The following is a 57671-nucleotide window of genomic DNA, read 5'->3' on the forward strand; positions in this document are numbered from 1 at the left end:
TGGTCGATCGGCCCGGCATGTACGCACCGCGAGGTGTTTAGTGGACGGGTACGAATCAGTCGAGGTCTTGACCTCACAGGACGTGAGGTCGTTCGCGGTGGCCCGGACGGCCACAACCGCGAACTTCCTTTCGTCCGCAGGATATTCATCAATCACTAAAATCACTGTGTAGTTTTCAGGGAGTAACACACCATTCTAACAAAGCAGTATTTGTCGCATTATACCTACCTGCATAAATCGCAAAGAAAATGCATATAAAAGTGTATATTGTTCCTCGATAGCTCAACGGTAGAGCAATCGGCTGTTAACCGATAGGTTGTAGGTTCGAATCCTACTCGAGGAGCCATTATCGCGGGGTGGAGCAGTTGGTAGCTCGTCGGGCTCATAACCCGAAGGTCACAGGTTCGAGTCCTGTCCCCGCAACCAAAAGTCTAGCAAAGCAGGTTCACCGGAACCTGCTTTTTATATTGATCAGGGAGTTGAGCACGTTGAAGCGGACAATCGGTCGAACTGCCGGTTTTTTTAGCATTGTGTTCCTGATTGCTTTTATTGCTTTTTTAATAGTCGATATTGTGCTTCTTTCTCCACCGGAACTGGTGCAAAGTAAATTAACAACGAACCCGTCATTGACTTTGCCGATCAAGCCGATTGAAATCCCAGATCAACCGGATCCCTCCACGGATTCAGCAATCGTACTCGGACCTGATCTAGAACCGGGTGAAACTGGTAATAATAACCAGGTGCAAGAAAAAAAGTTCGCGGAAGCGGACAAAAATAAGCAAGTACAAAAAGTTGCCTACTTGACCTTTGACGACGGACCCAGTGATATTACACCTTATGTCCTGGATATTTTACGTGAACAGCAAGTACCGGCAACTTTTTTTGTTATCGCTTCATTGGCACAAAATTATCCTGATTATATACGGCGCGCTGTGGCTGATGGTCATCGCATCGGCAATCATACCTACTCGCATAAATATCGGTTGATTTATTCCAGTCCCCAAGCTTTTATTGATGATATCAGTCATGCTGAAGCAACGTTACAGACGATCATTGGTTACCGGCCCACACTGTTGCGAGCTCCTGGTGGTACTGTTGGCAACCTATCTAAAACATTGGCCAGTGAATTACGATCGATGGGATTTATTTTGCATGACTGGAACGTTGATTCCAAAGATACGATGGCGGCTCTGATGCCTGCTGAGAAGATTCGTGAGAATGTAGTTGAACAAACAAAAAGCAAACATGTAGCTGTCATCTTATTTCACGATGGCCCCGGCAAAACAACGCTTCCTGAAGCGTTGCGATCAGTGATTACGGAATTAAAGCAAGAAGGATATCAGTTCAAGACCCTCGATCATCTTTACCAACCCATTGTAGCTATCGATCGATAAGTCGGTGAATGAACTACAAACGAATGGTTATCTGCCAATAAGTAAAGAGCAAACACAAAAGCCGGATCGACAACGATCCGGCTTTTTGCATGAATTTTTTTATTCCAGGCATACTAAAGGAGAAGCAATAGTCACGAAAGTAACGCGAAAAATAAGGAGAATATCAATTATTGTGCCATCGCAGCCCGGGCTTGATTGATAATCTGCGCCATTTCTGCTCGTGTTACCGGCTTTTGCGGACCAAAGGTCCCGTTGGGATAGCCATTAACCCAATGGCGGGCAGCAATGGTGGCAATGGACTGAGCGGCAAAATGATCATCGGTCACATCTGAGAAAGAAGACGATTGTTTTGGCAGTAGCGGTAATTGATAAGCTTTGCATAACAAAAGTGCTACTTCACCGCGGGTGATGGGTTGATCGGGATGAACGGTGTTATCCGGGTATCCTGTAAGCAAGCGAGCGCCATAAGCACGACTGATGCTGTCATAGGCCCAGTGATCTTGCGACAGATCACGAAAGGGCAGTGCCTTGCCTGCCGGCAGTTTTAATAAACCGGTAAGTATTTTCGCCGCTTCTGCACGGGTTACCGCTTGATCGGGATAGAAGCGTCCATCGGTGCGTCCGCTCATGATATCCTTGAGGACGAGTTCACGAATTGCCCCTGAGGCCCAATGACCGACTGTATCCAGATAGTCCAACTGCTGCAACCATGGTTGGAATCCTTGCCAGACCAGGGGATCTTCCTGGCCAAGACGCCAAGCGGCGACGCCACCAAGATTATAAGTATGGATAAAACGCATTTTACTCATTAGCGACGCTCGATCATCAATCCAGATCTCATGGGGACCTTGCTCATCTACATACTTGATTTGCCAGGAACTTTCTGTAGCATCCCAGATGAGAGGTGCTTGATGCGTTTGGGCCAGCTTGATGGCTTGAGGATAAAGTAGACCGTCTCCTTTTTTGCCATTACCCCAATAGCGGCCGTAAAAGGGGATACCTAGAATGAGTTTTTCATGGGGTATCTGTTGGGCGATGGTTTGAACTACTTTTTCAACCCAAGGTTTGCCGGCGACGGGGCCCGGTTCTGAACCATTCCAATGTTGATCATAACTCATGATGATCACACGATCGACGATCGTACCAATTTTTTCGTAGTCATAGGCAGCCGCCAAGCTTGCTGGATGCGGCGTCAGTGAAGTAGAGGCAATCACAGCGACGGATAACTCTTTGTTCATCCGGTTCAACTTTTGGTTAAGGTCATTGAGAAATAAGATAAAGTTATTTTTTTCTGCAGGGCTGAAGTTTTCCAGATCGATATTGACGCCATCACAACCGGTAGCCCGAACAAAGTCAACAATCTGATCAACCAGTTGCGAGCGTTGATCCGGTTGAAGCACTTTGTCACCGGAGGTACGATTAAAGTGATTGGTAAGATAGGGATAAACTTTATATCCTTCTTGATGAAGCCAGGTAAGAAAAGCGGGATCCGTTGTTGTCTTTAAGACACCTTGAGCGTCAATATCAAGCCATGGAACAAAAACTCCATCAATATTGCCTTTGGTTTGTGTTAATTGTTTTTTATAAGTATCGTTACTACCGCCAAAAAGATAGACGTATGCTTTCTTTGTTGTATTTTGAGCCGCAAGTTGATTGATTGCAGCGTCAGCACAACCATAAGGAAAGACGGAAGTTGTTAGTAATGCGAGACATATGAGAAAAATCTGCCAGTATCGTGTTCGCATCATAGTTATCTCCTTTTCAAGTCGTGTTATAATAGAGGCAATGGATTAGGGGGGATGACACGTTGTTAGAACAAAATTGGGCTTCTGAAGCAGTGATCCTGGTTGTTGATGATGTTGTAACGAATGTGGAATTAATGAAGCTACAACTTTCGCGTGCGGGCTACCAAATCTTAACGGCTAGCAATGGCGAAGAAGCACTTGAAATAATTCGTCGGTCCTTGCCCGACTTGATACTCTTGGATGTCATGATGCCGGGAATGAACGGTTTTGAAGTTTGTGCAGCACTCAAGGATGATCCGCATACCCAATTGATTCCGGTTGTGCTCGTTACGGCATTGCATGAAGTGGAAGATCGTATCAAAGGGATCGAGGCCGGTGCTGATGACTTCATCAGCAAACCCTTCAACCGGGTCGAACTGTTAACACGGGTGCGTTCCTTGTTGCGCATTCGCAAATTATACCGGCAGTTGGAACGAAGCTACCAAGAGATAGAAGCAAAAAATGCTATTTTAACGGAAGAGTTAAAAATGGCGCGTCATGTACAACAGCATCTGTTGCCGGCAAAATATCCGGCGTTAAGCAAATTGACCTTTTCAGTTGTATATCGCCCAACGATTGAAATCGGCGGCGATTTTTATGACTTCCTCAACGTATCGGATCAAGAAGTCGGACTTTTTCTTTCTGATGTCTCCGGACATGGTGTGTCCGCAGCGATGTTAACCATGGTCATCAGCACGATTATGCGTGCAGTAGCACAAAAGGTTCAGGAACCTGGCGCTGTGCTTAAGCAGATCAATGAACAGTTCAGCACGATGGTAGAAGGCGAATTGACCGGTACTTTTGTTACGGCCTTTAGTGTCTTAATCAATCAAGCCACGGGCGAAGTGAAGTATGGTAATGCCGGACATCCGACGCCGATCTTGATTCGTGGTGATGGGCGGACAGTGGAACGGTTAGATACCGATGGATTTCCTCTGGGCTTATTTGATTACAGTAACTACGAGCAAAAAGTGGTTCAAATGGAGCCAGGTGACAAGCTTGTCCTCTATACCGATGGCATCTACGATGTGATGAATAAACAACGGCGCATCTTGGGAATGAACAAGTTTATGGACATCGTTTGGGAACTGCGCCAGCTCGATGCTCACAGTTTGTCTGATGAAATCATGCGGCGAATCCATGATTTTGCCGGAGGAGCGGCGCAGCCCGATGATATCTGTTTGATGGTTGTCGAGTATCTAAAATAAAGGTTTGCCGCTTAAGGGATCGATGGTAGACCGGAAGGGCCGGGCGGTGCAGAGCGTGTTGGGGAGAAGCTAGGTACCGCCAGTGCCGGCGGCAGTTCCGGGGGAATTAATTCCAGGCGCCCGAGTGTTTGTGTCTTTGCGCCGTAATCAAAGGCAAGACGATCTTGCCAGTGCAGCGTAGGAAGTTCCATTTGTGGCGGGATGCGTAGGCTGACTACGCGTCCGTCCATTTCCAAGCGTAAGTCATCTTCTTCGCGACCGACAAAGCGGCCTTCACCGTAGGTGGGGTGACCGGCATCCAGATAAGCATAGTAGGTGTTATACCCGTGGATGGCGATCATGGTGATTTCAAAGATCATGGCGATGGCCATCACAATGAAGAACGTTTTAATTTTCCAATACCCTTGAGAATTCAGCGGCGGACGCTTCGCAACTTTTTCGAAAAAAAACTGCCACAGTAACAAGGAAATGAGCATAGCGCTCAAATAAAGTACAACCTGTACCAGTCCTTGATAATAGGCATTCGCATGGATTTGCCAGTATGTTGTGGGTTGCAAGTAAAGATAAAGCAAAAAGATTCCGAGAACGATCAGCACAACACAAAGCAAAGAAAGCAGAAAAAACAAGAATAATCGAAAGGGATTGGCGATCTTTCGTCGTCGTCGACGTACGACTTTTTTGGCACGGGACTGTTGCACAGACAGTTTGATTCACCTCCAGCATATTTCAATACATTTCGTGATTCGACAAGGTATCTCCTGCTTTTTACTATTTCTTTTCTTTTCCAAAGGAGCCAAAGAAGGAAAGACCGATCATAGTGGCGAAAGATTCTGATGATTCCGAAGTAAGGGCGGGTGTATTCATGGCCAGTCAAATGGTTAAAATTCCACGTACCCCTAAAACGATTGAGACGGATCAAGGAACGGTTCACGTTTTTGGTCCCGTCTCCCCTGCTGAAATTATGCAGTATTCCATTTCCGAAGGATTATCAGCGTTTCGTCGTCCCGTAGAACAGCAGCAGGCATTGGCGGAGATTGCCGATTTGCCGGAAGGGCAGATCTGCTTAGCCGTATGTAATCAGTGCATTGTTGGCTACATTACGTTTCATCCACCGGAAGAATTCGAACGCTGGCATCCCAGTAAGGTCCCCAGTGTTTTGGAAATGGGCGCTATCGAAACAAGTAAAGATTGGCGCAAATATGGAATTGGCAGAGCCTTACTGCAAGTGGGTTATGGCGATGGATCGGTTGACGATTACATCGTGATCGCTACGGAGTACTATTGGCATTGGGATCTTAAGGACTCTGGGCTCTCTATTTGGCAGTATCAAAAAATGCTGGAAAATGTTTTTAAATCCATTGGGTTACGACGAGTCGGTACGGATGAACAGGATATATTGGCGCACCCGGCCAATATGCTCATGGCGCGTGTAGGTTCCCGCGTACCGACCGATACAGTAATTTTGTTTGAAGAATCGTTGTTCCTGGACCATATGATGTTCTAAGAAATTGAGAAAGTGAGAGTGAGATTTGATGCTCGTTGAGGAAATCATGGAGCGTAATATCCATTATGTGGGCCCGGAAGCTTCTATCTGGGATACACTAATGCTATCGAATGAGAAGCGCGTCCGTCACGTTCCCATTGTCGAAGACGGCAAACTGCTGGGGATTGTATCGGACCGTGATCTGCGTGACGTTAGCCCGTCAACGTTGGTCGACGGTGATACGTTGCTGCTGCGCAGTACCAAGGTCAAAGAAATCATGCACACCAATTTAATCACCGTCCATCCGCTTGATGCGATGGAAGATGCGGCTCGTATGATTTACGATCACCGGATCGGTTGTCTGCCGGTGGTACAAGAAGATCACTTGGTGGGCATGGTGACGACGTCTGATTTGCTTCATGCAATGGTTGATGTGATGGGCGTTTCACAACCAGGCTCCTATATTGAAATTGAAGTGCCCGATCAACCGGGGGCACTTCTGGAAGTTGCAACGATTGTCAAAGAGCAAAATACCAATATCATCAGTCTTTACATTACGCCCGGTAAGCGCGAAGGATATCGCATCATTGTGTTACGTGTAGCCACTTGGGATCCTCGGGCCATTATCGATCGAATCGGTCAAGCGGGCTATACTTTGTTGTTCCCCGTTTGTTTCCTGAATCAAGGGGGAGTAAAATGATCAAGCGTCCACGGCTTATCTACTCGGATGCCTTCAAGTCCTATGAATTCGCCCCTGATCATCCCTTTCACCCGTTGCGCATCGAGTTGGCCATGGATATGATTCGCTATTGCAACTGGCTGAAAGATGATCAAATCGTACCGCCGGAACCGTGCACACGGGAGGACTTGCTGACCGTTCATCCGACCGGTTTTGTTGATGCTGTTCATGCGGCCAGCACGACCGAAGTCAATCCTTTGACGTTGCGGATGTATGGGCTGGGAACGGATGATACGCCCGTCTTTCCCGGTATGGATGACGCCGCTCGCTTGGTGGTCGGGGCTACACTGCAAGGGGCAAAAATGATCATGGAAGGCCAGACCGATCATGTTTTTCAAATCGCCGGCGGCCTTCACCATGCGCACCGCCATCGTGCATCCGGTTTTTGTATCTACAATGATGCTGCAGTAGCGATTGCTTACCTGCAGCGGCAGCATGGGTTACGCGTCGCATACATAGACACCGATGCCCATCATGGCGATGGCGTACAGTCCATTTTTTACGATGATCCTTCGGTGTTGACGATCTCCATTCATGAGACGGGTCGCTACCTGTTCCCCGGTACGGGCAACGTGGAAGAGCGCGGTCGTTTTGACGGCTACGGTTTCAGTGTCAACCTTCCCTTGGAAGCGTACACGGAAGATGATTCGTTTCTGGAGCTCTATGAGCAATCCGTAGGAGCGTTGCTGGAAGCTTTTCAACCGGATTTCTTGATTACACAAAACGGTGTTGACGCTCATCATCTCGATCCCTTGACCCACTTATGTTTGACGACGCGTTCTTATGTGCAGATTCCTCGCCTGGCCCATCAATGGGCGCACAAGTACTGTAAAGGGCGTTGGTTGGCCATTGGCGGCGGTGGTTATGATCACTGGCGTGTGGTTTCCCGGGCATGGCCGATCGTCTGGGCGGAAATGAATGAAATTAACGACTATGGCCCGATTCCCGAGGCCTGGATGCAGAAGTGGCAATCGCAGAGCCCGGTTGATCTTCCGCCGAATATCCTCGATGGCGAAGATGATTTTGCACCGATGCCGCGCCGTGCCATTATCACCGATAAAAACCGGACGACGTTGCAACGGGTGATGCGTGACGCTCAAAAATTAGTTGCAGAACGCCATACGAATGAATAATGATTTTTTCAGTCGGCTCAGGAAGCCGACTTTTTTTGTCTTGTTGAGGTTTTGGCCTGTAAGGGGTATGCTAGGTAATGAGAGGGTGTGTTCTATTGGCAGCAACTTTTTTACCGATGTCGAAAGCAGAGATGGCAGCACTGGAATGGGATGCTTGTGATTTTATCTTAGTTACGGGCGATGCTTATGTGGATCACCCCAGTTTCAATGCTGCTCTAATCGGACGAACCTTAGAAGCGCAAGGCTATCGGGTGGGCATCATCAGTCAACCGCGCTGGCAAGATGCGCAGGACTTCAAGCGCTTGGGACGGCCGCGCTTAGGCTGGCTGGTGACCGCCGGGAACTTAGACTCCATGGTCAACCATTACACAGCCGCCAAAAAGCGGCGCTCGGAAGATGCCTATACGGCCGGCGGAGAAGCAGGGAAGCGACCGGACCGGGCCACGATTGTCTACGCCCAGCGCTGCCGTCAAGCTTATAAAGAGCCACCGATCATCATCGGCGGGATTGAGGCCAGCTTACGTCGTTTTGCTCATTATGATTATTGGGACGACCGGGTACGGCGCTCGATTCTCGTTGATGCCAAAGCAGACTTACTGATCTTTGGCATGGGCGAAGCGACGATTGGGCACATCGCCGATGAACTGAAGCGTCGGCGCAGCGGTGAGACTTTTCCTTATCCCTTGGGACAAACGATCGCTGGGGTATGTTTTCTTACGACCGACCGGAGCACCTTGCCGCCGGAAGCTGCTTTGGAAATTCCTCCCTTTGAGCAAGTGAGCAGCGATAAGCGGGCCTATGCCCAGGCCTACATGGCGCAAGAAAAAGAACAAAATCCTTTTGCCGGAAAACGCTTGATTCAGGAACATGACGGCGTCTTCCTGGTCCAAAACCGTCCGGCTCTGCCGCTGTCGACGGAAGAACTCGATCGCGTCTATGGACTGCCCTTTGCCCGGCAGCCTCATCCTTCCTATACTGACCGGGGCGTACCGGCACTGGCAGAAGTGGAATTTAGCTTAACAGCCCAACGCGGTTGTTTTGGCGGATGCTCCTTTTGTGCGTTAACCTTTCATCAAGGCCGCATTATTCAAGCGCGCAGTGATGACTCGCTGGTGCAGGAAGCGGAACAATTGATCAAGCAACCGGGCTTTAAAGGGTACATTCACGACGTGGGCGGTCCCACAGCGAACTTTCGCCAACCGGCCTGTGCCAAGCAAGCTAAACATGGAGCTTGCCGTGATCAGCAATGTTTATTTCCGGAGCCCTGCCGCCAACTGGTCGTTGACCATGCCGGTTACTTGCGTCTCCTTCGTCGCTTGCGCGCCCTCAAAGGCGTCAAAAAAGTATTTATCCGTTCCGGCCTTCGCTATGATTATCTCATGGCTGATAAGCCCGAGCGGCGGCGTCAGTTTTTACGGGAGATCTGTGAGCATCATGTGAGCGGTCAACTGAAAGTTGCGCCGGAGCATGCGTCACCGAAAGTGTTGCGCATGATGGGTAAGCCTTCGTTAAAGGTCTATGATGCTTTTCAGAAAGAGTATATGGCTGCTAACGAAGCCCTGGGCAAAAAACAATACTTGGTGCCTTATCTCATGTCCAGTCATCCCGGTTGTGGCTTGCCGGAAGCGATGGAAATGTTCGATACCTTGCAGACGTGGCACCATCGTCCGGAACAAGTGCAGGATTTTATTCCGACGCCAGGCAGTTTGTCCACTTGTATGTACTATACCGGCTTCGATCCGCGTACCATGGAACCCTTGACGGTTCCTCGTACCACCCGTGAGAAGGCCATGCAGCGGGCCTTGTTACAACCGCATTTACCGGTCAATCGTTCGCTCGTTTATGCTGCGCTGGCAGCTGTTGGACGCGGTAGCGGTGCAAAGAAAACGCCGAAAAATCACCAAAGCGCGGCACCGTCTCGCGAGCGTCGGCGCAGCGATAAAAACAAAGGCGGCAAACGTCGTTTTTGACAGTTCTTCCTGAACCCGTTATACTGATAAATTATGAGGATCACTACCAAAGGCAGTGGCAACCGGGGAAAGGGCGGAACGATTTTGACCGTATCGATACATCTCGCCAGCTTAGGCTGCGCAAAAAATCGTGTAGATGCAGAAGTCATACTGGGCCAGTTGCAAGGGGCCGGCTATCACATTGTGGAGCGTCCTGACGATGCAACCGTGCTGATTGTGAATACCTGTGGCTTTATCTTACCGGCCAAAGAAGAGTCCATTGAAACGATTTTGGACATGGCGCGGTATAAGCAAGAAGGGTGTTGCCAATTGTTACTTGTCGGTGGTTGTTTGGCGCAAGGTTATGTCGATGAACTGGCACCAGCCCTGCCTGAGGTGGACGGGTATTTTGGCCCCGATGATGTAGGGCAGATCGTTGCGATTGTCAACAAAGCGTTGGGGGAGAAGCTCGCTGTGCCCCATTTGGCGTCACCGCAGTTTCTTTATGATCATACAATGGCACGAGTCTTAACCACACCGCGCCATTATGCTTATATCAAGGTGGCCGATGGCTGCGACAATCATTGCAGCTACTGCATGATTCCTGCGCTGCGCGGCTCCTTTCGCTCCCGCGATGAAGCATCGGTGATTGCCGAAGCGAAGGCGCTGGTCGAGCAAGGTGTTCAGGAACTGCTTTTGATTGCACAAGATACAACCCGCTATGGTTTGGATAAAACCGGTGAATTTCGCTTACCGGCATTGCTTGATGCCTTGGCACCGGCCGTTGCTCCTGCGTGGATTCGCTTGATGTATTGTCATCCGGCGCATTTTACACCGGCCATGATTGAAGTGATGGCCCGTCATGGTAACATTTGCCGTTATGTGGATCTGCCGTTACAGCATGTAGATGATCAGATTTTAACGGCGATGAACCGCCGGACTACGCAGGCCAAGATCCGCCAACTGGTAGCGGACTTGCGGGCGGCCATGCCTGGTATTGCCTTGCGTACATCGTTGATCGTTGGTTATCCCGGGGAAACAGACACACAATTTCAGTCCATGCTCGATTTCTTGACAGAAATGCGCTTTGAACGGGTCGGTGTGTTTACATATTCCCAAGAGGAAGCGACACCGGCGGGACAGCGTGATGATCAAATCCCGGAAGCCATCAAGCAAGAGCGCTTTGATCGAGCTATGGCTCATCAGCAAGACATTTCGCTGGCAATCCAGCGTGAGCAGATGGGCAAAATCTTAGCTGTGCTTGTCGATGAAGAAGTGGAGCCCGGGCGTTATCGCGGGCGCAGTCACCGTGAGGCACCGGAAGTAGATGGTTATATTGAATTTACAGGTCAAGGTTGGCAACCGGGTCAAGTCGTTCCGGTACGGATTACCGCCGCACACCACTATGATCTGATGGGAGAAGCGTTACATGAACCTGGCGAATAAAATTACTCTGACCCGTGTGTTGTTTGTTCCCTTGTTCATGGTGATTTTACTGATCCCCGGTATTCCCTACCGCCAGTATTTAGCGGCTGCCGTTTTTATTTTAGCGGCAAGTACCGATGGGCTCGACGGATATATTGCAAGGTCGCGCAAGCAGATCACCCGCTTTGGTACCTTTTTGGATCCCCTGGCTGACAAGCTGTTAATCTCGGCCGCCTTGATTTCCTTGGTCGAACTCGGTGATATTCCGGCTTGGATCGCCGTGACGATCGTCGGTCGCGAGTTTGCCGTTACGGGCTTGCGATCCATTTTGGCGACGGAAGGCCATACCGTTTCGGCCAGCAAGCTGGGAAAATTAAAAACAGTCTTTCAGATCATCACCGTTGTGGTGATCCTGATCGATGAAGCGCTGTCGATTGTCATACCGGTGCGTATTTCACAATTCATCCTTTATCTCACGGTGATTTTCACACTTTGGTCCGGTATTGATTATTTCATTAAAGCCAAACCGATTCTCCAAAACCGCATGGATATGTAATATATCCAGCGGTTTTTTCTTTTCCATTGCTTACATAATGAAATTGCATCCAAGAATAAGTATAATCAACGTTGATATGATGAACGAATCGGGATACTGGAAAGGAGCGTTGACCTTGTTCGGAGGCATTCGCTGGTTGCCTGTACTGCTTTTTACAGTGGTAGCGTTAGGTGGACTTGGAGCAGGACAAGTTGTTTATGATCGGTATTGGGTGGAAGCGCCTTATGCGCAAGCCATTGCCTCCGTATTGCCGGAAGCGGCGATTCAAGTACACAAAGAAAGTGATCATACCCGCATCGAATTGCAAGGCCCACCGATCGAAGATCTGGGCGCAAGTTATCCGGTGATTTATCAAGCCAGCCAAGAACGTTTTGGCCCGAATGTGCAGATTAGCTGGCCGCCGACCGATGATCCCCTGTTGCAATCCCTGTGGGATCAACTGCAGTTTCTGATTTACCAAGGGATTGAAACTGGCAACTATACAGTGATGAAAGAATCGAGCGATCAACTGATTCAGGGCTATAGCGGTGTAACCGGCAAAGTAGCGATGGATCGTGATTTTGTTTATGTACAATTAGTCCATGGTGATGATTGCTTGTACCAAGTGATCCCCCGTGAAAAACGAGGTGAAACACGATGAATCGAGCTGATCGTTCACATTATGGCAAAGAAATCGCCGTAGGCGCTGTGGTCGCGCTGGCGTTATTTCTTGCCTGGAAATGGCTGTCCCTGATGCCCGTCTTGTTTTTACTTTCCTCGGGGGCGCTGATTTATTTTTTGGTGGAGAAGCAAGGTTTTGGTAGCAGCAGCCCTGGAGAACGGGCGAATGATTCTAACTTTACTTTTGATGAAATCGGCGGGCAGGAAGTGGCTAAGCAGGAATTGAAGGAAGCCCTTGATTTTATGGTGCAAAGCCAGGCAGCCCGTGAGCTGGGCATCCGCGCCTTAAAAGGAATTTTGCTTTGCGGTTTGCCAGGGACCGGCAAGACCTTGCTGGCCAAAGCGGCCGCTACCTATACCGACAGTGTTTTTCTCAGTTGTGCCGGCAGTGATTTTATCGAAGTCTATGCCGGTGTTGGTGCCAGTCGTGTGCGCAGCTTGTTTAAGAAGGCCCGTGATCAAGCCAAAAAAGAAAACAAAACGGGCGCGATTGTTTTTATTGATGAGATGGATGTGCTTGGTGCCCAGCGTGGTGGCAATCGCGGCCACATGGAATATGAACAAACGCTCAATGCCTTACTTGTGGAAATGGACGGCTTAAAAGATGATCACCCAGTGCGGTTATTGGTCATCGGTGCTACCAACCGGCCCGATTTGCTTGACCCGGCATTGCTTCGTCCGGGTCGTTTTGATCGGCAGATTCAAGTGGATCTTCCCGATCGGGAAGGCCGCAAGCATATTCTGGCGATTCACACTCGGAATAAACCGATGGCTGATGACGTCGATTTAGATGTATTGGCGCAAGAGACCATTGGTTTTTCTGGGGCTCAATTAGAAAGCGTGGCCAATGAAGCAGCCATATTAACCTTACGCGCTCAAGAGCAAACGATTAACTTAGAACGCATGAAGGAATCCATTGAAAAAGTATTGCTCGGTGCCAGTCGTGATCGCCGGGCGCTGGACGAAGAACTGTGGCGCGTCGCTGTCCATGAAACGGCCCATGCCATGGTCAGTGAATGGGAGCAAAAAGGCTCCGTCGTGCGCTTGACGATTTCGCCGCGGGGGCGTGCCCTTGGCTATTTGCGGCAAGTTCCTACGGAGGAGCGCATTCTCGATACGCGCAATGATCTGCTTGGTGGCATTCGTGTCGCTCTGGCTGGTTTGATTGCCGAAGAACTCATTCTGGGTCAAGGATCGACTGGGGCACAGCAGGATTTGCGTGTTGCTTCGGATCTGGCCCGGCGCTTATTGTTGTCCGGCCTTTCTCATCTGGGCCCTATTGATACGGCCGAGTTACCGGAGACGGTGCGCTTTCAGGAAATCCAAAAGATCCTGGCTGCGGAAACGGCCCTGATCCGGGAGCGGTTAGCAGCGGTCCGGGCTCAGTTAGAGAAAACAGCGCGCCATTTGCGCGAACGAGAAAGCCTTTCGGGACAAGACTTCCGAGCATTGATGGAACAGTGTGCCTAGCTTCGAGCAGGACGATCGTTGTGATTTGGTAAAATCTACGCTATCACTTGCATATTTGGGCTAAAGCGCTCTACAATAAAGGGAGGATCTGAAAAGGATCCTCTCTTTTTTGAGCACTTTCGTTGAAATTGTACAAAGTGGGTGTTATGATGATAAGCGCCGAAATAGTGTCTACAGGTACGGAACTGTTGTTAGGGCAGTCGCTGAATACGAATGCCCAGTACCTGGCAGAACAACTTGCCGCGTTAGGGATCGCTTGTTATTATCAGACAACGGTCGGGGACAATGCAGAACGCATTCGTTCTGTGATCACCCATGCGCTGGAACGAGCCGATATGGTGATTACGACCGGGGGACTTGGCCCGACGATGGACGATTTAACGAAGGAAGTCGTCGCGGATCTCTGGAAACTGGAGCTGCAAATGGATGCAGAAGAACTGGCACGCATTGAAGCGTTTTTTGCTCGCCGAGGCAAAAAAATGCCGGAAAATAATAAGAAGCAAGCGCTACTACCCGCAGGAGCGCAAAAGGTACCTAATGCTATCGGAACCGCCCCGGGAATCATTGTCGAAAAAGGCAACAAAACGATTATTTTGCTTCCAGGACCACCTTTTGAGATGCAGCCCATGGTCGAGACCACCGTCATTCCCTACTTGGCCCGCAAGGTGGGGACGGAGCCGACTGTGCTTTTTTCGCGTGTACTGAAGGTGGTAGGACCGGGCGAGTCGGTCATCGAAGATCGCTTGCGCGATTTGTTGGAGCATCAATCGAATCCAACGATTGCGTTGTTGGCCAAAGATGCTGAGGTTCATGTGCGCTTTACGGCACGGGGGCATTCCCAAGAAGCAGCCAAAGGGTGCATCCATCGTTTAGAGCAAGAAGTTCGTCAACGTCTTCATCCCTACGTCTATGGTGCTGATGATGCGACACTGGCCAGTGTGGTAGGTACGCTGCTACGGCAGCAAAGCAAAACACTGGCGATTGCGGAATCTTGCACAGGCGGATTGATCGCCGATCAGATGACGAATATTCCGGGATCTTCCGATTACCTATTACTCGGCGTCACTTCCTATGCCAATCGTGCAAAACAAGAAGTGCTCCAGGTTCCGGCGACAACACTGGAACAAGTAGGGGCCGTGAGCGCGGAAACAGCGCTGGCGATGGTACGAGGCGTGCAAGCCTTGGCCGGTGCCGACGCCGCCGTGGCGGTAACAGGCATTGCCGGTCCAGGAGGAGGAACAGCGGACAAACCGGTAGGCCTCGTATACATTGCTGTGCGCAACGGCCAAGAAGAAATCGTGAAAAAGATACAAACCTTTGGCGATCGGCGGACGATCAAGTTGAAGACAGCGGCAGCTGCATTGGATCTACTGCGGGGACAACTGATGGCGAATGAAACATAAGGAGAGCTGTAAGTAATGGAAAATCAAACGACAAAAGAAGCAGGCACGGATCGGACCTTATTTGGTCAAATTGAGTTAAGTAAAAAAGTAGCACAAGCTATCTTCGACATGGGCTTTGAAGAGCCGTCGCCGATTCAAGCCAAAGCAATTCCGGCGATTTTGGAAGGCAAGGACATGATCGGTCAGGCCCAAACGGGAACCGGCAAAACGGCAACCTTTGGCATTCCGATGGCTGAACGACTCGATCCCAAAGATGGTCGCGTGCAAGCACTGGTACTTTGTCCTACCCGCGAATTGGCCATTCAAGTGGCCCAGGAAATTGCCAAAATCGGCCGCTTGATCGATGTGAAAGCGCTGCCTGTCTATGGCGGTCAATCCATCGATCGCCAGATTCGCGCATTGCGCTATGGCGTACAAGTCGTCATCGGCACGCCGGGGCGGATTCTCGATCACCTGAGCCGTAAAACCTTGCGCCTGAACAATGTGCGTATGGTTGTTCTTGATGAAGCCGATGAAATGCTCGACATGGGCTTTATTGAAGATATTGAGTCGATCATCAAAGAAACGCCGGAAGAGCGTCAAACGCTGCTTTTCTCAGCGACGATGCCGGCTCCCATTCAAAAGCTGGCCCGCCAGTACATGAAAAATCCTGAATTTGTAACCATTTCCCGCGACAAGCTGACCGTACCTTTGATCGAACAAGTGTACTATGAGTGCAAAGAATCGCAAAAAGCCGATGCTCTTTGCCGTGTCTTGGATATGGAAGAAATTGGCGCAGCCATCGTCTTTTGCCGCACCAAACGCGGTGTTGATGAACTGGTCGCATCCTTAGAGTCGCGCGGCTATTTTGCCGAAGGGCTTCATGGCGATCTGACCCAAACCCAGCGCGATCGGGTCATGAAAAAATTCCGTGAAGGCAAAGCGGAACTGCTCGTCGCTACCGATGTGGCTGCCCGCGGTCTCGACGTGGAAAATGTTACCCACGTCATTAACTATGACGTTCCGCAAGATCCCGAATCCTATGTTCACCGTATCGGCCGTACCGGTCGCGCCGGGCGCAAAGGGATTGCGGTGACCTTGATCAACTATCGCGAGTATCGCCAGTTAAAACTGATCGAGCGCGTGACCAAAGCACGGATCCAACGCCGTGAATTGCCGTCCATGGCCGATATCATGGAGCGTCAAAAAGAAGCCCATAAACAACGGGTGTTGCAGCTGCTGCAAGCCGGTCATTTTGGCGATTACAAAAGCATCATCAGCGAAATGGCCGATGAATATGATCCGATGGAAATCGCTGCTGCCGCTTTAAAACTGCTCGTGGAAGGACCGGAAGCGGAAAAAGAAGCAGAAGACGAAGTTTCCGAATTTGGCAATACCGGGGCTGAGCCAGGGATGGTTCGCTTGTTCATGAACATTGGCCGGGCCCAAGGGATCCGTCCCCAAGACATCGTACGCACCGTTGCCGAAGAAGCCGGAATTCCCGGTAATGTCATCGGCGTGATCAATATTTATGATAAATTCACCTTTGTGGAAGTGCCGGAAGATGTAGCCGGTCGCGTGCTCGGTGTCATGCATCAAAACATGATCAAAGGGCGCAAGATCAGCGTAGAGCCTGCAAAAGCTCGTTAATCGAAGGCGTATTGCCCGGCAGGAGGGGTAAGCATTGTCCAATGAGGCGCGCCGTCAGGCGATCTTGGTCCTGACCATTGTCTGTTTTTTTATCGGCTTGATCACCATGGTACAATGGCGAACGCAAGCAGAAATCACTCGTCAGACCGGCACAGCATCGATTGACGAGCTTACCTCGACCCTGATCCAAGCGGAAAAATCCAAAGACGCTTTAGCCAGTCAGCTTGTGGAACTGCAAAACCAAGTGAATCGCTACCGCGATGGCGAAAGTGCCAAGCATACGGTGCAGCAACTGCTGACGCAGTCACAAATGGCAGCCGGGATGGTGGCGGTGGAAGGACCCGGTGTTGTGATCACCTTGGACGACAGCCCCTTAGCCCGTCAATTTGATGAACAGTCGCGGAAAGACATCCGTAACGAGTACTATATCCATGACACCTATTTGCGCGAACTGGTCAACGCCTTGTGGATGGCCGGTGCGGAAGCCGTCAGCGTCAACCAACAGCGGTTAGTGGCGAATTCCGAGATTTTTTGCGGAGGCACGACCATCTTTATCAACCGGGATTATGTAACACCGCCCTTTGTGATTCGTGCTGTCGGCGATCCCAAGACCTTGACGGCATCATTAAATATGGTCTTGACGTCGCTTTTACTTAAAGATTTGAACCAGCGATTTGGCGTTGTCTTTGACATTGCGCCCAGCGATCGTGTGCAAATTCCCGAATATCGCGGCGATATCCAATATCAACATGCTAAAATCTCGACGAAGGATCCGGCAGCGGAGGCCAAGCCATGATGAAGATGCACATGAAGATGCAGTGGAAAAAATGGCAAGTGGCGGCGACGATTGTTGCCTTAGCCATGGGCATGTTGCTGGTTACGCAGTTTAATACAACGATTCAATTGGCCAAAGTTCGTCTTGAACAGGGAGAACGGCAGCGTTCCTTACAAGTGCTTTTACAAAAAATCGATGCTGATAAAGCCGAGATGGACAAAAAGGTCGCTGAATTAAAGAGCCAGACAGCTAAGTATGAGCAGATGACCACCGGTCAGGTGTCATCGGGCTTATCGGAAGAACTGGATCGACTGCGCATGGCCACGGGCTATTATGCGCTGGAAGGACCGGGTGTTCAAATCACGATTGATGATCGACTGGCACCCAATACCCCTGTCGACATCAATGATTTGATGGCCATTGTCAATATCTTGCGCTATGCCGGTGCCGAGGCGATTGCTGTCAATGGTCAGCGCATTGTCGCCCATTCGGAGATCTATGTTTCTGGTAAAAATATGCTGATCAACAAAACGCCGATCAGCAGTGATAAAGACCATGTCTATGTGATTGAAGCCATCGGGCCCAGTCAACAACTGGCGCAGTGGTTGCAAGTGACCGATGGGTTGGTGCTCAGTATGCGTGAGTCCAAAATCGATGTTAAAATTACGACGCAAAATAAAGTGGAAATTCCCGCCTACAGCGGTATTCACAAATTTACCTATGCCAAACCCCTGGTACCCGCTAAAAAGAGACCATAAACGGATCATCTAAGATTTTTACTTCTGCACATTGACAAAGAATTACATGGTATGTATAGTAAAAATATCCTCAAAGCGATACAAGCGATGATCATTTACAGCGATGATCATTTGCAGAGAGAATAAAGGGGGAGCATGACCGTGGCGACAGACAAACTGCAAGCGCTTCAACAAGCTCTGAATCAAATCGAAAAATCCTTTGGCAAAGGTTCCATCATGCGGCTTGGGGAAGCAGAAGCGAAAATGGCTGTAGAAACGATCCCCACCGGATCCATTGCCCTCGATATGGCCCTTGGCGTCGGTGGTGTTCCACGCGGTCGAATTGTGGAGGTCTATGGTCCTGAATCATCCGGTAAAACGACTGTCGCCTTACATATCATTGCGGAAGCGCAAAAACGAGGTGGCCTGGCGGCGTTTATTGATGCAGAGCATGCCCTGGATCCGGTCTATGCCCGTAAGCTCGGTGTGGATATCGACAACCTCTTGCTTTCGCAACCGGACACAGGCGAACAAGCATTGGAGATCTGTGAAGCCCTCGTGCGTTCCGGTGCTATTGACATTGTCGTCATTGACTCGGTAGCGGCACTGGTGCCGAAAGCGGAAATTGACGGCGAGATGGGCGATTCCCACATGGGGTTACAAGCGCGGTTGATGTCGCAAGCGCTGCGTAAGCTGACCGGTGTGGTCTCCAAATCCAAAACGTGTTGCTTGTTTATCAATCAGGTTCGTGAAAAAATCGGTGTTATGTTCGGCAATCCCGAAACTACTACGGGCGGCCGGGCGTTGAAGTTTTATGCGACTGTACGTATGGAAGTGCGCCGTGTCGATACGCTGAAACAAGGATCGGAAATGATCGGCTCGCGAACCCGCGTGAAAGTTGTCAAAAACAAAGTAGCGCCTCCCTTTAAACAAGCTGATTTCGATATCATGTACGGCGAAGGCATTTCCCGTGAGGGCGGTTTGATCGATATGGCTGCTGAAATGGACATTATCGAAAAAAGCGGTGCCTGGTATTCCTATAAAGGTGAGCGCATGGGCCAAGGCCGTGAAAATGCCAAAGAGTACTTGCGCAATCATCCGGAAATTGCCCTGCAAATTGAGCAGGCCATTCGTGGACAAGTCGCTCCAACGGATGCACTGCCCGTAAGTGATGCGGAATAACCTAGAACCGCCGACGGTGGAACAAGCCTGCACCAAAGCGTTGCGCTGGTTAGCGACGCGTTCGTTGAGCACGATGGAAATCCAACAACGTCTGCAGCGCTTAGGTGCTGCAGACGTTGTGATTGAACAAGTGATGGCGCAACTGCAGGCCTGGGGTTATGTTAATGATCGGCGTTTTGCTGAAGGCTATGCTCGTTATCGCAAAGAGACCTGCTCTCACGGTTCGCGCCGTTTGACCTATGATCTGATACGCAAAGGAATTGATGCGGAACAAGCCGGGGAAATCGTCAATGCTTTGCTTCCGGAAAGGGAAGACCGTGCACGAGCGCTTCATCTGGCCCAGCAGCAATGGCAGCGTTTGCAAAAATCCGGGCGAACCGACCGCCTCCGCGATCGCCTCGGTGTTTTTCTGCAACGCAGAGGTTATCCTTTTGAAGTGATCGTTGCTGTTCTTGAAGAAGTGATGGGTAAAGCCGCTATGGATGGAAACCACGATAACTTGACACTGTAGATAAAAACTAATAAAATGTATCTACGGAAACTTGTTATCGTTGAGTTTCATACCACCTGTTTAGGCGGTTCTTATATAGCATCTACCAGCAGTTGAATTATCGATAATAGTAAGGTAAAGCCCTGCCTGGAGGATGGAAACAGCATATAAGATAAAATAGGCTCAGTCGGCTGTAGTTGACTGCTAGTCAGCCGCCGTCCATGTAGATGTGGGATGAGTTCTCTTCGAAACCGAGTTTCTGCTCGGTTTTTTCTTTTGCTTGATTATGTAATGCAAACACATCAGTAGATAATGAGGAGGTGACAACATATTTTGGAATGGATCATTAGCATTGTTTTAGCTGTTCTGGGTTTTGGCGGCGGTGTTGTTTATCGGAAGAACATAGCGGAAGCGAAGATTGGCGGTGCCGAAGAGCAAGCCCGTCAAATCGTTGATGATGCAACGAGAGATGCGGAAGCCAAACGCCGCGAAGCTGTGTTGGCAGCCAAAGACGAAGTGCACCAGATGCGTACCGAAGCAGAACGGGAAAACCGTGATCGGCGCAATGAACTGCAGCGTCTGGAACGCCGTCTGTTGCAAAAAGAAGAATCTTTGGATCGTAAGATGGAAACGATGGAGCGCAAGGAAGAAGCCTTCCAGCGCCGTGAGGAAGAAGTCGAAAGGATCCGAGTCGATTTAGCAGAGATGCTGCAAAAGCAAGTCTCTGAGCTGGAGCGTTTGTCGGGATTAACGACCGATGAAGCGCGAAGCATTCTTTTGTCGAACGTGGAAGAGGAAGTAAAACATGAAATGGCCATGATGATCAAGAACATTGAGAATCAGGCCAAAGAAGAAGCAGACAAACGGGCCCGGGAAATTATCTCGTTGGCGATTCAGCGTTGTGCTGCTGATCATGTGGCGGAGTCGACCGTTTCGGTGGTGGCATTGCCCAATGATGAGATGAAAGGGCGCATTATCGGTCGTGAAGGCCGTAACATCCGCACCTTAGAGACCTTGACGGGGATCGATTTGATCATTGATGACACTCCGGAAGCCGTAATCTTGTCAGGTTTTGATCCGGTGCGCCGCGAAGTTGCCCGGGTTGCTTTAGAGAAACTGATCTTGGACGGTCGAATTCACCCGGCTCGCATTGAAGAGATGGTGGAAAAGGCCCAAAAAGAAGTGGAGCAACGCCTGCGTGAAGAGGGCGAACAAGCTACCTTTGAAACCGGTGTTCATGGGTTGCATCCTGAATTGATCAAGCTCTTAGGCCGCTTAAAGTGGCGTACCTCTTATGGTCAAAATGTGCTCAAGCACAGCATTGAAGTGGCGCACTTGGCCGGCTTGATGGCCTCTGAACTCGGTGCCGATCCCATCTTGGCCCGTCGTGCAGGTTTGCTGCATGATATCGGTAAAGCAGCGGATCATGAAGTTGAAGGCAACCATGTCAGCATTGGCATGGATTTAGCGAAAAAATATCGTGAGTCCCGCGATGTAATTCATTGCATCGCTGCCCACCATGGTGATGAAGAGCCACGTACCATTGAGGCCGTGCTTGTCGCAGCAGCTGATGCTGTTTCGGCAGCTCGTCCCGGGGCGCGTCGCGAGACCTTGGAGTCCTATATCAAGCGTCTCCAAAAACTCGAAGAAATCGCCGACTCCTTTGAAGGCGTGGAAAAATCCTTCGCTATCCAAGCGGGCCGGGAGATTCGCATCATGGTCAAGCCCGATAAAGTGGATGATGCCGATTCTTTGCGGATTGTCCGTGAGATTGTCAAACGGATCGAGTCCGAACTCGAATACCCAGGTCACATCAAAGTAGTGGTTATTCGGGAAACAAGGGCGATTGATTACGCCAAGTAATTCTTGAGACCGGATCCTTGTGAGGATTCGGTCTTTTTTTTGCAGTGCCAACAATTTCATGATCAAGTAGGGCAGGAATTCAACGAAATAATGTAGAAATAAAGATTCTTATGAAGAGTTATCGTAAGGATGGTGACTAGGTTGGCGCTGCGTTATAAGAAAGGACATGAAGTAAATGCGAGTACGGGGTTGTTGATTTCTGTGCTACTACGTTTTCCTGAAGTAGGCACGGTCAACTTTGATCCTACCTCCAAGACATTGCGCTTTTCCTTCTTGCTCCATCCCGAACGGTTTCATGGTAAGATGCGGGAATTAACTAAGCGAATTACGTCCGCCCTCGATCTCTACCATGCTTTTGATGGGATTGAGCCCATCATTTTTACCATTCATTCACGCAACGAAGAGAAACTGTTGTCGATTGAAGTAGTTCGTGATGTGGTGACGCTCGGTTTGGTTGAGATTGGCTTACTTGTTGATTTGTTGCGCCAGCAAGCAAGCGGTGGTTTATGGGTGGAGGAAGAACAAGCGCCCTTGCAAGATGACGAAAAAGAATGGCAAGAAGAATTGATTGCCAATATGTTGGACAACCTGAAAAGAGATAACCAAGTTCAAAAGCTCTTTGCTTTTCGGGAAGAAGGGCGCGTTGTCGTATATAATCAATAAGGTTACCGAGAACAATGAAACTGTGGTAAATACCACAGTTTCATTGTTCATTCGGCCAAAATAACGTCAGGATCAAGGCAATTGATGCACCACAATTGTGTAGAAACCTGATGAAAGCCAGCGATTCATTACAAGCAAGGTGGGAATTTTTTGAACTTATTATTTATCGGTGATATTGTCGGCAAGCCCGGACGCAAAGCTGTCGAAGAATTACTGCCGCAAGTCCGCAAAAGCTATGCTGTTGACTTTGTCATTGCCAATGCGGAAAATGCCGCCGGTGGCAATGGGTTGACCCGAGACATTGCCCATGAACTGCTGGGCCGCGGCATTGATGTCTTGACGATGGGGAATCACACCTGGGATAAACGAGAGATCCTTGATTTCATCGACAGTGAGCCGAAGTTATTGCGGCCAGCGAACTATCCCGTAGGTACACCGGGACGGGGCAGTGCGATTTTTACTTTGCCCAACGGCAAGCATCTGGCTGTGGCGAATTATTGCGGACGAATTTTTATGAATCCTCTGGAGTGTCCTTTTCAACACGTGGGCCGTTTGATTGAATCACTTCGGGGAAAAGCGGACTATCTCTTTATCGATTTTCATGCCGAAGCGACATCGGAGAAAATCGCTTTTGGTTGGCACGTGAACGGGCGAGCCACGGCCGTTGTGGGAACACATACCCATGTGCAAACGGCCGATGAACGCATTCTTCCCGCCGGAACAGCATATATATCCGATGTCGGCATGACCGGACCGCGTGACGGTGTATTGGGGGTCAAAAAAGAACTGGTACTCAACAAGTTCATCACGCAATTGCCGGTGCGCTTTGAAACGGCGACCGGGCCAATCCAAATGAACGCTGTGCTCATCACCTTAGGCCTGCAAGGGAAGGCCGAAAAAATTGAGCGAATAAATATCATCAAAGAAGTGTAAAAAGAAGGATTTTGCCCCCGAACATAGAAATAAACAATAGTGGAAATAAAAGAAAATCATAACAAGTAAGGGGGCAATATTCTTGGAAGTTTTGAAGGTATCAGCAAAATCCAGTCCGAACCGTGTTGCCGGTGCATTGGCAGGTGTGCTTAGGGAAAAAGGAGGAGCAGAAATCCAAGCGATCGGTGCAGGCGCGCTTAACCAAGCGGTCAAAGCCGTTGCGATTGCGCGTGGATTTGAGGCGCCACGCGGTGTAGATCTGATCTGCATCCCGGCGTTTACGGATATTCAAATCGATGGTGAAGAGCGGACGGCGATTAAGCTGATCGTTGAACCACGCTAATTTCCACTTTTGTAAGCACAACATACCAAGGACGCCTGCTCAATTTTGAGCAGGTGTTTTTTTTCGATGAAGGGGTGATTCCATGGCGGGAAAAAGCTTCTTGGCCATCGATGGACACTGTGATACACTGCTACGCTGGCATGCCCAAGGTGGCGCTGATCCTTGTGATCTTGAGCGATGGCAGCAAGGCGATGTGCAGGTACAATTTATGGCCGCTTATATTGAAGAGGCCTATAAACCGGTAGACAGCTTTGCTCGTGCTGTGCAGTTGATTGATACGTATCATCGTTCACTGCGGCAGTTGGGCAACGCGGTGATGCCCGTTCTCTGGCGTGAAGATCTGGAAAAGGTACCGGTGAACGTTGAAGCAGGCAGGAGCAATGATGAACAAGGCGGAAGCAACGATGAACAAGGCGGAAGCAACGATGAACAAGGGGCGAGAGGCAGGGGGTTGCCTCGGCCCATCGGTACGCTTTTGACAATTGAAGGCGGCGAGGCCTTGGAAGGTTCCTTGGAACAGGTAGCCTTCTTTTTTCGGTTGGGTGTGCGCTCCATCGGTTTGACTTGGAACCAGCGCAATGCCTTGGCGGACGGTTCTTGGCACAGCGGCGGCCTTAGCGCTTTTGGACGACAGGTCGTGACGGCTATGAATCAGCAGGGCATGATCATCGACCTTGCCCATATCGCACCGGCCGGTTTTTGGGACACACTGGCCCTAACGGCAAAGCCGGTGATTGTTTCCCATGCCAATTGTCGGCACTTGTGTGACCATCGGCGCAATCTTGATGATCGGCAGATACGTGCATTGGCCGCCCAAGGGGGCGTACTTGGGATCAGCTTTTATCAAGAGTTTCTTGGGAAAGGGCCTGCTGACGTAGGGACCGTAGCTGATCATATTGAACATGTGTGCCACGTCAGTGGTCATGCCGGCGCCGTAGGCATTGGCTCCGATTTTGACGGGATGGATCAACCGGCCAAAGGCTTAGCCAGTACTGCTGAGCTGCCGCGCATCTGGGAAGAACTGCTGCGGCGTCGTTTTCCGGAAGCTGCTATCCAAGCGATCGCTGGAACAAACTTTTTACGCGTGCTGAAGGAGATTTTGCCGGAAAAGGGGAATTCATAAGTTTGATGGACAACTTTCGGTTTCAGGGAGTGACGCATTGCCAAAGCGGTGGAGCGTATCAAGCAAAGTTTCGGTAATTTTGTGATTTAAGGATAAAGCGATCGTCGTTGGCATAAACTGGGCTTTAGAAGAAGACCAGGGAGGCACGATGATGGATCGAGAGACACGGGATGTGGTAGAAAGTCTGCTTGATCAGGTAGCTTATCTGCAGGCACGCGTCAATCAGTTGCGCAGCAGCCGGCGCGTGTTAATGACACTCCTGGCGGCGGTCGATCAAGAACGGCGAATTGCGGAAATGCGCTTGGCTGTCCGAAAACAACGACGGCGACAGCAGCGAATCGTTAGCGAACAAAGACAAGGAAAAATTATCTCCTTAAGCAGGAATAGCACGAAATGTGGCGAATGATTACTACGAACACACCCACACCTCCATTCGGTGCGGGTGTGTTCTTTATGTGATTTGATTTTTTAAATAATTTGCCTGATTTGATGAAAGGCGGGGATTAACCCTGCGCAGAGGATATACAACGGGCTCATCGGCGGCGGCGGCCGCTAAATTAGCCACGGCGCTGCTCTACGGTACGCTGACCGATCTTCGATTGGAGTTGGATCGGGAAGGACCGATCACCGTGGAGATCCCCTTACCGCAAGGCGGACGACTTTGTGTACCGGCGGCGGTTGTCGCAGCGCCGGCAACAACGGGGGCGCTTCCATCACAGGCCGACGTTGTCGATACCACAGTGCCGGCCGTTACTTGTCAAGTTGATAAAGATGGCGGTGATGATCCGGATGTGACTCATGGTTTAGCCATTCAGGTGACAGCTGTCATGGCCGATCAGGAGATTCACATCGCCGGCGGTCGTGGTGTAGGCATCGTTACGCGGGAAGGGCTGGCCCTGCCAGTAGGCGAGGCGGCGATCAATCCGGTCCCCCGGGCGATGATCAGGGCTGCGGTGGCGGAAGTGCTACCGCCTAATCGCGGCGTACATTTGACGGTGGAAGTGCCTGAAGGCAAGGAAGTCAGCCAACGTACCTTAAATCCGCGCTTAGGCATTATGGGCGGTATATCGATTTTAGGGACCACCGGCATCGTAGAGCCCATGTCGGAAGAGGCCTTTAAGCACAGCTTAGAACCGCAAGTCGATGTGGCGCTGGCCGCCGGTTATCGCACCCTAATTTTGACGCCCGGCCGGATGGGACAGCGTGCCTTAAAAGAGCGCGGCATACCGGAAGCGGCGGTGGTGCTTATGAGTAACTTCGTCGGCCATCTGCTAGACACATGCCGTCAAAAAGGTGTAGGCGCGGTGCTGCTTTGGGGACACCTCGGCAAACTGGTCAAGCTCTGCGGCGGCATTTTTCATACGCACAGCGCTGTGGCCGACGGCCGCCGTGAAATCATCGCCGTCCATGCTGCGCTGCAGGGGTTACCGCTGGAACTGGTCCGTTCCATTATGGAAGCGAATACGGCGGAAGAAACGATCGCTTTGATCCAAGCATCACCGGCGGGTCCGGGGTTTTTTGATTACTTGGCGGAGATTGCTGCCGGCAAAGCAGCGGAACGGCTACAAGGGAACGTCGGTGTTGTTTTTACCAATTTAAAGGGGGAACCATTAGGGTGGAGTCAGCAAGCGCGCAACCTGGCAGCACAAATTACAACGGCCACAGGGTAACGGTGATCGGCATCGGACCGGGTACGCCGGAGCACTTGACGCCGCAAGCACGTAAGGCTGCCCAAGAAGCCGATCTCTTGATCGGCGGACCGCGGGCCTTGGCGCTGTTTGCTGATCTCGGCAAACCGACGCTGATTATTGACCGCCATTTGGAGGATTTGATGCAGGTCATCGCGCGGGAACGACAGGCAAAACGGCTGGCCGTGCTTGTTTCCGGTGATCCTGGTTTTTATAGCTTGCTGCCTATGCTGCGGGAAAAGATTGGCGCGGAACATCTTCAGGTGATCCCGGGGTTAAGCTCCTTACAGATGGCCTTTGCGGCGCTGGCACTGCCGTGGCAAGAGGTGCGGTGGCTGTCGATGCACGGGCGATGTCAAAAATTGACAGACGACACTTTTTCGGCGCCCGGTTGGGTCGCTTTTTTGACCGATCCCCAGCATCGGCCGGAACAGATCGCGCAGGAATGTGTGGAACTGGGACAAGGCTGGCGCCGGGGGTACATTCTTTGTTCCTTAGGCTATGCCGATCAAACGACCGATGCCGGCACGGTGGCCCAGTTGGCGGAGCGTCCCGTTGGCGCTTATCGCCCTGCTGTTTTGATCGTGCAAGGCGGGGAAGCGCCGCCGTCGCCTGCAAAGGGTGAGACGGATAGCGCAGTAACGCCCCCCGGCGGTACCGGCTGGCCCGATGATCTGTTTTTGCGTAGTCCCAAGATACCGATGACCAAATCGGATATTCGTGCGCTGACGCTGGCCCGCGCTCAGATTGGGCCTAGGGACACTGTGTGGGACATTGGTGCAGGTACGGGATCGATCAGCATTGAAGCGGCCGGCCTCGCCGCCCAAGGTACGGTATGGGCTGTAGAGCGACTGCCGGAAGCGTGCGACTTGATCCGCCAAAATGCAGTGCGGTTTGGGCGTCACAACCTTCACCTTTGTCCCGGGGCGGCGCCGGACGTACTGGCAACGCTGCCGTCACCGGATGTTGTCATCGTCGGTGGTTCCGGTGGCCAATTAGAAGCGATTTTAGCAGAAGCCTGGCGGCGCTTACCGGCAGCAGGGCGGTTGGTAGTTAACGCCGTAACCGTCGAAACGATCAGCACAACCACAGCATGGCTATCGGCACAAGGGATCGATTTTTTCGCTTCCCAGGTAACCACGCAAACGATGGTCGCCGCCGGCGCCTATCACTTGTGGAAAAGCCAAAATCCGATCACTTTGTTTTGGGCTGTCAAACCGGCGTAGGAACCTGTAGTTTGAGGAGGAATCATCGATGGTAACCTTTATCGGCGCGGGACCGGGCGATCCTGAACTGATCACTGTCAAAGGACAAAAGCGACTGGCCGATGCCGATGTCGTAATTTATGCCGGTTCACTGGTAAACCCGGAAATTCTGACATGGTGCCGACCGGAGGCGGTCATTCATAACAGCGCGAGCTTGTCCTTAGAACAAGTGATTGCCCTTATCGGCCAAGCTGTTGCTGAAGGGAAAAAAGTAGCCCGTGTTCATACCGGCGATCCCAGCATCTACGGTGCCATCCGTGAGCAAATGGATGTGCTCGATGAACTGGGGATTGCCTATGAGGTCATCCCCGGTGTTAGTTCCTTTTTGGCTTCGGCAGCAGCCGTGCAAAAAGAATTTACCTTACCCGGTGTTTCCCAAACGGTGATCATCACACGGCTGGCCGGGCGCACACCGGTACCGGAACGGGAATCGCTCCGGTCATTGGCGCAGCATCAAGCGTCCCTTTGTATTTTTCTCAGCACCGCGATGATCGGCGAAGTAGTCGCTGAGTTGCGTGATGGCGGCTACAGCGAAGATACGCCGGTTGCTGTGGTTTATAAGGCAAGCTGGCCGGAACAAAAAATTGTACAAGGCACCTTGGCCGATATTGCGGACAAGGTACAGGCGGCCAAGTTGAGCCGGACAGCCATGATCATGGTGGGACGCTTTTTAGAAGGCCCCTATGAACGATCGCTTTTGTATGATCCCACCTTCAGCCATGGTTACCGTCAAGCCGTTGAGGAAAAAAAATCGTGAACATTGTCGCAGTTACGGCCGGCGGAGCGCAGCTGGCTCGGCGCCTCGGCGCTCTGTGGCCGGAAGCGACGCTGTGGTTGCCGGCAGCGGTTATCGATGCGATGGAGCAAGCCGATGGGGTTAAGCAAACCGACGGAACTGAGCAAACGTGGGCGCCTTCGTTGCGTGCGACCTTGGCCCGGTTGTTTTGTGCGGGAAAACCACTTTTTTTTATTGGGGCTCTCGGTATTTTAGTGCGGATGATTGCTCCGCTGATTCAGGATAAGCGTCATGATCCGCCGGTGCTGGTTCTTGATGAGGCCGGCCAGCATGTGATCAGCGTACTTTCCGGTCACTGGGGCCGGGCCAATGAGATCACCCGTCAGGTTGCCACTGCCATCGGTGCAGTGCCGGTGATCACGACGGCCACCGATGTGGCCGGTTTGCCGGCGGTCGATACCTTTGCCCGCAGGGTGGAAGCTGTCATCGCGCCTTGGTCTGCTGTTAAGCAGATCGCCTCGGCCATGCTGCGTGGTGAACAAGGAACTTGGTATGCTGAACGGCGATGGTTGCCGGCATTGACCACCAACGCATCATCAGCGATGGAGCCGTTTCCGTGGCAACCACTTGATGCGGCGGCACCGGAGACAACACCCCCGTCCTCAACCCCACCGTCAACTTGGTCCGTTGTCCTCAGTGCCAAGGCGGTACCGCAGGCAACGCTGATGTTATATCCCCAGTATTTGATTGCCGGCGTCGGCTGTCGTCGCGGCGTTACAGTGGAGCAAGTCGATCAAGCGCTGCGCCATGCTTGTGCCCTGGTAGGGGCCGATAGCCGCTGTTTACGTGGCCTCTCTACCGGGTGGGTCAAAGCCGATGAAGAAGCATTGCTGGCTTGGGCCGGCCAACATGAACTGCCCGTAACGATCTGTGAAGCGGCACAAATCGGCGCCATGATCAAAGAACACCCGGAAATCCCCAAGTCATCTTTTGTGGAGAGAACGATTGGAGTGAGTGCCCTGTGCGAGCCAGCAGCCCTCTTAGCCCATCCCCAAGCCCAATTGATTTTGAACAAGACCATTGTTGGGCCAGTGACCGTTGCCCTAGCGCAGGTTCCGTGGCCGTTGTTGGTATCGGACCCGGTAACCGCGAACACATGACCGTAAAAGCACTGCGTGTTCTGGAGCAGTGTGATACGGTTGTGGGCTATAACACCTATGTCGATTTAATTGCTGATCTGTTGGAAGGCAAAGAAGTACATGCCAACGGCATGCGCCAAGAAGTAGCCCGCTGCTTGCATGCGGTGGAACTGGCACTGCAAGGACGACACGTGGCCGTCGTTTCCAGCGGTGATGCCGGTGTGTACGGCATGGCCGGCGTCATCTTGGAAGCATTGATCCAGCGTGGTGCCGTGAAGAAAGTACCCGTCGAGATCGTCCCCGGTGTAACGGCTGCTACAGCTGCTGCCGCTGCATTAGGTGCTCCGTTGATGCATGATTTCGCCGTCATCTCCCTGAGCGATCTGTTGACGCCTTGGGAGTTGATCCTCAAGCGTATCGATCATGCGGCGCAATCGGATATGATTATTGCCATCTACAATCCTAAGAGCCAAAAACGTGTTCAGCAGATCATGGAAGTGCAAGAACATCTGTTGCGCTATTGCCGCCCCGATACGCCGGTCGGGATTGTTCGTAATGCCGGCCGTGCCGGCGAAGAAAAACGCCTTTCTACGCTGGCCGATTTTACCAGCGAACCGATCGATATGTTTACTACGGTGATCATCGGCAATTCTCAGACCTTTGTTCATGGAGAATGGCTGATCACACCGCGGGGGTATGTCTGGTGATCTGGGTTGTTGCCGGGACCCGTGACGCACGCCAACTGATCGAAAAACTGGAACAAAAGCGGATCAAGGTCCTGGCTACCGTTGTCAGTGACTATGGTGAGCAATTGCTGCGTCAGCAAGCGTCAGCGGACTTGCGGATTTTCAAAGGTGCCCTTACGCCGGAAGGGATGATCACTTTTGTACAAACACAACAGGTTCGGGCCATTGTCGATGCGACCCATCCCTACGCACAGGTGGTTTCCTCCGCTTTGATCGATGTGGCCCGTCAATGCCAGATTCCTTATCTTCGTTATGAACGTGCGTCAAGTCAGCTGCCGGAAGCAGAACGTTTAAAAGTGGCCGCTACATGGGATGAGTGCCTTGCGTGGCTCCAACAGCTCCCGCCTGGCCAAGGCGTTTTTTTAGCGACGGGTAGCCGCAAATTACCGGACCTGGTGCCCGCACTTCAGGCCATGGGCCACCGGCCCGTTGTTCGCATCTTACCGGATCCGGAACAAGTGGCCCTTTGTCTGCAGATGGGCTTGTCGCCGGCCCAGGTGATTGCTATGCAAGGCCCTTTTAGTGCCGATATGAACCGAGCCATGTTCCAACAAGTCGGTGCCGATTGTTTGGTCACCAAAGACAGCGGTCACGTGGGCGGAGCGCTCGATAAAATTGAGCCGGCCCTAGCTTTAGGCATGGATGTTATCGTCGTCGGACGGCCATCGCTGGCCTATCCGGAAATGACCGACGACGCTCAGCACGTACTGAACTGGGTGGCTCATGTGCTGGAACAACCTGCCCGATGAGTTGCTGATAAAAGAAAGGTGAGCGCAATGGATTTTATACAAGACCCCACGGCCATTGAGACCAAAAGCATGGCGATCATCGATGAACTGTTGGGCCCTTTGGCGGTGACAGCGGAAGAACGCAACGTGATCAAGCGGATCGTTCATACCACCGGTGACCCAGGATTTGCCGAACTTGTCCATCTTCACCCCGATGCCGTACCGAATGGGATCGCCGCACTGGCCCGCGGTGCCAAGATTTTTACAGACGTGCACATGCTGGCCACAGGCATCAAACGCAACTTGGTGGAGGAGCGCGGCGGCGACATTATCTGCGCGATCCGCGATTCCCGGGTCATCGAAGCGGCCAAAGCATCGGGACGGACCCGGGCGATGACAGCTTTTGAATTGCTGGCCCCGGAGATGGACGGCGCCGTTGTGGCCATCGGCAATGCACCGACAGCCTTGTTTCAACTGCTCGACGCCATCAAAAAAGGGATTTGTCTGCCTGCTTGTGTGGTAGGCACACCGGTCGGTTTTGTCGGTGCTGCCGAATCAAAAGAGTGTTTAATTGAAGCCGGCATTCCGGCGATTTCTATACGCGGTACCAAAGGCGGCAGCACCATCGCCGTGGCGATCATCAATGCACTGCTGCTGCAGATGCCCAAATAAAAAAGCCAGCATCAAATGCTGGCTAGCACCGGTTATCGGCATCTTGAAGGAGTTGTAAAAGGTGCCACGGATGCCTGCGGCCGCTTATCAGTAGCGGCGGGCTGTGATGATGACGAATCAAAAACACAAGTTCATCGTCCCAGTTTTTTTGTGTTGCTTCCCGGGCCCCCAGATGAGCGTGATGGACAATCACTGCCAGCGGTGAGACGGCCAGCGATGGCGCCGTGGGCCGATCCAGAGGGCGCCCGGCGGCCTTGAGCAGAACATAAAGAATGCGGTGCCAAAGGCGCAAGCGTGCCCGCCGTTTCCCCAAATCATGAAGCAGGGCAGCCCGTAACAGCAGCGTTTGCTCCGGAGCTGAGAGATGACGGCTGTGGTCGTAGCAAAGCTTGGCTACATCACAAGTGTGACGACGATCAGCCAAGGCCATCTCTTGCCACACCTGATACTCTTTGTCTTGCAGCCACTGCTGGACCCAGGCGGCTTCATCGGCGGTAATCGTCGCGCTCACGGCGCGCCAAACTTGACGGCAACGATAGATGATCTTTTTCATAGAAGCAGTATAGCACGGTAAACTTGTTCCTTGAAGGGGTGCTAAACAAGATGCAGACCAAGCCAACGCCGATGCCAACGGCGATGTCAACAGCAGCGAAAACGTCGATAGCCCCAGGTGAACTGGTGCTCGTTACCGGCGGCGCTCGCAGCGGAAAAAGCCAGTGGGCAGAGCAACTGGCAACGATGGTCGTCTCATCACCGGAGCAGGTCGTATATGTAGCTACGGCCGGCAGGCGTGACGGCGATGATGAGATGGACGCCCGCGTTGCCCGTCATCGTGAGCGTCGTCCCCATGCCTGGCAGACCGTCGAAGAAACGGAAGATCTGGAAAGCGTGCTGACCCAGTGGGATCAACCCGGTACGGTCATCTTGATCGACTGTTTGACCTTATGGTTGACGAATGTGTTTTTGCGCCAGTATGATCCAGACACCTGGACAAGCGATGCGGAAGTAACGCTACTGGACCGGGCCGAACGTTTAGCCAAGATCGCACGAGCGTCGCAAGCAACGGTGATTGCCGTCGGCAATGAAATCGGCTACGGCATCGTCCCAATGGATAAAATGAGCCGCATCTTTCGCGACCTATCCGGCGGGATCCAGCAGCGATTTGGTCAGCAAGCACAGCGGATTTACTTGACCGTATGTGGCGCACCGATCACCGTAAAATCGGCGGCCGGGGAAGAGGAGAGATAACCACCATGGCCCAGGCAATTATGTTCCAAGGCACCAGTTCCAATGTCGGCAAAAGTGTGCTGGCAGCCGCTTTGTGCCGGATTCTTTATCAAGACGGCTACCGCGTTGTTCCATTTAAATCGCAAAATATGGCGCTTAATTCTTATGTGACTAAAGACGGCGGCGAAATGGGCCGGGCTCAAGTCGTGCAAGCCGAAGCGGCCGGAATTGAACCGTCCGTGGAGATGAACCCGATTTTGCTGAAACCTACCGGACAAGCGTCGTCGCAGGTGGTCTTGTTAGGCAAACCGATCGGTACCTATTCAGCTCGTGATTATCATTTGACCTATGCGCCCCAAGCGTTAGCGACGATCGCCGAGTGCTTGGAAAAGCTGCATACCGATTATGATATGATCGTCATCGAAGGCGCCGGTTCACCGGCAGAAGTCAACTTAAAAGCGCGTGATATTGCCAATATGCGCGTGGCCAAGATGGCCAAAGCGCCGGTGCTATTAGTGGCCGATATCGATCGGGGCGGCGCCCTCGCTTCGGTTGTCGGCACCTTGGCGCTGCTGGATCCGGACGAACAAGCGCTGATTCGCGGCATCGTGATCAATAAGTTTCGCGGCGATCGCAGTTTGCTTCAGCCGGCTCTTGATTTCCTCGAGGAAAAAACCGGCATCCCCGTAGTCGGTGTGATTCCCTATTTTCGCGGCATTGCCTTACAAGAAGAAGATTCAGTGGTTTTGGAGAAGGCCGAAACCAAAGTCGGTTCAGGCGAAGTCTTAGACATCGCTGTCATTCGTTTGCCGCGCATTTCGAACTTTACCGATTTTGATGCGCTTTCTCTGGAAGGGACCGCTCACGTTCGTTTTGTAGAGCATCCCGAGCAACTGGGACAGCCTGATATGGTGATTTTACCGGGAACCAAAAACACGATTGCCGATATGCGTTGGCTCGAAGGGACCGGCCTGGCAACGGCAGTTCGTGATTTTGCGTCACGAGGCAAACTGGTCTGGGGCATCTGCGGCGGTTATCAAATGCTGGGACAGCGCATTGACGACCCGCAAGGTGTGGAAGGGGATGTGACCACAACCGCCGGACTTGGTTTGTTGCCGATGATCACGACGATGGAAGCGGAAAAAATCACGGAACGGGCCGAATCAATCCTGGAAGGTCATGGGCCTTTTCTCGGTCCATTAGCCGGCATGCGTGTGACCGGCTACGAGATTCACATGGGACGCAGTGAAGCCACCACCGATGTCAGGGCTTTTGGCCGTATTGTGCGCCGTGGTGAGACAAGCTGTGATGCCTTCGAAGGTATGGTGGAAAAAGACGGCCTGGTCATCGGCACCTATCTGCACGGCATTTTTGACAACAGCGAACTGCGGCGGGGCTTGTTCAATGAGCTTCGGCGCAAGCGCGGTTGGGCACCGCTGGCAGGGGCCATGGAATCGGCGCTGGAGCGACGCCAGCAAGATTATGACCGCTTAGCCGATGTGGTGCGTCAAAACATCGATATGGAACGGATTTACCGGTGGATGCGCGAAGGCGTAAATGTGAACGGACAAGGCGAACAGGCAGATCAGCAAGGCGTGGAAGGACAAGAGGTAGTGCGGGAACAAGGAGCAGTGACCGATGGGCGGCATGCTTGATCAAAGCCCCTTTGCCGCCATCGTCCTCTTTGTATTGATCGGGCTGCTGGTTGATCTGTTGCTCGGTGATCCGCGCTGGCTGCCCCACCCGGTCATTGGCATCGGCCGTTTGATCAGCTTATTGGAAAAGCGGTTCTATCCGCCACCGGGAGCAGCGCCGGCGATTTTTTGGCAGCGCGGCGCTTTGGTCGCGATGGTTGTTGTAACCGTGACGGCCCTAGTTGCCTGGGCTGCGATGGCGCTCATCGCTTGGTTGTCCGGCGGCGCATCAATGGTGATGATCATTGCCGGCGGGATCGCTCTCGGGGTGGCCTTAGCGAGTCGTTCCCTCGCCGAAGCGGGGAGGGAGATTCAACAGTTGCTGGAACAAGGACAGCTTGAAGAAGCGCGCAAGCAGCTGTCCTACATTGTGGGACGTGATACGGCCCATCTCGATGAAAGCGAGATCGTCCGGGCCACCGTCGAAACAGTGGCGGAAAATACCGTTGACGGCATTGTGAGCCCCTTATTTTACGCATTTTTGGCCGGTGTGCCCGGTGCTTATGCGTACAAAGCAGTGAATACCCTCGATTCGATGATCGCCTATCGCAATGAGCGCTATCAATTCTTCGGTACCTTTGCCGCGCGACTTGATGATGTGGCCAATTACCTGCCGGCTCGGCTGACCGGTTTTTGCATGATCGTCGCCGGAGCTTTGCTTGGCCATCCGGTTGCGCGCATGATCAACACCTGGCGCCGTGATGCCGCCGGTCATCCCAGCCCTAATTCCGGTATCCCCGAAGCCGTCACGGCCGGGGCGCTGGGCGTACAACTGGGCGGCCAAAACAGCTACGGCGGTGTTGTTTCGTACCGGGCGACGATGGGCGATCCCCTGACGAAGATGCAAGCGCGTCATATTGGCCAAACGATCCAATTGATGGCGCTGACGACGGTGATTGTTACGATAGTGGGCATTGCCTTGCTCTATGCCGGCCTGCTTTGGCTAGGAAGGTGATATACAAATGGCAGCATTGATGATCGCAGGTACGCACAGCGGTGCAGGCAAAACGACCTTGACGATGGGCTTACTGGCCGCTTTTGTGGAGCGCGGGGAGACGGTACAAAGTTTTAAGACCGGTCCCGATTATATTGATCCGACCTTTCATCGCCGCATTACCGGTCGCGCTTGTTCTAATCTCGATACGTGGATGATGGATGAAGCTACGGTAAAACGGTTGTACAGCCGGGCCATGGAAGGGGCGACCATGGGCATTGTCGAAGGCGTCATGGGCCTTTTTGACGGTGCAGCGGGCCAGCGTCCCGGCGGGGCCGGCAGTTCGGCTGATTTGGCGCGCCGGTTAGGTCTACCGATATTATTGGTGATTGACGCTCGTTCGGCTGCGCAAAGTGTGGCGGCCGTTGTGCATGGCTTTACTACCCTTGATCCGTCGTTGCGCTTTGCCGGTATTGTGATTAACCGCATTGGCTCGGAACGGCACGGACGGATGATTCGTGAGGCCATTGAACATCTTTCGCCAATTCCGGTGCTGGGCTGTTTGCCGCGCGATGCTTTTTCTTCCTTGCCGGAGCGCCATCTGGGTTTGGTTTCGGCCGAGGAGGCCACACCGGCACTGCGGGCGTACTGGAAGACCTTAGCCAAACAGATCGCCTTGCATATCGATCTCGATCGTTTGCGGGCGATCATGCGCGATGAGGAGCAGGCAACCGGCACGGCAGCGGTGACGACGACGGGAACAGGGGCGGCGTCATCGGCCTTGCTGTCGGCAACGACCAAAAGCGCCAGGCCCTACCGCATGGCCATCGCTCGCGATCGCGCTTTTCATTTTTACTACGATGATGCGCTGCGCGATTTAGCCGATATGGGTATTGAATGGGTACCCTTTCAACCGGCGGCGGGGGAGACCTTTGCCGCTGATGTGGACGGTATCTATCTCGGCGGCGGCTATCCTGAACTGTATCTGGCCGAGCTAAGTAATAATCAGCGATTTTGGGATGATCTTCGCCATGCCCACCGGCGCCAACTACCTATCTTCGCCGAATGCGGCGGCTACATGAGCTTATGCACTTCGATCTCGGATGGACAAGAGTCCTACGCTATGGGTGGATTGATCCCAGCCACGTGCCGCATGCTGGATCGGCGCAAAGCGCTGGGCTATGTTCATGCGGAAATTGCCGGTGATCATTTGCTGGGACCGGCCGGAACGCGCTTGCGGGGCCATGAGTTTCATTATTCCGATGTCACTTTTTTGGCTGAAAGGGAAGCGCCGGCCTTTTGGCTACAAAAAAACGGTGAACAAGGGGAGAAAGTAGCAGCCGGATACCGGGCACCGGGATTAACGGCTTCCTATTTGCACGTCCATCTTTCGGCATTTCCGCAAGCGCGGGAAGCCCTAGTACAGGCGCTGGCCGGGAGAACGCGATGAGCGGTTATATCCAAGTGATCACCGGTAACGGCAAAGGCAAAACGACGATGGCCTTGGGCGAATGTCTCCAAGTAGCAGCGCAAGGATTGAAAGTGCACATCGTGCAGTTTCAAAAAGGCAGTTCTTATATGGGAGAACTGTTTTCTTTACAGCGCATACCGACATTGACGATTACCCAGTTTGGCTTTGGCTGCCCGCAGTCAGCCATGATCCGGTCCGGGTTGGCGCATTGCGTATCTTGCGGTGATTGTTTTCGCCGGAACCGCGATCGGCAAAATCCTTGGCCGGGGCAGGGATTTGCTTTTGCCTGCACACTCTTACAGGATGAACAGGCCAATTTGGTCGTTCTTGATGAGATCAGCCATATTATCAACGCCGGTTTCATCTCGGTCGAGCAGGTTTTAACAGCATTAGCTAAGCGTCGGCCGTCCCTGTCGGTCATTCTTACGGGGCGGCGGATGCCGGAACAACTGATCGCGATAAGTGATCGGGCCGTCGAATGTTGCGCCGTAAAACATCCTTTGGCCGATGGGATTGCCCCTTCCCGGCGGGGAATTGAATATTAATCAAAGGCCGGCGATGGAGTACAGAGGCGAAAAAATATGAGCATGAGCAAAAGATGGTTGCGGCTACGCTTGGCCATCAGTTTCTTTTCACGGCTGCCCGTAGGTGATCTGGGGATTTGTCCTGATGAAGATTTTGGGCGATCCTTTGGCTATTTGCCGGCGGTGGCGCTGATCTTAGGTGGCGTTTTGGCGCTGGCTGCTTGGCTTCTCGGCATGCTTTTGCCGCCGTTGGTCTGGGCGCTGCTGATCTTGGCTTATGAGATTTATCTGTCCGGCGGCACGCTCTTAGATGGCTTTATGGACACGATGGATGGGATCTTTTCCGGCCGTTCGCCGGAACGGATTTTGACGATCATGCGTGATTCGCGCGTGGGTGCCCATGCGGTTGTGGCCGTTGTGCTTTTATTGATGGTCAAGGGAGCTGCACTTTTTGTCCTTTGTTCGCCCGAAAGTGGCGGCGCTGTGCACGGGACATTAAGTCCAAGCGGAGCAGCGCCGGAGGTACCAAGCATCGCCGGATGGTCGCCGCTGATGGGCTGGTATGAACTTACGGCCCAGGCGCCGCTTTATCTGACCTTGTTGTGGATGCCCTTGGTCGGTCGCTGGGCCGTCATCTTGGGAATGTGCCGCTTTCCCTATGCGCGGGAACGTGGGATGGCCAGTTTGTTTCATCAGTATCTTGACCGCCGGATGCTACCGTGGGCGACGCTGGTTGTGCTGTTGGTGACGGGCTTCTTGGCCGGTGTTATGGGAATGCTGGTCTTTGCCGTAATTGCCTTACTGATGTTGCGTATGGGACAGACCTTGACCGGGCAGCTCGGGGGATTGACTGGTGATATCTACGGTGCTATGGCGGAGTTAAGTGAAGTGATGGTGTTACTCGGTGTACTGATGCTGCAAAAGGCGGTTGGCTAAGCGAAATCGTTGGAGCGGAGCACCGGTTGGCCGGTTCGAGCAAGGAGGGAGAATGATGCAAGGATTTGCCCGGGTACCGGGAACCTGTGGCGAATTGGCCCAGGGCTTGATCGGTGACCGTATCTTGCACATTACCTGTCCCATTGATGCTTGGGTAACGGCAGAGGTGATGGCACGGCCCGGTAACGGCAGGATCAGTGGCCTTGACAATAAACCCAAAACAGAACAAGCCCTGCGGCAGTTGCTTCGGCAGCATGCAACTCAGGATAAGTTGTCTGAGACTTTGGATCTGACAGTGACGCTGACCAACCCCTTACCGGGTGGCAAAGGGTTAGCATCAAGCAGTGCCGATATCTGTGCTGCTTGCAGTGCCGTTGCGTCGGCACTGGGCATCGTCTTATCGCCGGAGTTGCTTGGCGCTATCGCGGTGACGGTGGAACCGACCGATGGTTTGTTTTATCCTGGCATCGCAATTTATGATCATCGTGGCGGCACTTGGGGTAAAGTTATTGGGTATCCACCAACCCCGCCGCTTCATATCTTGGTTTATGATAGCGGCGGTACTGTGGACACCACGTTGTTTAATCGCCGACCGGACTTACCGAGCTTGCATCGCGCCAATGCCCCGGTCATGCGTGAGGCTTTTCGCCATGTGGTGCGCGGATTGCGCCAAGGTAACGGCAAGGAAATTGCCCGGGGGGCTACGATCAGCGCGCTGGCTAATCAGCGCATCCTCATGAAAACCGATTTGCAAGAAGTCATTGCCGGTACCGCTGAACTTGGTGCGTGGGGTGTTAATGTGGCCCACAGCGGAACTGTTGTGGGCATCTGGCTACCGGAAGAACGGATCGACACTATCCGGCGATGGATGGAAATAGAACGGACTGGTTGGGCTTTTCTGGGTGTTCATCGCTTGGTGAGCGGCGGAGTTCGTGCGTAGGCAGGGTACAAAAGAGCAGCGGAGAAAAGAGCAGAGTAGAAACGGCACTGATCAACCAAGCAGAACCGATAGGACTGATGAAACGGTGGAACCGAGGGAATCGATGATAACGCACGCGTACCGTCACGGTGGCGATGTCTGGAGTGTCAAGGCACAGGGCGACGCGCGGCAATGGATTGACTTTAGTGCGAATATTAATTTTTTAGGGCTTTCTCCTCAGGTGAAGGCAGCGATGGTGAACGCGATTGATGATGTGATTCATTATCCCGATCCCCATTGCCGCCATCTGCGAGCGGCTTTATCGACCCATCTTCAAGTGCCAACGGCGGCGATCGCCGCCGGGAATGGTGCTGTCGATCTTTTGGATCAATGGCTCAGAACGGTGCAACCTCGTCGCGTGCTGATCACCGACCCGGGTTTTGGCCAGTACTTACGGGCAATCAAATCGGTCGGTGCGGAAGCGGTAGTGATGCGCTTAACCGAGCAAAATCAGTTTGCTTTTGATGGGGAAGCGTGGCAGCGCGCCATGCAACTGGGTCAGTGTGACAGTGCAATCCTCTGTTCACCACACAATCCTGTGGGCTGGACGTGGACGAAGGAGCAGCGTGACCAAGTCTTGGCCCGAGCAGAAAAAGCGGGGATCCACTTGCTTGTCGATGAATCGTTTTTGGATTTTTTACCGGACGGGCGCGGGCGCAGTTGTGTGGCCACAGCCGCGCAATCAGCACAGGTGGCCGTGCTTTATTCGTTGACGAAATTTTTCGCTTTACCGGGGATTCGCTTGGGCGCCTTGATTGCTCATCCTGCACGAATCGCGGCTTTGGAAGCGCAACGTGATCCCTGGTCGGTCAATCACTTGGCGCAAGTGGCCGGCGTAGCGGCCCTACAGGATCAAGCCTATCAAGAACAAACATGGAACCAGTTGCCGGCACTGCGCGAGCAGTTGATCCATACGCTGCGAGCAATACCGGGCTGCCGACCTTATTCGTCGACGGTGAATTTTGTTTTGGCCGACATTCGGGCGACTTCACTACCAGCTCCGGTATGGACTGGGCGCCTGCGCGACAGGGGGCTGCTGGTTCGTGATTGTTCAACCTTTGATGGGCTGGGCAGCGGTTATTTGCGCTTTGCTGTGCGTCCGGCACCGGCGATTGAACAACTCGGTGCGGCGATGAAGGAGGTTCTGGCCCAACGATGAAGAAAACACGGGTATATTTGATCCGGCATGGCGAGACGGAATGGAACCAGTACCGGCGTTTTCAAGGACATAGTGATGTCGAACTAAGTGCGCAGGGTCGTCATCAGGCCCGGCGCTTGCTTTTACGTTTGGCCGGAGAGCCCTTAGATCACATTTATGCCAGCGACTTACGCCGGGCCGCCGAGACGGCGCGCATTATCGCTGAAGCTCGGAGTGTTCCCCTGGAAGAAGACCGGCGGTTTCGTGAGTGTCACTTTGGCCACTGGGAAGGGATGACCTTTGCCGAAATCCACCAAGCCTACCCGGAAGAAAGCCAAACGTGGATGAAAGCACCTAATCGCTTTCAAGCACCTGGCGGCGAGAGCTTCGCCGATGTGCAACAACGAACCTATCCGGCGCTGCTGGAGCGCGTCGAGCAGCATGTGGGCCAAAGCATTGCCATCGTCGCGCATGGCGGGACGCTCCGGATTTTGCTGTGCGCGATCTTAGGTGTTGACCTGGATCGAGCCTGGCAATTTCGCCAGGACAACACAGCATTGAATATCATCGATTTTTTAGACGATACACCCTTTATTGAACGTATTAATGATGTTACTCATCTGCAGGCAGGGGCTTTTCCCGAAGGGTAATTCGGGGTAGAATAGAGATAGATAGCTCGATGGGAGGCTCGGCTGTGCGGTTCACTCGGCGATGGAGTTTTTGGCAGCGCTTGCGTCTTTGGTTTGATCTTCCCCGTACAGTTCGCTTGATCTACGCGTTGCTTCGTGATGAGCGTGTACCGGTGGGGAACAAGCTGTTGTTTTTGGCAGTCGGTGCTACTTACTTTTTGCTTCCTTTTGACGTGTTGCCGGACATACTGCCGCTGGTAGGGCAGATCGATGATGCTACCGTGTTGTTGCTATTGCTTGATCGGTTTATCGCGGCAGCGCCTACCTATGTGGTTGATGAATATCTGCAAAAAAATCGCAGGTAAAGGAGGGAGTGCCCCTCCCCTTTTCTTATGAGCTTATTCATGGTCTGAATGATGTTATTGTATTAATCATTGCCACTGCTGGATCAATTGTGCTAAAATCGATCAATAATATTTGAGCGGTCAAATTCAGGCTGCGGAAGGGGTTGTTACGTTTGCGTGACATGCAAACAATTCGTGAAGGACTGACTTTTGATGATGTATTACTGGTGCCGGCCAAGTCTGAAGTATTGCCCCGTGATGTGGATACAACAACACAACTGACTCGGCGCATTCGGTTAAACATTCCACTTATGTCGGCAGGGATGGACACGGTGACCGATTCCCGGATGGCCATCGCCATGGCTCGTGAAGGCGGCATCGGTGTGATCCATAAAAATATGACGATTGATGAGCAGGCCCATGAAGTGGATCGGGTAAAACGGTCGGAACACGGTGTAATCACCGACCCGGTCTTTCTCTCTCCGGATCATCGCATCTCCGATGCACTGGAGATCATGGAACGTTATCACATCTCCGGTGTGCCCATTGCCAACGAGCATGGCAAATTGGTCGGGATTTTGACGAACCGTGACTTGCGCTTCGAACAAGATTATTCGAAAAAAATCGATATGGTAATGACCAAAAATCAACTGATCACAGCGCCGGTGGGCACATCCCTGGAACAAGCCACGGAAATCTTGCGTGGTTATAAGGTGGAAAAGCTTCCCCTCGTCGACAGCGAAGGTCATCTGCGCGGTTTGATTACGATCAAAGATATTCAAAAAGCCCGTAAATACCCGAATTCAACGAAGGATGAAAGCGGACGCTTGCGCGCTTGTGCGGCCGTCGGTGTAACCGGTGATGCGATGGATCGAGTGGCAGCGCTGGTCAAAGAAGGCGTCGATGCCATCGTGGTTGATACGGCCCATGGTCATTCCCTTGGCGTACTCGAAATGGTTACCCGCGTGAAACGAGCCTATCCGAACCTCGATGTGATTGCCGGTAACGTGGCCACCTATGAAGCGACTGTCGACTTGGCCAAAGCCGGCGCCGACTGCGTCAAAGTCGGTATCGGACCTGGTTCGATTTGTACAACACGGGTTGTTGCCGGTATCGGCGTACCGCAGATCACCGCGATCTGGGAATGTGCTCGGGCGGCCCGCGAATGTGGTATCCCCATCATCGCCGACGGCGGGATCAAATTCTCCGGCGATATTGTCAAAGGGATTGCCGCCGGCGCCAATGTGGTCATGATCGGTAGCCTCCTGGCCGGGACGGAAGAAAGCCCGGGCGAAGTGGAAATCTACCAAGGCCGGAGCTTCAAAGTCTACCGGGGCATGGGCTCGCTGGCAGCGATGAAAGAAGGATCGAAAGATCGCTACTTCCAAGAAGACGAGAAAAAACTGGTGCCGGAAGGAATCGAAGGACGGGTTCCTTACAAAGGTACCTTGGCTGATACGGTGTTCCAATTGGTCGGCGGAATCCGTTCCGGTATGGGGTACTGCGGTTGTCCCGATATCGAAGCGCTGATGAGCAAGACAGAGTTTATCCGGATTACGGCGGCCGGACTCCGTGAAAGCCATCCCCATGATGTAACGATTACCAAAGAAGCACCGAACTACAGCGTATAAGCTTGACTAATAAAGAGGACAAAAAATGGGTACCTATTATTTAAACGGCAGCGAGTATGTAACATCGAGGCCACAAGAAAAAGAGCTGGCCCTGGCGCTGGGTACGATGGTGGGGCTGCAGGGTGTGCTGCGGTTGCAGACAGGCCAGCATACCGTTGTCTGGCGCGGTGGCGGGAAGATAGCTTCCGTGGTGCGCCGTGAAGAGCGCATCGAAGAAGGACACCTGACCGTTGATTCGATCTTTTTTCAACTGCTTCCTGAACCGGCCGGCGAAGAACCGTGGACAGTGACCTTGCCGCTTGATCAATATCTTGGCCTTACGCGCTATGGACAAGATATGCTGATGCGTTTTGAAGGGTATACCTGGCATTGGACCCCGCAATGAAGAACAAACGACTGGTTGCCTTTGATTTAGATGGCACACTGTTGGACGAGCATCGCCGGATCCCGGCCATGCTCGTTCAACGCATTCAAGAATTGCAATCGTTGGGCATACTTTTTACCATTGCGACAGGGCGTATGTACCCTGCCGCAACTCGTTATATCGAACAGCTACGCTTGCATGTGCCGATCATTACCTGCAATGGTGCCATGATCCGTGATCACCGGCAGGATCAAGTGATGCATCACCAAGTACTTGATCAAGGGCAGACTGACAAGGTATTGCAATGGCTGCGAGAAAAAGGCCACCGAGTATTACGCTACAGCTTTTATGGCGATGACGTCTTTACCGATACACCGCATGAGCAAACCACTCGTTACGAAGAAGGCTTGGGCGTAACGTTTATGTCTGTGCCTGATTTGGAATTACAAGTTCAACAGTTGGCCAAGCATCGCCATCCAACTATGTTGGTACTCATGCTGGAAGCCGGCGTGGCTCAGGCCTTGTCGGAGGAGTTAATGAGCTTACTTGGCTCATCGGCTTGTATTACCAGTTCAAATGATTATTTTATTGAGATCTTGCATCCGGAGGCTTCCAAAGGGGAAGCCTTGGCCTGTTTGGCGGCCAAACTGGGCATCGACCAGGAGCAGGTGATCGCCATCGGGGACAATCGCAATGATCTCAGCATGATCCGCTGGGCCGGCACCGGCGTACTGGTCGGTAATGCACCGCCGGCAATTCATCATGAAGCCAATCTGATCACCCAGGGGCACCGCTCCTATGGGGTATTGGAAGCGTTAGAAAAGTTATTTCCATAACTACAGGAGTGTTCAACGAAAACGAAGTAATAAAGGAGCAACTATGAACAATTCGCAAGGATCTACGCCGGCTAAGCCAGCGGCGCCGCGGGCGCACAAAGGCTATCGTTCGCGCCGTCCCCGACCGAAGGTCAAACAACCGGTACCCCAGAACAAACCAAGCGTATCGGTGATCCCCCTTGGTGGTGTGGGCGAAGTCGGCAAAAACATGACGGTCATCGAGTACGGTGATGATATTGTCGTTATTGATGCCGGTGTGAAATTCCCCGGGGAAGAACTGCTCGGGATTGACTTGGTCATTCCGGACATTACCTACCTGGTGGAGAATGTGTCTAAAATAAGAGGCATTTTTCTGACCCATGGTCACGAAGATCATATCGGAGCATTGCCTTTTGTATTACGGCAGATTCAAGTACCGATCTATGGAACACGCTTAACGCTGGGGCTGGTTAAAAACAAATTGACGGAACATGGCTTGATGCGTGATGCCCAGCTTCATGAAATCACGGCCGATGATATCATCAATGTGGGATCGCTGGAGTTGGAATTTTTCCGTGTTAACCACTCGATTCCTGACGGGATCGGCATCGCTGTACGCACGCCGGTGGGCTTGATCGTTCATTCGGGCGACTTTAAGCTCGATCAAACACCTGTCGATGACAAAGTGTTGGAATTCAGCAAGCTGGCCCGTTATGGCGATGAAGGGGTCTTGCTGTTTATCTGTGACTCCACGAACGTGGAGCGTCCGGGCTATACACCGTCGGAACGAACCGTAGGTGATACGTTCCGGTCGGTTTTTGCCAAAACCCAAAGCCGGATTATTATTGCAACTTTTGCTTCGAATGTTCACCGTATTCAACAGGTGATCAATACAGCCGCTGAGTTCAATCGCAAGGTGGCCGTCGTCGGTCGGAGCATGGTGACCGTTGTCGATGTGGCGCAGCAATTGGGCTACTTGACGGTACCGAAAGGTATGCTCGTCGAGACGGAAGAAGTGGATCGCTTACCGGATAACCAAGTGACGATCATCACCACTGGCTCGCAAGGCGAACCGATGGCAGCGCTGACGCGCATGGCAACGAACAACCATCGACAGATCGCCATTCGTGAAGGTGACACGGTGATCATTTCGGCCACACCGATTCCGGGCAATGAAAAGCTGGTGGCACGAACCATCGATAATTTGTTCCGCATCGGTGCTGACGTGGTCTATAAAGATGTAGCCATGGTTCACGTCTCCGGGCACGCAGCGCAGCAAGAGATTAAGCTCATGCTCAATCTGCTTCGTCCCAAGTATGCGATTCCGTTTCACGGGGAATACCGTCATCAAACGACCTTTTCGAAGCTGGCGCAGACCATGGGCATTCCGGCCGATCATATCATTCGCTGCAATATCGGTGATCGCATTGAGTTTAATGCGGAGCAAGGACAGATCACTGGCTCCGTGGAAGCCGGCGCGGTCATGGTTGACGGTATCGGTGTCGGCGATGTAGGCAACATCGTGCTTCGTGACCGTCATCATCTGGCGCAAGACGGTGTTGTCATTGCCGTCGTGACGATCGATAAGGAAAACGGTACGATTCTGGCCGGACCCGATCTGGTGTCGCGGGGCTTTGTCTTTGTCCGTGAAGCCGGTGATCTACTCGGTGAAGCCAAGTCAAAGGTGCGGGAAGCATTGACGACGAGGACCGCGGCAAATACTACGGAATGGTCGATTTTGAAAAATTTGATCCGCGATACGTTGAATGAGTATTTTTACTTGAAGACGAAGCGGCGACCGATCGTATTACCGATTATCATGGAAATATAATCGATTTGGGAGGGAGTTTTCTGACCATGACATTTTTGGAAGCTGTGCAAGCGAGAAGAACCTACTACTCGATCAGTAAGGAGTCGGTTGTATCCGATGAGCGCATCCAGGAGATTGTCAATGAAGCCGTGAAACACTCACCGTCAGCCTTTAATTCCCAAAGTGCCAGAGTCGTTCTTCTCCTGGGTAAATCCCATGATCGCTTATGGGACATCACCAAAGAAGAACTGAAAAAAATCGTACCTGCCGATCGATTTAAAGCGACAGAAGAAAAGATCGATGGGGCTTTTCGCAGTGGCTATGGCTCGATTCTTTATTTTGAGGATATGAGCGTTATCGAAGGTTTGCAAAACCAATTTCCAGCGTATAAAGATGCTTTTCCGATTTTTTCTCATCATTCGTCAGGGATGTTACAGTTTATAATCTGGACAGCATTAGAAGAAGCTGGATTTGGGGCTTCGCTTCAGCACTATAATCCGGTGATTGATAACGCAGTAAAAGCGGAATGGGACATCCCCGATAACTGGAAGCTCATCGCCCAAATGCCCTTTGGTAAACCGGTGGCGGCCCCTGGGGAGAAGGAGTTCCAACCATTGGAACAACGAGTAAGGGTTATAAAGTAAGCAAACAATAAAAAAACCTCGAACTGCTATGCAAGAGTTCGAGGTTTTTGCTTGCCTATACCTTTTTGTTCACTTTATCTTGGCCTTGTTCGCTTTATCTTACGTTACCCTTGCTCACTTCGCTTACCTAAATAGACGGTACGAGTCGTTGCGTCCCAGGATACTTCCTTACCAAAGGCTTCGCTAATAAGCCGAAGTGGCACCATGACGCGATCATTGATGAGCAATGGCGGTGTTTCCAGGGGAATCTCAAAACCGTTAATGACTGCGCTTGATTTGCCTACTCGGATGCCACAACGTAATGTATCTTTCGTAAAAAGTGCAAATTTCTCTTGTTGATCCCAATATTCAAGGGTAGCTCCCAGCGCTTCAACGGCGCGAAGCGGAACCATCGTTCGATTCTCCATGAGTAATGGTTTTTGTCCGAATTTAGAGAAATCAACATATTTCCCGTCCACTGCGAGTTGAAGATCATCGGCAAAAGCAGGGGAACTACCATAGATCATCATACCTACCAGCATCATTCCTGCTGCTGATAGGATGGTCAATCGGCAACTCCGTTGTTCGTGCAAAACGACGAAACCTCCTGATATTATTTAAAATGAATTCATCCAGGTTAATGAATGGCAAGCCAGAACCGGAGCCCCAACCTTTCGGGGGTTCTGATCTTTTCGAACAAGAGGTGATGCTCGCCGTTGCGAAAGCGATAATCGAGAACACCATAATAAACCGTAGCATCTTTTCCGGTTTCCGCATATTTGACCGGTAGTGAGTGATGATGGCGTTCGAGAATCGGTAATCCTAACTGCGCTACGGCCTGGTGGACAATCGTCGACGAAGCGCAAACACCGCCGCCAACATCTTGGGCGTACCCGTTGCCGGAAAAGATCGTGCCTTCGATAAAGCCGCTTTCCAGGGTGCGCTGACCTACCTTTTGATTAAATGAAAAAAGTGCATAGGGCTCAAGTACCAAACTATCTAAATAATCCAAAGCTTTTGAGGCATTGTAAAGCCCGTTCTCACTGAGATGCTCAATCGCTAGACTGGCATTTGACGATAGCCGCCAAATGGGAACGGCAATTTCCTTATCTTGGCCTGCAAGTAAAGCCGTAGTGATCAGTTTCTCGCCGGCTTCTCGTAAGCGAATATGATCGGGCAATTTTTTCTTTAAGTCAGTTAGGATATCTTGGGCATCTTCATTCGTTAACGACTTGGGATAGGACCACACATCCGGTGCTACCAGGCCAAAGGTCTTTCCCGGTAAGAGCACAAAAGTCGCGTCATGAATATGCAGAACAATTTTTCCATGGGCATATGTATTTGCTTCATTACGTACAGGTTTTTCTACATCAGGATTTGTTAACACTCCATAAGTAGCGCTGATGGGTACCGATGGGGTGTCTTTATCGGCTATCGGCGAATTCGCTTCAGCCCGCTCCATATTCGTTGTCAGCCAAAGCAATACACTGAAAACAATAGATAAAAAGAAACGGCTGCGATTCGATTGAAAAATCTTTCTCACCTCCTCGTAAGTTGATCAGGACCTTTGCAGCCAAGCAATAATGTGCGTAATCACAATATGATTCAGCATCTTTTTTTATGCTATATTTATAGAATGAATAAGTAGGAAGGGGTATCGATGTGACAGAATCGAACCAACCGTGGTTAACCAATACCGAGCAGGTCAAGTGGGTTGTAGAATATGGTCAATCCCATGCCAGCCACCCCTTGAACATAACCTTACGTGACTGGCCCCAAGCAATTCGGCGTGCCTTAGCCTCCAAAGACGATCTCGGACCGAGCCAAAACCTTTACTTTGCCGCAGCGATTCTGGCAAGTGCTTTCGCTGAAAAAAATAAAAGTGACTATGATCACAGCGACAGTCACTTGCTGTTTATCTTATCGCATGCACTTTTTATCGAGATCACGCAAATTGAACTGGAAGAGATGAACTGTATCAAGTTTAAAGGCGTACATTGTCCTAAAGAGAACCAACAGTGGCCAGGACCGGTAGCCGCCTTTTTCAGCATGTGGCAGGAGGCCATTACGCAGGAGACAGTTCTTGACGCTTGGATGAATGAGTTCTTCTGGTCGGTACACATGGATATTACTTTGCTTTCCAAAAAAGGTGGAGAAAAAGAAGCACATGTTAATCCGGCGATTGGTACACTGATTCATGAGACCAGCAAAGCCGCCTATATGATTCAAGCCCATGAAGAAGCGCAAAAAGAAAACGACTAAAAAAGCAGTAGGCCGATCGGTAATCACCAATCGGCCTACTGCTTTTTTACTTTGTTTTCATGAACGATGGCAACGAGCGGAGAGCATGGCAACCATTATCTTGATTTTTTAGCGAGAAATCTTGCTTCGATGAGTTCCGCAAGGCCAACAGCGTCATCGAGCGACAAGCAAGGAACACCTATGTCCCAAGGAATATCGGAAGCAATCGCGATCAACTCATCGGCTGGGCAAAGCAATTCTTGGCAGACGCAGGACCGAAAGACTTCAATCTTCGGTTTGTTGCCCCGCTTAAAACCTTCGGTAATGATGATATCGACATTTTGTATACGCGATAGGATTTCATCCAGGGAAGGTTCTTGCTGCACCTTTTCGATCATCGTGATTTTGGACGGTGACGCGATGACGACCACATCAGCGCCGGCTTGGGCGTGGCGCCAGCTATCTTTGCCGGGGTGGTCCACGTCGTAGTCGTGAGCACTGTGTTTAAGCGTGGCCACGCGGTAGCCTCTTTTTTTTAACTCCGGCAACAGTTTCTCTACCAAGGTAGTTTTCCCCGAATTGGATGTACCGACGATCGAAATGACCGGGATGGGTGATTGTAGCTCTTTTTCGGCAAGCTCCCGGGCCCGGCGCAGGTCAGCGGGGGTGTTCACATTATAAAAGATTTTTTCGAGGTCACCGCAATCACCGATTTCACACTCGTCTACATAGCGCAACGGAACTTGCCGGCAAAAATCAGTCATTTTACGCATGTCATGTAGCAGGCATTGCTCCAGCGCAGCCAAGCAGTTTTTCGTGTACACCGCAAAAAGCGGTTGCAGATACTTCCCTTGGCGCGGGACTACACCATCATAGCCTGGGGCCATGGCCAGCAGCTTTTGCGCTAAACCCCGGTGGATGAAGGGCAGATCACAGGCCGTGATCAAATTGTAAAAATGCGGCGAAAGGGTGAGTCCGGCGTGGATACCGCTGAGCGGGCCTTGCCCAGGGATGATGTCCGTCGTAATCTGCACATCGAGGTGCCGATAAGAAGCAGGATCATTCGTCACGACGATGATTTCATCAACAATCGGCCGTAGTTCTTCGATGATCGCTGCGATGATCGATTGATGGCCCACAGGGAGGAAGGCTTTGTTGGTACCCATCCTTGAGCTTTGGCCGCCGGCAAGGATAATGGCTGCTGCTTTCATGGCAACTGTCATGGCGCTCATCGCACCCATGTGCCAAGCCACTGTTCGATCGGTAACGTCAGCGGCAAATGATGGCGAATACAAAATTCCCGATAGGATTCGCTCGATCCCGGCAAATCACCTTGCGTTAATAAAGACACCGCAAAAATGTTCGCTTGGCGTTCGAATTTGCTCGAGGCAAAGAACGTGTGATCCTCAATAAAGTAGTAGCCCATACCCCGGTGGAGAATATCGTGCCCTAACTCATGGGCGCAGGTAAAGCGCTGAACGTCATAGGGATCGGCTTCATTGATGACGATAAACCGGCGCTGCAAAACAGCATAATAAAAGCCGTGAACTTCTGACGGCAACGATTTATAGCGTACCAAGATACCTAACTGGTCGGCCAGGGTAAAAGGACAGTTGGTCCCATATGTTTTGATGAGCGTAAGAACATCGTTCTTGATGTCTACCCCCTCCAAAGAAGGATGATTGATTACGAAGCCGGTGACGGCTTGCGTTTGTTCATTTGCTTGGCTTCCCAAAACAAACCGATCATGACACCTTGAATGCGTTGTTTGTCTTCATCAGAAAGAGGCACACCGTTAAACAATAACTCTTCCCGTTCCAGAATCATCAGCAGATCCTTGGGCTTCGGCGCATGAGGACTGTAGCCATTGGGATCGTCTGTATAGCCGGCAAGATAATCGGCCGTTACGCCGATCATTTCTGCCAGCTTATATAACGTGGAGATCCCCGGCAGTGATGGCGGTTCCGTCATCAATTGCTGCAGATAGCCCAGCGTAACCTTACACTCCACCGATGCTTCTTCGGGAGTAAGCGAAACAGCAGCAAGGCCGGCACGGAGCCGAGAAGCAAAAACCGATACATCGGGTCGGGCTTCATGGGTGGAAGCGGCATTACCATGATCGCCAAGGTGCGGAGAATCGATACGGCCATAAAGATAATCAAGACTGACGTTTAACGTATTGACGAGCTTTAATAGTACATCTTTTCCCGGTTCACGTTTATCACTTTCATAAAAAGAAATCGTTGATTCGCCAACACCAATAGCATCGGCCAACTCTTTTTGCGTTAAACCGGCTTTTTCGCGCATGGATCTAAGCTTTTTACCAAACGTCATACATATCACCTGACATCATTATAACCTTGCCACCATACTTTTCAATATGGATAGCCCCATCATCGTAAAAAAACATGACAAAGTAGAAAGTTATCGAGATATAACTTGACGAAATGACAAGTTATAAGTATTCTTTGATCGGGTAAACTTTGCGTATCGCCAAGTCAAGCGCAGGTGATGAAAAATGGCACAGCCCATCCCGACCATTTTGCTGGCCGATATGAATACCTTTTATGCCAGCGTAGAAATCGCTCATAATCCCACTCTTCGCGGCAAGCCGGTCTTAGTTTGCGGTGATCCGGAACGGCGTCACGGCATCATTCTTGCTGCCTCGCGGGAAGCCAAGGCTTGTGGTGTCAAAACGGCCATGACCGTAGGAGAGGCCATCGCTTGTTGCCCGCGGGCGGTTTGTGTTCGGCCCCGCATGGCTACCTACATCAAAGCTGCACAAAAAATCCGACAGATCGCCCAGACGATCTCACCGGTGGTTGAACCCTACAGCATTGATGAACTTTTCATGGATGTTTCCCGCATGGAAAAAATCTGGCCATCGCCGGAAGCGGCGGCCCAAGCGTTCCAACGCCGCGTTATGGACGAGGTAGGCGTCCCCTGTTCCGTCGGCATCGGCTCGAACAAATTCATGGCCAAGATGGCCTGTGATATTGAAGCGAAGAAAAAAGCCTCCGGGGTGGCCCTTTGGAACGATGCCGATATTCCCGTGAAACTGCACCCGCTACCGCTGCGGGAAATGTTTATGGTCGGCTCCAAAATGGAGCGCCACTTCAAAAACATGGGGTTGCTGACGATAGGCGACTTGGCTCGCTATCCGCTGCGTTTTTTGCAGCACCGTTTTGGCCGTAACGGTCTCATGTACCATCAATTGGCTTGGGGCAAGGACGATTCGCTGATTTTCCACCAATTAGGTTTAGTCAAAGACGATGGCTGGCGGTGAACAGTTACGATGAACACAGCCACGATGAACTCAAGAGCATCGGTCACATGGCGACCTTACCTCGCGATTACCGCCACGCCAAAGACATTGAAACCGTTTTAATGGAACTAACCGATGAAGTCTGTCAGCGCGCGCGCAGTCACCACAAAGCCGGAAAAACCGTTACCGTCAGCGTCCGGCGCTATGATTTACGCTCCGGTTTTCACCGGCAATCATCCCTAGTGGCGCCGAGCAATTTGAGCTCCGTTATTTTCAAAAAAGCGAAGGCGATCTTTGAGCAACATTGGGATGGTCAGCCTGTGCGCAGCATCGGTGTCAGCATCTCGAACTTGCACGACGATCAAGACATTCAACTGGAGCTATTTACGAATCTCGACAAAGAAGAGCGTATCAGCCGGGTGCTGGATCAGACCCATGCCCGTTTCGGTAAAACGGCTCTTTTGCGGGCTTCCGCTTTGACGACGGCAGGGATCAGCCGCGATCGCGCCACTAAAATCGGCGGTCATTACAAGTAAAAGGGGCTGTTGCATGATGCAACGGCCCCTTTGGGTTTGGCCTGCTAGTTTTGTTTCCACACTGCCATCACCGTATAGAACGAAGGAACAATAATCAACGTAAGCATCGTCGAGAAGAATAATCCAGAGATAATGGTTATGGCCATCGGTTGAAAAAGCACGTCACCGGAAAGTGCCAGCGGAAGCAGCCCGGCGATGGCTGTCCCCGATGTCAGCAGAATTGGGCGCAGCCGCGCTTCACCGGCAGCGATCACCGCCGGGATCACATCGAGGCCGCCATGACGAGCTTCTTCGATAAACTCAACAAGAATAATCCCGTTACGGACCACAATCCCGGCTAAGCAAATGGCGCCCATCATGGTCATGAAACCAAGGGGGGTGCGAGTGATAAACAATCCGATGAGACTGCCGGCAAAGGCCAGGAAGATGGTGCTCAAGATGAGCAGCGGGATCGACAGGGAATAAAACTGCATAGCGATCAGCATGATGATGAGAAAAACAACGACGATCGACAGTTTGCCCATGTCAATGAACACATCATTTTGTTCAGAGATTTCGCCGCCGAGCTCATAGCGGTACCCTTCAGGCAAAGAAAGTGCTGCCAATTGCGGTTTTAACTCATTAATCGCCTCAGTAGCCGTCCGCCCCTTAAGATCAGACGTCACGGTGACCACACGAGAAAGATCACGGTGGGGAATCGAAGCGATGGAGAAGCCCGGCTGGATGTCAGCTAACTGATAGAGCGGAATCTGTTCGCCCCGGCTGTTCGGAACGGTCAACCGTTGCAGGGCGATCAAGGGATCGACAGCGCTGGCTTCGCTATACAAGGTAATATCGATGAGATCGCGCCCTGTATCGAATTTGCTGATCGATAAGCCTTCGCTGACCAGGCGGATCGTGCGGGATAAGTCGCTTTCATTGACGCCAAGGGCATCCATCGTATCTTTACGGATTTTGATATCGAGAGCATACTTATCGACACCAAAAGAGTCATTCACATCAAAGGTTCCCGGCAGAGCTCGAATACGATCTTGAATTTGTTGGGACAGAGTGCGCAGTTTCTCGATATCGCTGCCGTAGAGGCGAACTTCAATGGGTGCACCGACAGGGGGGCCGGCTTGCAGTTCTTTGGGAATGACGGAGGCATGGGGAAAGCGTTCGGCCAGTGCTTCTGTCCATAAAGCAACTGCTTTTTCTGTCGTCAAATTCTTTTGATCGACTTTAACGACAATTTGACCGATCGTATCACCGGTACCGAAACCGGTAGCGCCGCTAAACATCTTGGGTGTAAAGCTTCCGGCATAACCGGCCGTCATGATGACGCCCGGTTGTTCATCGATCCATTGGCCGACCGCCTGGACGGTGCGCGCCGTTTCCGTAATGCTGCTGCCAACAGGGGTGCGGATGTTGATCAACATTTCGGCCCGGTCCGCATTGGGAAATAACTGAACCGGTGTGAGCGGAATCAGGGCGTAACCAAGCAGGGCGATACCAACACCGATCAGTCCTGTACGTAAGGGGCGGCGCAGCATCTTGGGCATCAAGGTGCCCGCGTAAAACAGGGTCAAACGTTGAATTTGCGGCCCCAGAAGCCCTGCCGGTTTACGGAAAAACTCTGCACTGGAAGCGGCGTCCTGGCCAGGGTGAACCCGATTACGCCGGTTTTCCCGCCACTCCCGGAAGATGGGGATGACCGACAGCGACATGACCATCGATGCCAGCATCGCTAACGTGATGATGATCGGAATCGGTTTGATGAAGGAACCGACGTTGCCATTTAACAATGCTAAGGGTGCAAAAGCGCAGATGGTGGCTAAGGTAGCCGTCAGGATCGAAAGGCCCACTTCTTTACTGCCGCGAACGGCCGCTTCCGTCGGCGTCTCGCCGAGAACCACCAGGCGGCGTTCAATATTATCGTTGACAACAACGGCGTCATCGACGAGAATTCCCAGCACGATAATCAGCGCAATCACCGAGATCTGGTTTAAGGTCACATCCATACTCTTTAAAGGGATGAGGCCGACGGCGAGGGAGATTGGCAACGCCATCATGACCACAAAGGAAGTGGTCACATTGAGGCCAAGCGTACAAACCAGGATCACCGCGACGATGGCGATCAAGGTTTCCCGGGTCAGATCCGAAAAAAGTTCATCGATGCGTTCATTTTGTGCATAGACAAGTTCGACTTGCGCCCAGGTAGGTAAGGTCGTTTGCAGGTACGCAAGGGTCTTGTCGATATTGGCCTGAACGGCCGGCACGTCGCTACCGGTCTCGGCACTGAGGCTGATGCTGATCGCCGGACGGCCGTTGTGATAGGCATAAACTTCCGTGTTTTTGTGCGTCAGTTCTACCGTCCCAAGGTCGCGTAGATATACCGGCGTTCCGTCTGCCGTTCGAGTGATCAGGGAACGGCTGAATTCCTGCACATCCGTCACTTCGCGCAGCGTCAACTCATAGGAACGCGCGCTGCCATCCATAGCACCGAGGGGTGCTTTTTCGTTGGATTGTTTAATCGCATTTAAGACTTGCCCCCACGATAAGCCGAAATTACGCAGCTTTTGGCTGTCAATGGTGACACGAACTTCTTCATCAGGCAGACCGGTAACGGTGACGTTGGACACATGAGGGATGGTGCGCAGTTGATCTTTCCAGTTTTGGATCATCGGGCGGAGCTCGTACAGGTCATCGAGGCGATCGGCCGTGATATTAAAGGTCATGAGAAAAATCCGGTTGAGATCGTCGTTGATGATCGGCTGCTTACAATCGGCAGGAAGGTCTTTCTCGGCATCTTTGACTTTTTTGCGCAGTTCTTCCCAGCGACCTTCCGGTTCAACATCATCCTTGCATTCGATAATGATCGAGGATACACCCAGACCCGACGTCGACACAATCGATTTGATACCTTCGATCCCTTTGATTTGCTCTTCAATCTTGCGGGTGACGGCTTGTTCGACTTTCGCCGGCATGGCCCCCGGGTAGACCGTCGTCACCGAAGCGGTGCGAACCACAATATCCGGTGTTTCCTGTTTGGGTAATCCCCAAAAACTAAATAACCCAAGCAAGGTGACCATGACGAAAAAAAGCAAGGTGATTTTCCGTTTTTTCACGACGTACTCGATCATTATCCTCATCCTCCCGTCGCAGGGAGCGGTGGAGTTGTACCGGAAGCATTGCCGTCAGGCGCCAGCGGAGCGACCGGATCGCCGTCAAAAAGCCGATCGGCGCTGCTGGTGATGATCGGGTCACCGGCTTGGATGCCCTGGAGAATCTCCAGATGATCGTTGATCAACGCGCCCAGTTCCACAGGACGCTTTACAGCATGGCCATCTTGCAGGACAAAGAGGTAAGGTTGTTCGGCACCACGGCGGACAACGGCGCCCACAGGCACCCAAAGCGCTTCTTTTTCCTGCAAAAGATGGTATACGTGGACGACTTGACCGGGGAGCCAGTCTTGGTTGGGATTATCAACCCAGATCTCCACACCGACGGTCCCCGTATTTTGACTGGCCGCAGGATAAATGTACTTGACGAGGCCTTCCCGTCGTTGGCCGTAAAGCTCCAGCGTTACCTTGTCATCTTTGCGCCAACGGGCGATGTCCCGGTCGGGCACAGGAATGACGACTTTTAAAGTACGCATCGAAGCAATTTTGTAGACGGTCGTGCCGGCACCGACCATTTGGCCGGCCTGGGTCACTTTGGCTGTGACGGTGCCGGAAAAAGGCGCTTTTAAGCGGGTCTTGTCTAGCGTGTAGGCGGCTTTCTGCTGCCTCGTGAGCGACTGTTCATAAAGCGCGCGTGTTTGTTCTTTTACTTCATCACGGGCACCGCTGATTATGTTTTGATAAGCTTGCTCGGCAACGGTGAAGTCATTTTCGGCAATGGTCAATTGCGTCTGGGCGCTTTCATAGTCTTTGCGGGACAAACTACCGCTTTCAAATAGTGCTTGGTAACGTTCGAAATCCGCTTTGGACTTTTCTAGGTTAGCCCGGGCTTTTTCCCTGAGTGCCTGGGCTTGGTTGATCTCGTAGGAAGTCGCCCCGTTTTCCACTTGGCGAAGGCTGGCTCCGGTTTGGGCGGCGGTGGCGGAAGCGGCGGCCAGGTCGTAACTGTAATCGGTCGGGTCGATCTGGGCCAACACATCACCGGCGGCAAGCTGATCCCCTTCCTTGACATAAGTGGCACTGATGCGTCCGCCCACTTCAAAAGCTAAGGTAGCTTCTTCGATGCCTTGCAGCGTTCCCGAGAACTCGCTGTGCAATTGCTGGCGACTGGCGGCCATCGTCATGACTTCGACGGTGCGGCTAGGTTCAGCAATGGTGGATGGCCCGCAGGCTGTCAGCGTCAGCGATAAGCTGAGAACAGCAGCCAGCGCGATGCGGCGATGATTCATGGTGACACCCCTTTTCTGTCACTTCAGCGATGCATTCTTCCACAGCAGCCAGGCCGGACTCATGGATGGCGGTACCGATTTTGAGGGCTAATTTTCTGCCGGAAGAAAGACTATCATCCTTTGCTAATGCTTGGAACTTCAACAAATCGGCTTTGAGCTGAGACGCTTCGTGGGTCAACCATGTAAGGATTTGTTCCGATGAAA

58 protein-coding genes and 2 tRNA genes (1 of these 60 running past the window's edge) are annotated in these 57671 nt (G+C 52.0%); 49 read left to right on the forward strand and 11 right to left on the reverse strand.

Annotated features, from left to right (window positions below):
• The first annotated feature begins 271 nt into the window (after nucleotides 1–271).
• From EDD73_RS09855 to EDD73_RS09865, 3 genes are all read left to right on the forward strand, one after another.
• Nucleotides 272–346: transfer RNA gene (locus EDD73_RS09855), tRNA-Asn, on the forward strand.
• Nucleotides 347–350: 4 nt separating this feature from the next.
• A tRNA-Met gene (locus tag EDD73_RS09860) sits at nucleotides 351–426 on the forward strand.
• Between the two features lie 62 nt (nucleotides 427–488).
• Nucleotides 489–1394 (forward strand): polysaccharide deacetylase family protein, encoded by a 906-nt coding sequence (locus tag EDD73_RS09865; RefSeq protein WP_165876444.1) that lies wholly within the window; start codon nucleotides 489–491, stop codon nucleotides 1392–1394.
• Nucleotides 1395–1561: 167 nt separating this feature from the next.
• On the opposite strand, the gene EDD73_RS09870 is transcribed toward EDD73_RS09865, so the two are convergent.
• Nucleotides 1562–3139, reverse strand: coding sequence for an S-layer homology domain-containing protein (locus EDD73_RS09870; RefSeq protein WP_165876445.1), 1578 nt, complete (start codon nucleotides 3137–3139; stop codon nucleotides 1562–1564).
• 62 nt (nucleotides 3140–3201) lie between these two features.
• Here EDD73_RS09870 and EDD73_RS09875 point away from each other — a divergent pair, with 62 nt between their 5' ends.
• Complete coding sequence (locus EDD73_RS09875; protein WP_131919628.1) at nucleotides 3202–4386, forward strand: PP2C family protein-serine/threonine phosphatase; 1185 nt, start codon at nucleotides 3202–3204, stop codon at nucleotides 4384–4386.
• 11 nt (nucleotides 4387–4397) lie between these two features.
• Here EDD73_RS09875 and EDD73_RS09880 read toward each other — a convergent pair whose 3' ends face one another.
• Nucleotides 4398–5084: a hypothetical protein gene (locus EDD73_RS09880; protein WP_131919629.1), complete on the reverse strand. Its 687-nt coding sequence runs from the start codon at nucleotides 5082–5084 to the stop codon at nucleotides 4398–4400.
• Between the two features lie 164 nt (nucleotides 5085–5248).
• On the opposite strand from EDD73_RS09880, the gene EDD73_RS09885 reads away from it, so the two are divergent.
• The 27 genes from EDD73_RS09885 to EDD73_RS10015 all read left to right on the forward strand — a co-directional run bounded on the left by EDD73_RS09885 (nucleotide 5249) and on the right by EDD73_RS10015 (nucleotide 31916).
• Complete coding sequence (locus tag EDD73_RS09885) at nucleotides 5249–5890, forward strand: GNAT family N-acetyltransferase (RefSeq protein ID WP_131919630.1); 642 nt, start codon at nucleotides 5249–5251, stop codon at nucleotides 5888–5890.
• Nucleotides 5891–5918: 28 nt separating this feature from the next.
• Nucleotides 5919–6569 (forward strand): CBS and ACT domain-containing protein, encoded by a 651-nt coding sequence (locus EDD73_RS09890; RefSeq protein WP_131919631.1) that lies wholly within the window; start codon nucleotides 5919–5921, stop codon nucleotides 6567–6569.
• Nucleotides 6566–7741 (forward strand): acetoin utilization protein AcuC, encoded by a 1176-nt coding sequence (locus EDD73_RS09895; protein ID WP_131919632.1) that lies wholly within the window; start codon nucleotides 6566–6568, stop codon nucleotides 7739–7741. The genes EDD73_RS09890 and EDD73_RS09895 overlap by 4 nt, the downstream gene beginning before the upstream one ends.
• A 116-nt stretch (nucleotides 7742–7857) precedes the next feature.
• Nucleotides 7858–9711 (forward strand): YgiQ family radical SAM protein, encoded by a 1854-nt coding sequence (locus EDD73_RS09900; RefSeq protein ID WP_243116882.1) that lies wholly within the window; start codon nucleotides 7858–7860, stop codon nucleotides 9709–9711.
• A gap of 84 nt (nucleotides 9712–9795) precedes the next feature.
• Complete coding sequence (gene rimO / locus EDD73_RS09905; RefSeq protein ID WP_243116881.1) at nucleotides 9796–11136, forward strand: 30S ribosomal protein S12 methylthiotransferase RimO; 1341 nt, start codon at nucleotides 9796–9798, stop codon at nucleotides 11134–11136.
• The gene (pgsA, locus tag EDD73_RS09910) at nucleotides 11120–11671 is read left to right on the forward strand and encodes a CDP-diacylglycerol--glycerol-3-phosphate 3-phosphatidyltransferase (RefSeq protein WP_131919635.1); all 552 of its coding nucleotides are present in this window, start codon (nucleotides 11120–11122) and stop codon (nucleotides 11669–11671) included. Before rimO ends, pgsA begins: the two co-directional genes overlap by 17 nt.
• 115 nt (nucleotides 11672–11786) lie before the next feature.
• Complete coding sequence (locus tag EDD73_RS09915; protein ID WP_131919636.1) at nucleotides 11787–12311, forward strand: hypothetical protein; 525 nt, start codon at nucleotides 11787–11789, stop codon at nucleotides 12309–12311.
• Nucleotides 12308–13801 (forward strand): AAA family ATPase, encoded by a 1494-nt coding sequence (locus tag EDD73_RS09920; protein WP_131919637.1) that lies wholly within the window; start codon nucleotides 12308–12310, stop codon nucleotides 13799–13801. The genes EDD73_RS09915 and EDD73_RS09920 overlap by 4 nt, the downstream gene beginning before the upstream one ends.
• Nucleotides 13802–13950: 149 nt before the next feature.
• A complete protein-coding gene (locus EDD73_RS09925; protein WP_207668860.1) occupies nucleotides 13951–15204 on the forward strand; it encodes a competence/damage-inducible protein A in 1254 nt (417 codons plus the stop codon).
• A 15-nt stretch (nucleotides 15205–15219) separates the two neighbouring features.
• Nucleotides 15220–16833 carry a DEAD/DEAH box helicase gene (locus EDD73_RS09930; RefSeq protein ID WP_131919638.1) on the forward strand — a complete coding sequence of 538 codons (1614 nt, stop codon included), beginning with the start codon at nucleotides 15220–15222 and terminating at the stop codon, nucleotides 16831–16833.
• A 34-nt stretch (nucleotides 16834–16867) separates the two neighbouring features.
• A complete protein-coding gene (locus EDD73_RS09935; protein WP_131919639.1) occupies nucleotides 16868–17629 on the forward strand; it encodes a DUF881 domain-containing protein in 762 nt (253 codons plus the stop codon).
• Nucleotides 17626–18366, forward strand: coding sequence for a DUF881 domain-containing protein (locus EDD73_RS09940; protein WP_131919640.1), 741 nt, complete (start codon nucleotides 17626–17628; stop codon nucleotides 18364–18366). The genes EDD73_RS09935 and EDD73_RS09940 overlap by 4 nt, the downstream gene beginning before the upstream one ends.
• Before the next feature lie 141 nt (nucleotides 18367–18507).
• Nucleotides 18508–19527 (forward strand): recombinase RecA, encoded by a 1020-nt coding sequence (recA, locus tag EDD73_RS09945; protein ID WP_279222102.1) that lies wholly within the window; start codon nucleotides 18508–18510, stop codon nucleotides 19525–19527.
• Nucleotides 19517–20038 carry a regulatory protein RecX gene (locus EDD73_RS09950; RefSeq protein WP_243116883.1) on the forward strand — a complete coding sequence of 174 codons (522 nt, stop codon included), beginning with the start codon at nucleotides 19517–19519 and terminating at the stop codon, nucleotides 20036–20038. The genes recA and EDD73_RS09950 overlap by 11 nt, the downstream gene beginning before the upstream one ends.
• Before the next feature lie 312 nt (nucleotides 20039–20350).
• Complete coding sequence (gene rny, locus EDD73_RS09955; RefSeq protein WP_131919643.1) at nucleotides 20351–21880, forward strand: ribonuclease Y; 1530 nt, start codon at nucleotides 20351–20353, stop codon at nucleotides 21878–21880.
• 141 nt (nucleotides 21881–22021) lie between these two features.
• Entirely contained in the window at nucleotides 22022–22543 is a 522-nt protein-coding gene (locus EDD73_RS09960; RefSeq protein ID WP_131919644.1) for a hypothetical protein, read from the forward strand.
• A 150-nt stretch (nucleotides 22544–22693) separates the two neighbouring features.
• Nucleotides 22694–23476, forward strand: a complete 783-nt coding sequence (locus EDD73_RS09965; RefSeq protein WP_131919645.1) for a TIGR00282 family metallophosphoesterase — start codon at nucleotides 22694–22696, stop codon at nucleotides 23474–23476.
• An 82-nt stretch (nucleotides 23477–23558) separates the two neighbouring features.
• Nucleotides 23559–23819, forward strand: coding sequence for a stage V sporulation protein S (locus tag EDD73_RS09970; RefSeq protein WP_131919646.1), 261 nt, complete (start codon nucleotides 23559–23561; stop codon nucleotides 23817–23819).
• An 82-nt stretch (nucleotides 23820–23901) separates the two neighbouring features.
• On the forward strand, nucleotides 23902–24942 hold the full coding sequence (locus EDD73_RS09975; protein WP_131919647.1) for a dipeptidase: 1041 nt from the start codon (nucleotides 23902–23904) through the stop codon (nucleotides 24940–24942).
• Nucleotides 24943–25093: 151 nt separating this feature from the next.
• Nucleotides 25094–25348 (forward strand): hypothetical protein, encoded by a 255-nt coding sequence (locus EDD73_RS09980; RefSeq protein ID WP_131919648.1) that lies wholly within the window; start codon nucleotides 25094–25096, stop codon nucleotides 25346–25348.
• Nucleotides 25349–25451: 103 nt separating this feature from the next.
• A complete protein-coding gene (gene cbiD, locus EDD73_RS09985) occupies nucleotides 25452–26612 on the forward strand; it encodes a cobalt-precorrin-5B (C(1))-methyltransferase CbiD (protein WP_131919649.1) in 1161 nt (386 codons plus the stop codon).
• A complete protein-coding gene (gene cbiE, locus EDD73_RS09990) occupies nucleotides 26558–27856 on the forward strand; it encodes a precorrin-6y C5,15-methyltransferase (decarboxylating) subunit CbiE (RefSeq protein ID WP_131919650.1) in 1299 nt (432 codons plus the stop codon). Before cbiD ends, cbiE begins: the two co-directional genes overlap by 55 nt.
• 28 nt (nucleotides 27857–27884) lie before the next feature.
• Nucleotides 27885–28652 (forward strand): precorrin-4 C(11)-methyltransferase, encoded by a 768-nt coding sequence (cobM, locus tag EDD73_RS09995; protein WP_131919651.1) that lies wholly within the window; start codon nucleotides 27885–27887, stop codon nucleotides 28650–28652.
• Nucleotides 28649–29791: a cobalt-precorrin 5A hydrolase gene (locus tag EDD73_RS10000; RefSeq protein ID WP_131919652.1), complete on the forward strand. Its 1143-nt coding sequence runs from the start codon at nucleotides 28649–28651 to the stop codon at nucleotides 29789–29791. The genes cobM and EDD73_RS10000 overlap by 4 nt, the downstream gene beginning before the upstream one ends.
• Entirely contained in the window at nucleotides 29788–30477 is a 690-nt protein-coding gene (gene cobJ, locus EDD73_RS10005) for a precorrin-3B C(17)-methyltransferase (RefSeq protein ID WP_131919690.1), read from the forward strand. Before EDD73_RS10000 ends, cobJ begins: the two co-directional genes overlap by 4 nt.
• Nucleotides 30474–31265 carry a precorrin-6A reductase gene (gene cobK, locus EDD73_RS10010; protein ID WP_165876447.1) on the forward strand — a complete coding sequence of 264 codons (792 nt, stop codon included), beginning with the start codon at nucleotides 30474–30476 and terminating at the stop codon, nucleotides 31263–31265. The genes cobJ and cobK overlap by 4 nt, the downstream gene beginning before the upstream one ends.
• 27 nt (nucleotides 31266–31292) lie before the next feature.
• Entirely contained in the window at nucleotides 31293–31916 is a 624-nt protein-coding gene (locus tag EDD73_RS10015) for a precorrin-8X methylmutase (RefSeq protein WP_131919654.1), read from the forward strand.
• A 22-nt stretch (nucleotides 31917–31938) separates the two neighbouring features.
• Here the strand turns inward: EDD73_RS10015 and EDD73_RS10020 are convergent, their stop codons facing one another.
• Nucleotides 31939–32469: an HD domain-containing protein gene (locus EDD73_RS10020; RefSeq protein ID WP_131919655.1), complete on the reverse strand. Its 531-nt coding sequence runs from the start codon at nucleotides 32467–32469 to the stop codon at nucleotides 31939–31941.
• Nucleotides 32470–32519: 50 nt separating this feature from the next.
• Here EDD73_RS10020 and cobU point away from each other — a divergent pair, with 50 nt between their 5' ends.
• The 15 genes from cobU (at nucleotide 32520) to EDD73_RS10095 (ending at nucleotide 47056) form a co-directional block, all read left to right on the forward strand.
• A complete protein-coding gene (gene cobU / locus EDD73_RS10025) occupies nucleotides 32520–33164 on the forward strand; it encodes a bifunctional adenosylcobinamide kinase/adenosylcobinamide-phosphate guanylyltransferase (RefSeq protein ID WP_131919656.1) in 645 nt (214 codons plus the stop codon).
• Nucleotides 33165–33169: 5 nt separating this feature from the next.
• Entirely contained in the window at nucleotides 33170–34798 is a 1629-nt protein-coding gene (locus tag EDD73_RS10030) for a cobyric acid synthase (protein WP_131919657.1), read from the forward strand.
• The gene (gene cbiB, locus EDD73_RS10035; protein WP_207668861.1) at nucleotides 34782–35792 is read left to right on the forward strand and encodes an adenosylcobinamide-phosphate synthase CbiB; all 1011 of its coding nucleotides are present in this window, start codon (nucleotides 34782–34784) and stop codon (nucleotides 35790–35792) included. The genes EDD73_RS10030 and cbiB overlap by 17 nt, the downstream gene beginning before the upstream one ends.
• 7 nt (nucleotides 35793–35799) lie before the next feature.
• A complete protein-coding gene (locus EDD73_RS10040) occupies nucleotides 35800–37221 on the forward strand; it encodes a cobyrinic acid a,c-diamide synthase CobB (RefSeq protein ID WP_131919658.1) in 1422 nt (473 codons plus the stop codon).
• Nucleotides 37218–37787, forward strand: a complete 570-nt coding sequence (locus EDD73_RS10045) for a cob(I)yrinic acid a,c-diamide adenosyltransferase (protein ID WP_131919659.1) — start codon at nucleotides 37218–37220, stop codon at nucleotides 37785–37787. The genes EDD73_RS10040 and EDD73_RS10045 overlap by 4 nt, the downstream gene beginning before the upstream one ends.
• 42 nt (nucleotides 37788–37829) lie before the next feature.
• Entirely contained in the window at nucleotides 37830–38702 is an 873-nt protein-coding gene (locus EDD73_RS10050; RefSeq protein ID WP_165876448.1) for an adenosylcobinamide-GDP ribazoletransferase, read from the forward strand.
• 55 nt (nucleotides 38703–38757) lie between these two features.
• A complete protein-coding gene (locus EDD73_RS10055) occupies nucleotides 38758–39642 on the forward strand; it encodes a GHMP family kinase ATP-binding protein (RefSeq protein WP_165876449.1) in 885 nt (294 codons plus the stop codon).
• A 103-nt stretch (nucleotides 39643–39745) separates the two neighbouring features.
• Complete coding sequence (locus tag EDD73_RS10060) at nucleotides 39746–40840, forward strand: pyridoxal phosphate-dependent aminotransferase (RefSeq protein WP_131919662.1); 1095 nt, start codon at nucleotides 39746–39748, stop codon at nucleotides 40838–40840.
• On the forward strand, nucleotides 40837–41469 hold the full coding sequence (gene cobC / locus EDD73_RS10065; RefSeq protein ID WP_131919663.1) for an alpha-ribazole phosphatase: 633 nt from the start codon (nucleotides 40837–40839) through the stop codon (nucleotides 41467–41469). The genes EDD73_RS10060 and cobC overlap by 4 nt, the downstream gene beginning before the upstream one ends.
• A 44-nt stretch (nucleotides 41470–41513) precedes the next feature.
• Complete coding sequence (locus EDD73_RS10070) at nucleotides 41514–41813, forward strand: YkvA family protein (RefSeq protein WP_165876450.1); 300 nt, start codon at nucleotides 41514–41516, stop codon at nucleotides 41811–41813.
• A 161-nt stretch (nucleotides 41814–41974) separates the two neighbouring features.
• Nucleotides 41975–43423: an IMP dehydrogenase gene (gene guaB / locus EDD73_RS10075; protein ID WP_131919692.1), complete on the forward strand. Its 1449-nt coding sequence runs from the start codon at nucleotides 41975–41977 to the stop codon at nucleotides 43421–43423.
• Between the two features lie 25 nt (nucleotides 43424–43448).
• The gene (locus EDD73_RS10080) at nucleotides 43449–43808 is read left to right on the forward strand and encodes a hypothetical protein (RefSeq protein ID WP_131919665.1); all 360 of its coding nucleotides are present in this window, start codon (nucleotides 43449–43451) and stop codon (nucleotides 43806–43808) included.
• The gene (locus EDD73_RS10085; RefSeq protein WP_131919666.1) at nucleotides 43793–44623 is read left to right on the forward strand and encodes a Cof-type HAD-IIB family hydrolase; all 831 of its coding nucleotides are present in this window, start codon (nucleotides 43793–43795) and stop codon (nucleotides 44621–44623) included. Before EDD73_RS10080 ends, EDD73_RS10085 begins: the two co-directional genes overlap by 16 nt.
• A 43-nt stretch (nucleotides 44624–44666) precedes the next feature.
• On the forward strand, nucleotides 44667–46433 hold the full coding sequence (locus EDD73_RS10090; protein WP_131919667.1) for a ribonuclease J: 1767 nt from the start codon (nucleotides 44667–44669) through the stop codon (nucleotides 46431–46433).
• A 20-nt stretch (nucleotides 46434–46453) separates the two neighbouring features.
• Nucleotides 46454–47056, forward strand: coding sequence for a nitroreductase family protein (locus EDD73_RS10095; protein WP_131919693.1), 603 nt, complete (start codon nucleotides 46454–46456; stop codon nucleotides 47054–47056).
• Nucleotides 47057–47160: 104 nt separating this feature from the next.
• Here EDD73_RS10095 and EDD73_RS10100 read toward each other — a convergent pair whose 3' ends face one another.
• On the reverse strand, nucleotides 47161–47628 hold the full coding sequence (locus EDD73_RS10100; RefSeq protein WP_131919668.1) for a copper amine oxidase N-terminal domain-containing protein: 468 nt from the start codon (nucleotides 47626–47628) through the stop codon (nucleotides 47161–47163).
• A gap of 44 nt (nucleotides 47629–47672) precedes the next feature.
• Nucleotides 47673–48578 carry a VanW family protein gene (locus EDD73_RS10105; protein ID WP_131919669.1) on the reverse strand — a complete coding sequence of 302 codons (906 nt, stop codon included), beginning with the start codon at nucleotides 48576–48578 and terminating at the stop codon, nucleotides 47673–47675.
• Between the two features lie 119 nt (nucleotides 48579–48697).
• On the opposite strand from EDD73_RS10105, the gene EDD73_RS10110 reads away from it, so the two are divergent.
• Nucleotides 48698–49297: a hypothetical protein gene (locus EDD73_RS10110; RefSeq protein ID WP_131919670.1), complete on the forward strand. Its 600-nt coding sequence runs from the start codon at nucleotides 48698–48700 to the stop codon at nucleotides 49295–49297.
• A gap of 95 nt (nucleotides 49298–49392) precedes the next feature.
• Here the strand turns inward: EDD73_RS10110 and mobAB are convergent, their stop codons facing one another.
• The 3 genes from mobAB to EDD73_RS10125 are packed head-to-tail and all read right to left on the reverse strand — an operon-like array spanning nucleotide 49393 to nucleotide 51610.
• Nucleotides 49393–50517, reverse strand: coding sequence for a bifunctional molybdenum cofactor guanylyltransferase MobA/molybdopterin-guanine dinucleotide biosynthesis adaptor protein MobB (mobAB, locus tag EDD73_RS10115; protein ID WP_207668863.1), 1125 nt, complete (start codon nucleotides 50515–50517; stop codon nucleotides 49393–49395).
• A complete protein-coding gene (locus EDD73_RS10120; RefSeq protein ID WP_207668864.1) occupies nucleotides 50505–51011 on the reverse strand; it encodes an ImmA/IrrE family metallo-endopeptidase in 507 nt (168 codons plus the stop codon). The genes mobAB and EDD73_RS10120 overlap by 13 nt, the downstream gene beginning before the upstream one ends.
• Complete coding sequence (locus EDD73_RS10125; RefSeq protein WP_131919671.1) at nucleotides 50963–51610, reverse strand: helix-turn-helix domain-containing protein; 648 nt, start codon at nucleotides 51608–51610, stop codon at nucleotides 50963–50965. The genes EDD73_RS10120 and EDD73_RS10125 overlap by 49 nt, the downstream gene beginning before the upstream one ends.
• A 184-nt stretch (nucleotides 51611–51794) precedes the next feature.
• Here EDD73_RS10125 and EDD73_RS10130 point away from each other — a divergent pair, with 184 nt between their 5' ends.
• Both EDD73_RS10130 and EDD73_RS10135 read left to right on the forward strand, forming a co-directional pair.
• Nucleotides 51795–52562 (forward strand): Y-family DNA polymerase, encoded by a 768-nt coding sequence (locus tag EDD73_RS10130; protein ID WP_131919672.1) that lies wholly within the window; start codon nucleotides 51795–51797, stop codon nucleotides 52560–52562.
• Entirely contained in the window at nucleotides 52559–53077 is a 519-nt protein-coding gene (locus EDD73_RS10135) for a DinB/UmuC family translesion DNA polymerase (protein ID WP_131919673.1), read from the forward strand. The genes EDD73_RS10130 and EDD73_RS10135 overlap by 4 nt, the downstream gene beginning before the upstream one ends.
• A gap of 44 nt (nucleotides 53078–53121) precedes the next feature.
• Here the strand turns inward: EDD73_RS10135 and EDD73_RS10140 are convergent, their stop codons facing one another.
• The 3 genes in view from EDD73_RS10140 to EDD73_RS10150 are tightly spaced (at most 5 nt apart) and all read right to left on the reverse strand, a layout consistent with a single transcriptional unit that may run on beyond the window.
• Nucleotides 53122–56199 (reverse strand): efflux RND transporter permease subunit, encoded by a 3078-nt coding sequence (locus EDD73_RS10140; protein ID WP_131919674.1) that lies wholly within the window; start codon nucleotides 56197–56199, stop codon nucleotides 53122–53124.
• A gap of 5 nt (nucleotides 56200–56204) precedes the next feature.
• Complete coding sequence (locus tag EDD73_RS10145) at nucleotides 56205–57467, reverse strand: efflux RND transporter periplasmic adaptor subunit (protein WP_131919675.1); 1263 nt, start codon at nucleotides 57465–57467, stop codon at nucleotides 56205–56207.
• On the reverse strand, nucleotides 57385–57671 hold the final stretch of the coding sequence (locus EDD73_RS10150; RefSeq protein ID WP_165876451.1) for a PadR family transcriptional regulator. Its footprint extends 316 nt past the window's final position; 287 of the gene's 603 nt are visible here — the last part of the coding sequence; its start codon lies beyond the right edge, outside the window; the stop codon is at nucleotides 57385–57387. Before EDD73_RS10150 ends, EDD73_RS10145 begins: the two co-directional genes overlap by 83 nt.

Origin of the sequence: Heliophilum fasciatum (genome assembly GCF_004341395.1) — a bacterium.
Lineage (GTDB): Bacteria > Bacillota > Desulfitobacteriia > Heliobacteriales > Heliobacteriaceae > Heliophilum > Heliophilum fasciatum.

Coding starts and splice junctions, on each gene's coding strand:
- cobU (WP_131919656.1), top strand. CDS start 32,520: ATGCAGACCAAGCCAACGCCGATGCCAACGGCGATGTCAACAGCAGCG.
- EDD73_RS10130 (WP_131919672.1), top strand. CDS start 51,795: ATGGCACAGCCCATCCCGACCATTTTGCTGGCCGATATGAATACCTTT.
- EDD73_RS10080 (WP_131919665.1), top strand. CDS start 43,449: ATGGGTACCTATTATTTAAACGGCAGCGAGTATGTAACATCGAGGCCA.
- mobAB (WP_207668863.1), bottom strand. CDS start 50,517: ATGGGTGCGATGAGCGCCATGACAGTTGCCATGAAAGCAGCAGCCATT.
- cobJ (WP_131919690.1), top strand. CDS start 29,788: ATGACCGTAAAAGCACTGCGTGTTCTGGAGCAGTGTGATACGGTTGTG.
- EDD73_RS09870 (WP_165876445.1), bottom strand. CDS start 3,139: ATGCGAACACGATACTGGCAGATTTTTCTCATATGTCTCGCATTACTA.
- EDD73_RS10145 (WP_131919675.1), bottom strand. CDS start 57,467: ATGAATCATCGCCGCATCGCGCTGGCTGCTGTTCTCAGCTTATCGCTG.
- EDD73_RS10040 (WP_131919658.1), top strand. CDS start 35,800: ATGGCAGCATTGATGATCGCAGGTACGCACAGCGGTGCAGGCAAAACG.
- EDD73_RS09900 (WP_243116882.1), top strand. CDS start 7,858: ATGTCGAAAGCAGAGATGGCAGCACTGGAATGGGATGCTTGTGATTTT.
- EDD73_RS10055 (WP_165876449.1), top strand. CDS start 38,758: ATGCAAGGATTTGCCCGGGTACCGGGAACCTGTGGCGAATTGGCCCAG.
- EDD73_RS09890 (WP_131919631.1), top strand. CDS start 5,919: ATGCTCGTTGAGGAAATCATGGAGCGTAATATCCATTATGTGGGCCCG.
- cbiB (WP_207668861.1), top strand. CDS start 34,782: ATGGGCGGCATGCTTGATCAAAGCCCCTTTGCCGCCATCGTCCTCTTT.
- EDD73_RS09925 (WP_207668860.1), top strand. CDS start 13,951: ATGATAAGCGCCGAAATAGTGTCTACAGGTACGGAACTGTTGTTAGGG.
- EDD73_RS09980 (WP_131919648.1), top strand. CDS start 25,094: ATGGATCGAGAGACACGGGATGTGGTAGAAAGTCTGCTTGATCAGGTA.
- EDD73_RS10050 (WP_165876448.1), top strand. CDS start 37,830: ATGAGCAAAAGATGGTTGCGGCTACGCTTGGCCATCAGTTTCTTTTCA.
- EDD73_RS09940 (WP_131919640.1), top strand. CDS start 17,626: ATGATGAAGATGCACATGAAGATGCAGTGGAAAAAATGGCAAGTGGCG.
- EDD73_RS10090 (WP_131919667.1), top strand. CDS start 44,667: ATGAACAATTCGCAAGGATCTACGCCGGCTAAGCCAGCGGCGCCGCGG.
- EDD73_RS09895 (WP_131919632.1), top strand. CDS start 6,566: ATGATCAAGCGTCCACGGCTTATCTACTCGGATGCCTTCAAGTCCTAT.
- EDD73_RS09885 (WP_131919630.1), top strand. CDS start 5,249: ATGGCCAGTCAAATGGTTAAAATTCCACGTACCCCTAAAACGATTGAG.
- guaB (WP_131919692.1), top strand. CDS start 41,975: ATGCAAACAATTCGTGAAGGACTGACTTTTGATGATGTATTACTGGTG.
- EDD73_RS09975 (WP_131919647.1), top strand. CDS start 23,902: ATGGCGGGAAAAAGCTTCTTGGCCATCGATGGACACTGTGATACACTG.
- EDD73_RS09930 (WP_131919638.1), top strand. CDS start 15,220: ATGGAAAATCAAACGACAAAAGAAGCAGGCACGGATCGGACCTTATTT.
- EDD73_RS10030 (WP_131919657.1), top strand. CDS start 33,170: ATGGCCCAGGCAATTATGTTCCAAGGCACCAGTTCCAATGTCGGCAAA.
- cobM (WP_131919651.1), top strand. CDS start 27,885: ATGGTAACCTTTATCGGCGCGGGACCGGGCGATCCTGAACTGATCACT.
- EDD73_RS09950 (WP_243116883.1), top strand. CDS start 19,517: ATGCGGAATAACCTAGAACCGCCGACGGTGGAACAAGCCTGCACCAAA.
- EDD73_RS10045 (WP_131919659.1), top strand. CDS start 37,218: ATGAGCGGTTATATCCAAGTGATCACCGGTAACGGCAAAGGCAAAACG.
- EDD73_RS10125 (WP_131919671.1), bottom strand. CDS start 51,610: ATGACGTTTGGTAAAAAGCTTAGATCCATGCGCGAAAAAGCCGGTTTA.
- EDD73_RS10015 (WP_131919654.1), top strand. CDS start 31,293: ATGGATTTTATACAAGACCCCACGGCCATTGAGACCAAAAGCATGGCG.
- EDD73_RS10020 (WP_131919655.1), bottom strand. CDS start 32,469: ATGAAAAAGATCATCTATCGTTGCCGTCAAGTTTGGCGCGCCGTGAGC.
- pgsA (WP_131919635.1), top strand. CDS start 11,120: ATGAACCTGGCGAATAAAATTACTCTGACCCGTGTGTTGTTTGTTCCC.
- EDD73_RS10060 (WP_131919662.1), top strand. CDS start 39,746: ATGATAACGCACGCGTACCGTCACGGTGGCGATGTCTGGAGTGTCAAG.
- EDD73_RS10140 (WP_131919674.1), bottom strand. CDS start 56,199: ATGATCGAGTACGTCGTGAAAAAACGGAAAATCACCTTGCTTTTTTTC.
- cobC (WP_131919663.1), top strand. CDS start 40,837: ATGAAGAAAACACGGGTATATTTGATCCGGCATGGCGAGACGGAATGG.
- EDD73_RS09920 (WP_131919637.1), top strand. CDS start 12,308: ATGAATCGAGCTGATCGTTCACATTATGGCAAAGAAATCGCCGTAGGC.